Source organism: Sphingomonas sp. 3P27F8 (assembly GCF_005502745.1).
In the GTDB taxonomy this organism is placed as follows: domain Bacteria; phylum Pseudomonadota; class Alphaproteobacteria; order Sphingomonadales; family Sphingomonadaceae; genus Sphingomonas.
Genome location: NZ_SCNL01000005.1, coordinates 1 through 57671, shown reverse-complemented (window position 1 = coordinate 57671; position 57671 = coordinate 1). Strand labels below are relative to the sequence as shown.

Below are 57671 nucleotides of genomic sequence, written 5' to 3'. Positions count from 1 at the left end.
GTGCTGAACCGCACCGAGCTGGTCAACTCGACGATCAAGACGGTGGCGAAGAACCTCAGTGAGGGCGCGCTGCTCGTCATCGTCGTGCTGTTCCTGCTGCTCGGCAACTTTCGCGCAGCACTGATCGCCGCGCTGGTCATCCCCATTACCATGATGCTGACCGGGTTCGGGATGCTGCGGGCCGGGGTGTCGGCGAACCTGATGAGCCTCGGCGCGCTCGACTTCGGCCTGATCGTGGACGGTGCAGTCATCATCGTCGAAAATGCGCTCCGGCGCATTGCCGAGTTCCAGCATAAAGAAGGTCGGCTGCTGACGGTAAAGGAACGGCTGCAAACGGTTGCATCGGCCGCACGCGAGATGATTCGTCCTTCGGTCTATGGGCAGGCGATCATCATCCTCGTCTATGTGCCGCTGCTCACGCTAACGGGCGTGGAAGGCAAGACGTTCGTGCCGATGGCGCTCACCGTCATCATCGCGCTCGCCTTTGCGTTCGTGCTGTCGCTCACCTTCGTGCCGGCGATGATCGCCATCTGGCTCTCGAAGAAGGTTGAGGAGAAGGACGGCCGCATCATCACCTGGCTGAAGAACCGCTACGAACCCAGCCTCGACAAGGCGATGGCACGCCCGACGATCACGATCGGTGCGGGTGTTGCGAGCCTCGGAGTGGCGGCGCTTGCCTTCACGACGCTCGGTTCGGTGTTCCTGCCGCAGCTCGATGAGGGCGACTTGCTCATCCAGGCGCTGCGCATCCCCGCCACCTCGGTCCAGCAGAGCCAAGCGATGCAGGTGCCGATCGAGCGGATGATGTCGAAACAGCCGGAGGTGCAGTTCGTTTTCTCCAAGACCGGCACGGCCGAGCTGGCCTCGGACCCGATGCCGCCGAATGCCACCGACATGTTCGTCATTCTGAAGCCGCGCCACGCATGGCCAGACCCGAAACTGGCAAAGGAGGAGCTGGTAAGCCGGATCGAAACGGACCTCGCGAAGATCCCGGGCAACGCCTACGAAATCACGCAGCCGATACAGATGCGCTTCAACGAGCTGATCGCCGGCGTGCGCGGCGACATCGCGGTCAAGGTATTCGGCGACGACTTCACGGCGATGAACCGGACGGCGGAGCAAATCGTCGCGATCCTCCGCAAGACCGAGGGCGCAGCGGACGTGAAGGTCGAACAGACGACGGGCCTTCCGATGCTCGACATCCGGGTCAATCGCGACGCGATGGCGCGATTGGGCGTCACCGCGCAGGACGTGCAGGATACCATTACCGCCACGCTCGGCGGCAGAACGTCGGGCATGATCTTCGAGGGCGATCGGCGGTTCCCCGTCGTAATCCGCCTGTCGGAAGCGGAGCGCGCCGATCTGGGCCAGCTGCAACAGGTCCAGGTGCCGGTGGCGGGAGGTGGCTATGTGCCGCTCGCCAGCGTCGCCGACGTCGGCGTGACGGACGGTCCGAACCAGATCAGCCGCGAGAACGGCAAGCGGCGCGTCGTCGTTCAGGCCAATGTTCGCGGTCGGGACGTCGGGTCGGTGGTGGCCGCTGCGCAAGGCGCGATCAGCAGCCAGGTGCGCTTGCCTGCCGGCACCTACCTCGAATGGGGCGGCCAGTTCGAGAACCTGCGATCGGCAAGCGAGCGGCTGCGGCTGGTCATCCCGGCCTGCTTCATCCTGATCCTGTTGCTGCTCTACGGCGCGCTCGGATCGGTGCGCGATGCTGCGATTGTGTTCACCGGCGTGCCGTTCGCGCTGGTCGGCGGCGTGCTGCTGCTGTTCGTGCGAGGCATGGACTTCTCGATCTCGGCGGCGGTGGGCTTCATAGCGCTGTCGGGGATCGCGGTCCTCAACGGCCTCGTCATGGTCAGCTCGATCCAGGACCTGATCCGATCGGGCATGTCGCGCGAGGAAGCCGCGCATGTCGGCGCGATGCAGCGACTGCGCCCCGTCGTGATGACGGCGCTGGTCGCGAGCCTGGGCTTCGTGCCGATGGCGTTCGCCAGCGGCGCGGGTGCGGAAGTCCAGAAGCCGTTGGCAACCGTCGTCATCGGCGGCCTCATCTCGGCGACGCTGTTGACCTTGTTCGTATTGCCGACGCTCTATGCCCGGTTCGGGGAGAGGCGGATCGAGGTGGCCGATCATCAAGACGAAGAACTGGAGGTGCAGCATGGCGCATGACCGCGGGGCGGCGGGGGATAGTCACGATCATACGGCAGGCGCCAATGCGAAGATGCTCGGGTGGGCGCTCGCCCTGACGTCGATCTATCTGGTCGCGGAAGTCGTGGGCGGGATCGTCTTCAACAGTCTGGCGCTGCTCTCGGACGCGGCACATATGCTGACCGACGTCGCGGCGCTGGTGATCGGGCTTCTCGCGATAAAGCTCGGTCAGAAGGCCGCTGACGACAAGCGGACCTTCGGCTACCGCCGCTATGAGATACTGGCGGCTGCCCTCAATGCCGTGCTGCTGTTCTTCATCGCCATCTACGTGTTCGTGGAAGCGGTCAAGCGGTTCAGCGAGCCGCAGGAGGTCCAGTCGTGGGGGATGCTGATCGTCGCCGCGATCGGCCTCGTCGTGAACCTCATCTCGATGCGGCTGCTGACGGCGGCGAAGGAGGGCAGCCTTAATGTCAAGGGCGCCTATCTGGAGGTATGGGCCGACATGATCGGCTCGGTGGGCGTGATCATCGGCGCGCTGACGATCAGGTTCACGGGCTGGACCTATCTCGATCCGATTGTGGCGGTCGCGATCGGACTATGGGTGCTCCCGCGCACGTGGATCTTGCTGCGCGACACGACTAACATCCTGCTCGAGGGCGTGCCGGGCGGACTGAAGCTCGGCGAGGTGCGCGCGGCGGTCGCCGGCCTGCCAGGCGTCGCCGGGCTCCACGACCTGCACGTTTGGTCGATGAGCAACGACGACGTGAACGCCACGCTCCACGTTACTCTTGCGGCAGGGGCGGACTCCGACGCCGTTCGGCGGTCGGTCGGCGATCTCCTCGCGACGCGATTCGATATTGAGCATAGCACGGTGCAGGTCGAAGCTGCGGGAGGCGCGTGCCAAGATCGATCGCCGGAGGCCGGGCCGTTTCGATGAGACGGCAGGCCTATTTCGCCTGCGGGCGCGGTGATGACGCAAGCCGGCGAGACTGCATCCACGAGATGAGCTGGTCGAACCAGTGGTCGCTTGTGATGCCCTGGCGGCGCAGGTCGAACCCATGCCCGCCGCGCTCATACAGGTGCAGCTCCGCCGCTGCCCCCGCCTTCCGCCATGCCTGGTAGAGCAGCACCGGATCGTTAGGCTGATACTCGTCGTCGGCCGCTCCGGCGATGAATGCAGGGGGCGCTTCAGCAGGCACCGGCGTGCGCAGGCCACCATAGATCAGGCCGACGAAGTCCGGGCGCGAGGCTGCATCGCCGATCGCCAGATCAGCCGCGAGATAGGCCCCGGCCGAGAAGCCGATGATGCCGATGCGATGGGGGTCGATGCCCCATTCGGAAGCCCGTTGCCGGACGATCGTCATCGCCCGCACGCCGTCCTCGACCGCGTGCGGCTCACCGGCAAAGCGCGGCATTTCGACCGGCTCGCCGGTCCTCGCCCGCGACATGACGACGCCCATCTCCTTCATGTGGACGTCGGGCATCCGCATCGGCCCGTCGCCGCTGCGGATCGTGCGGTATTTCAGCACGAATGCGGTGATGCCGCGTGCCGCCAGCGCCCGCGCGACCTCAGTCCCGCCGAACGTGTAGCCCAGCGCCACGAAGCCGCCTCCCGGCGCGACGATCACGGCGGTGCCGTTCGCGCGACCGGGTGCGGGTTGATACAGCTCCAGCGTCGGCTCGCTTACGTCGTAGATCATCGTCTCGCCGTTCGGCAGCCGATCCCGCTTCTCGGGTACGCCGAGCGAGGACACGTTGCCTTTCGGGTACAGCGGGATGACCGCCCCGCGGGCCACCAGCGACTGTGCGCTGGCGGTCGTCGCCGAAGATACGGCCGTCATGGTCAGGCTTGCGAGGGCGATCGAGCACCATACGAGGCGCGCCACGCTCATATCCGCACCTTGAGCGTCACATAGGCCGAACGGGGCTGGTTGGGCGCGACGACCGGATAGCCGAGGTAGGAATAGGGATCGAAAGCTCGCCGGTTGCCGAGGTTGACCACGGACGCGCCCAGCGTGAACCGGCCGATGTCGTAGGACGCCTGAGCGTCGATCGCGGCATAGCCGGGCACTGCGATCGTATTGGGCAGCGTCAGCTCGCGCGAGGTGAAGGCGCTGATGCCTGCGCCGACCGCGAAGCCCTTGGCCGGGCCGCGCAGTACTCGGTAGCGCGCCGCGATACGCCCGCTGCTCTTGGGCACACGGTAGAGCCTATCGCCTGGAGCAACACCATCGTCGCGGGTTTCGGTGTAGGCGTAGTTGGCAAGGAGCGAGAAGGCGGGCGTCGGCTCCCACACCATGTCCACCTCGACGCCGCGCGCGCGTTGCCGCCCGCTCTGAACGTAGAAGCCGACATTGGCCGGATCGCCGGTGACGACGTTGTCGTGGGTCTGCCGGAACACGGCGACCGTGCCGGACAGGCCGGTGCCGGCCAGTGCCAGTTTCACGCCGCCCTCGATGTTGCTCGACGTCTCCGGCACGGGCGCCTTCGTACCGATGAAGCCGAACGGCGCGCGGAACGCCGTCGCATAACCCGCGAACAGCGCGACACCCTTCACCACGTCTAGCGTGGCGCCGATCCGGGGCGAGAGGTGTGTGTAGGTCTTGTCGTTGGCGACGCCAATGTTGCTGTTCTCGACAAATTTGAGCGACGTCAGGCGCAAGCCCCCGGTCAGGTGGAGCGGGCCGTAGGTGGCCTGGTCCTGGATGTAACCGGCGAAAGTCGTGAAGCGATCGTCCGTGTAGGAGTTGACCGGAAGCTGCGGGGTGTAGCTCAGATCATAGCTGGGATTCGACAGGTCGATCGTGCCCGACGGGCTGTCGCTGACGAACAGACCCATCGCGCTGTAGAAGCTGGTCCAGTCATAATTGGCCCCGAGGAGCAGCTTGTGCGTGCCGCCAAGTAGATCAGCGTCGTAAGTCAGGTTGGCATCGACGGTCGCCTCTTTCGTGCGGTTTCGCATCGTGATCGGGAAAACGTCGTAGAGCGGCGCGACCGTTCCGGTCGGTAACAGGCCCGGATAGACGAAGCTCCCCTGTTCATTGATCTTGCTCGAATAGTAGCGGCCGCTCACCGTCAGCTTCAGGCGATCCGAGAAGGCGTGGCGCAGCGTCGCCTGCCCCATGCGGATGTCGTTCGTCGTCAGCGGCTGATCGATCGGCGAGCCGGGGAAGGCGTCGCGCCGGATCGTGCCGGCCAGCGCCGCATCGGCGGGCAGACCGGAATATTCGAGATTGCTGCGCCGGCTGAACTGCCCCTGGAGCAGCAGATCGGTCGCCGGGTCGATCTGAAACGACAGGCTGGGCTGCACCGACCAGCGGTTGCCATGCACCTTGTCGATCCAGCTATCATTGCGCTGATATTCGCCCGTGACCCGTGCCGCGATCCCCTCGGCCAGCGGCACATTGATGTCGCCATAGGGGTTCCAGGTCGAGAAGCTGCCGGCGCGCAGCGCCAGATAGCCACCCGGCCTGTCGTTCGGCCGGACGCTTTCGAGGTTGATGACCCCGCCCAGCGGTGTGCCGATGCCGCCTCCATAGAGCGTCGCGGTCGGACCTTTCAGAACGTCGACCCGCTCGATGCCGACGAGGCTGTTGGGATCATAGGCCTGCTGGTTGCCGCCAAAGACCGACAGCCCGTCGAGGTACACCTCGGCCGGGAAGCCGCGGACGATCGGCGGGATGAACAGCACCTCGTCGGATCGCGTCGGCGTGACGCCCGAGACGTTGACCAAGGCGTCGCCCAGCGTGCGGCGATCCTGTTCCTGGATCAACGTGCGGGTCAGCACCTGTACCGACTGCGGCACCTGGATCAGCGGCGTGTCGGTGCGCGTCGCGGCGCTCGTCTCCGGAGCGGAATAGCCGTCACGTGCGCCCGTGACGATGACGTCGCCGGTCCAGCTCTGCGCCGTCGCGACATCTGAAGTTGTGGAAGAAGAGTTCTGCATCTGTGCGGCAGCCGGCATCGCCAGCAACAGGCAGGGCGCAGCGGCACCCGCCAGAAGGTGTATTCGGATCATCGGTATTACCCCTGACCGGCCCGACGCCGAAGGCATGGGCCGCAAATGATGGTCACGCTGAATGAAGCAGCGCTGGATGACGGATTAGAGGTAGGCCGGTGGTCCTCGTAACGGGGGGCGCAGATAGGGCGATTGCGACGGCGCGGGCAGGATGCGCGAGACCAGGCCCAGCGCCAGGATGAAGACGATCAGGGCGGCAAGCTGGATCGGATCGATCGCGTCCGTCATGGCGGCAGACAGGCCCGCGAAGGCGCAGGGGAGCTCGGCTTTGCCGTGATCGTTCGACTTGCCGTGATCGGGCATGTCGCCGTGCATTCCCGGCATGTCCATCATCATCGTCGTCGCGGGACCGAAGCCCGAACAGATGGTGATGGCGACATGCCCGGACGCATTGTCGATCATGTAGCCGGTGGGCACCAGCAGCTTCAGCAACAGCGCCGCCGCGCAGATCAGGACAGCGAGATGGCGTTGCGCGAGGAGATGCCGAACGGCGTGCACGAGGAGCGCTTATCCGCATCGGCCCGTTATGTCACCGGGGCATTCTGTCCCGCAACGCCGTCTTTCCGTCCTTCCTCCGCCCGGAGGCGAGGAGGCGCTCGTAGCAGAGCTTCGGCTCGGCGTTCACAGGCGTCATGCGCCCGTGGAACTCGGCGTCAGGTGAGCCGCTGCCGTACCTCGTCAACCTTGAGCATAGCCGCACGGGCGGCGTCACTGCGCCCAACGATCGCGGGGAGAGCCGCCGGCGCGCGATCCATTCCTGTCGCGGTCGATTGGAAGACCCGGACGCCGGCGCCTGCCGGTATCTCCCGTATCAGGATTGCAGCGCGCCACGCGCAGACGGCGCGACATCGAAGACGAGCAGCGTCGACGTCGCGGTCGCACACAGCCGGCCCTCGCCGTCGTGCAGTTCGGCCTCGGCGAAGGCGACGCGGCGGCCGACCGAGATGGTGCGCCCCGTCGCGCGGACCGTGCCGCTGTCCTCGCTGAGCGCGCGCAGATACGACACTTTCAGTTCCAGCGTCGTATGTCCGCGGTTCGCGCCGAGCGCGCTGTGTGTCGCGATCCCGCAGGCGCTGTCGAGCAGGGTCGCGGCATAGCCGCCGTGGACCGATCCCAGCGGGTTGTAGACGCTGCGATCGGGCTTGCCCTCGAACACCACGCGCCCGCGCTCGACCTCGGCAAGCTCGAAGCCGAGCGTATCGCCGATCGGCGCCTTGAGTCCGCCGGCCAGCATCGCCTGCAATTGCGCGAGCCCGTCCGGCCCTTCGTCATGATCAGTCATCGCACTCACCATGGCTCGTGGAAGGGGCGCACCTCGGCGAGGAACGACCAGGCGTCGCGCGGCTGGTGCGCCAGATGGTGGACCTCGTCCGCGATCGATGCGGGCGAGATAAAGAAGTCGTCAGGCCGGTCTGGCTGCATCTCGCGCTGCCACGGCACGTCGATCGCGGCGTCGATGATGAGGTAGGCGACGTGAACGCCCTTCGGCCCCAGGTCGCGCGCCAGCGATTCGGCCAGGATGCGCTGCGCCGCCTTGGTCGGCGCGAAGCCCGCGAACGCCGCCTTGCCACGCTGCGCCGAGGTGTTGCCGGTGACGATGATCGCGCCTTCGCCCGCCGCGACCATGGCCGGGGCGGTCAGCCGGGCGAGGTGGAACAGCGCCATCGTGTTGATCTCGAAATTGCGCTGAAGCGTCTCGGCCGCCACCTTCTCGAACGTGCCGAAGGCGCCGCCGACCGCGTTGTGGACCACGATCTTCGGATTGCCGACCTGATCGATGACACGTGCCAGCGCGGCGGGATCGCCGACGTCGCAGGCGATGCCGATCGAATCCGCGATCTCCGCCTCCAGCGCGGCGAGCCGGTCGGTGTCGCGGGCGAGCATCGCGACCCGATAGCCGCCCGCGCTGAAGCGACGCGCGATCGAGGCGCCGGTGCCGGGGCCGACCCCGGTGACGAGCGCGAGCGGCTTTGCGGTGTCGGTCATGCTGCTTCCTTTTGCCGAGCGAGCGCCTCGCGCACGAAATCGAGCCGATCGTTGCCGAAGAACATCGTGTCGCCGACGAAGATGCTGGGCGATCCGAACACCCCGCGCGCCACCGCCTCGTCGGTATTCGCGTCGAGCCGCGCCACCACGTCCGGCGCGTCGATGCTTGCCGCGATCGTGGCGGTGTCGATCCCGGCGGCGGCAATCGCGGCGACGACGTCGTCGGAACTGGCCAGCGTTTTGCCTTCGCTCCAGATTGCGCGATACAGCGCCAGCGTCACCGCGGCGCGATCCTGCGGCGCAGCGGCGAGGACGGCGCGCGAACAGGCATCGCCATCGTTCGCGCGCATGTCCGACGGGTCGAACGTCAGGCCGTAGCGCTGCGCCCAGCGCGCCAGATCCATTCTCGCGTAGCGGCCCTTGGCGGCGCAGGTGATCGTGGTCGGCACGTTGCCGACCCGCTCCATGACCGCCAGGATCTTCATCGGGTAGAAGTCGATCCCCACGCCCATTGCCGACAATTGGGTGAAGGCGAGGTAGCTGTAAGGGCTGCGAAAATCGTAGAAGAAGTCGACGTGCTTCGTCATGACGTGGCTCCATTCGCGGGGTCTAGAAGGCGACGGACGGTGTCGTCGGCACCAGGGCCAGGACGAAGCCGGGCGCGTCCCGGGGGCACCGCGACGCCGGTATCGGCATCGACCAGCGCCAGCCTGAGCGGTCGCCCGGTGTCGCGATCGACGGTTTCGACAGTCGGCTGGCCGTACCCGGTGGCATCCCAGCGATCGCCCCATTCACGCAAGGCGACGCTGACCTTCCACAGGTCGCGGCCCTTGGGTGTCAGGTGATAGTCGTCGCGCGGTGGCCGATCTTGATAGCGGGCGCGTTCGACGATCCCTCCGGCTTCGAGATGCCTAAGCCGCGCCGCCAGCGTCGCGGCGGGAATGCCTGTGCTGGCCCGAAGATCTTCGTAGCGGCTCAGGCCAAGCGACAGGTCGCGGATCACCAGCAGCCCCCAGCGATCCCCGATCAGTTCGAGCGCGCCCGCGATCGAGCAGCGCATCCCGGCAAAGGATTTGGACCTCATCAGCGTGCTCATTTGTTACTTCAATGATTGAAGTATAGTCGGTGAAGAGCGGACGCAAGTTCATTTTATTGTCGCCCGCGTGATTACAAGGCGCTGCACGACCGGTCGACGCATTGAGGTGTCGCTCGGCGTCCAATAAGGGCGGCTCTGCCGGCGTGCAAAAGGAACCCTCCTGGCCCACCGCCGACACCCGGCCTGGAGCTGGCCGTTCAGTTCCCCGAGGCCGGCAAAGCGCAGACGTGACTGGACGAAGCCGTCCGCGCGCAGCCTGTCCTGATCCAGGCGCCGTCGGTCAGCCGCTCGCAACCAGCGCTTCAGCAAGCAGGGAGCGTCGAACGTCCTGCTCTTCCTGATCGCGCAGTTCCTGGGCGGTCGGCAGCTCTACTTGGACGGCCACGTTCTTGTGATACGGCGTTCGGGCAATCGGATCACAATCGTCGGTGGTGGTCAGCATGTTGAGCCGCGGTCCGATCGTCACCGCGCCGCGGACGGTATCGTAGATCTGGCCGTAGCCGTGCGGTAGCGCGACCTGGCCGATCCGCAGGCGCTCGTCGGTTTCCACGCGCACGACTACCCGTCCCGTAATCGTCGATACCGCCATCCAGTCGCCGGGATTTCCACCGACACGTGCAAGGTCGTGGGGATGCATCTGAAGCGCGCCGTTCGGATCGTTCTTCCGCCAGCGCGGATCGCGGATCACCTGATTGGCGTTGTAGTGGCGACGCTGGCCGCCGATCAGCATGAATGGAAAGGCGGGATCGGGCGCCACCTGGGCGGGATCCAGCCGGTCCACCCATTCCAGCATTTCGGGGATGGCGAGGTGGATCTTGCCATCGGCATGGCGGATCAAGCCAAGCACTTCATCATATTCGTGCTCGGAAAAGACGAAGCCCGAAGGGCTTTCCATGATCTTGGTGAAAATTGCCTCGCCCAGCGCCGCACCTTCGCCGTCGATTCCGGCCCGCTTCACGGCGACCGCGTGCTCCGCAGCGCACTGGTGCGCCGCTGACCAGAACACAGCGCCAGCCTCAAGACCGGCCGGAAGCGTCTGGCCCAGCGTTTCATACAAGATTGCCGCGCCGATCTTTCGATAGGCGGGGTTCTCCCGCATCAGCCCGGCAAGCGCAGCGCCGAATGCCGGACGGTCGTTCGTCGCCACCGCGCGCAGGGCGTCGATCTTGTCCTGTGGCGGCATGACCCCCATCGCGCGCAGCAGGCGGACGTAGATTTCCGGCTCCGGCAGCGTTCCCGGCAGGGGCGCGAAGAGCGGTCTCCGCAGGTGAAAGGTGTTTTCCGGGTAATCGAACGAGAAGAGCGTCGTTTCGCATTTCTCGAACTGGTTGGCGGCAGGCAGCACGTAATCCGCCAGTCGTGCCGTTTCGGTCATCGCGACTTCGATCACCACAAGCATGTCCAGGCTGGACAGGGCTTTCTCGACAAACGCGGTGTTCGACGCGGTGTTCGCGGGATTGCTCGAATCCACCACCATCGTGCGGATGCGATGATCGTGATCGGCCTCGATCAGTGTCGGCAGATCGTTCAGCGGGGATATGCCGCCGATCCGCACCTGACCGGTGGCTTCGTCGATTTCGGCGGGCGGCGAATTGCGCCACATCGGTGCCAGCCAGGAGTGCAGCCCGTTGCACCCGCGCCGCGCGAAATTCCCCGTCACGAGAAACAGCAGCTTCTCGAAATAGGAATTGAGGGTGGAATTGCGCGCCTGCTGCATGCCAACGTCGACACGAACCGACATCGATTCCGCCGCAACAATCATGTCGGCCGCCGCTTCGGCCTGGGCGCGATCGATCTGGGCCGCTTCCAGCCACGCATCGACCGGCACGTCGAGCAGCATCGCCCGGACTTCGTCCCAGCCGGTTGCATGCTCCTGCAGGAAATGCTCATCGGCGCCGCCCCGGCGCACGATCATCGCCAATAGCGCGGCGAGCAGAAATGCGTCGGTGCCGGGGCGCAGCGCGAGATGCAGATCCGCGATATCGGCCACCTCGGTCCGGCGTGGATCGATCACGATCAACTTGCGGGAATCGTCGCGCTTGATGGCGGACATGGCATCCCTCGCGCGGGGGAAGCCGTGCGCCATCCACGGATTGCAGCCCAGCACCACGGTAAGCTCGGCATGGTGGACGTCTTCGGCGGTGTGGCAGGCCTGCGAACCGAAGAGCCGGCCGTTCACCCAGAAGTCACCGGTCTTTTCCTGCGACAGCGCGTTGAAATATGGCCCTTTGCCCATGACGGCACACAGCGCCTGCCCGAACGGTCCACCCAGCACGTTGCCCTGACCGCCGCCGCCGACATAGCCGAAGCCATGCCCGGGATGCGCCGCGCGATGGGCGTTCAGGCGCGCTGCGATCTCCTCGATCGCCACGTCCCATTCTATCTCGTCGAAGCCGCCGGCCTTGTTCTTGCGCAGCGGCTTGGTAAGCCTCAGGCCTCGGGTGTTGTTGTAGAAGGGCAGGCGCGCCGCCTTCTGGCAAATATAGCCCTTGGATTTCGGATTGTCCGCATCGCCACGCACTTTGACGATCTTTCCATCGGCCACCTCGGCTTCGATGCCGCAGTTTATGTAGCACAGGATGCACGCCGATTTCTTCAGCTCAGGCATTTCCCGCTCCTAAGATCATCATGCTGCCCGATAACCCGGGATCGTCGTTTGACTTGGTCAATCATCGCCGAAGCCACGATAAACAGTGGCAATCAACTCAACTGACTTCAATATCTGAAGTATCGTTCGATTTCGACTGAGTCAATGTCGTCGACGGAGGCGGGCCTGCCCTCGATCGCCACGCTTTTGGCGAAACCCATGCGCCGGTGAGGGCAGGGGCGGCCGGCATGATCCCGCGCGCCAACCGGCTGAAGCGTTCTGTTATTTGGCCTTCTCCAGCAGCGGCGTCATGCGTTTCGCTGCAAAAGGCGGCAGCTTTACAGCCTTGGCCGCGGCAAGATTGGCCGATGGCCCGTTGCCCACCTGCACCAGCGCCACCATGCCCATGGGGAAGTGCGGCTGGCATTTGATTCCATAGATCCCCGGCGTCGTTACCTTCAGCACGAACTCCTTGTTGATCTCGCCTTTCGTGGGGGCGACCCCGGCGGGGAGCATCGTGGGAATGGTTTCCGCGTTGTGGCTCGGGTCGGAGGGCAGGAATCGTACCGTGTCGCCCGGCGCGGCAATGACGAAGGCTGGCTCGAACACCATGGCGCCGGCGGCGCCGGTATTCTTCATGTGGACGATAACGTCTTTTGCGGCTGCGGGCGTCGCGACAATCGCGGCGAGCGCCAGGCCGGTGGCGGTGAGCACGGTACGCTGCATTACAATCTCCAGGGTGACGGATATTCCGTTCACCTGCTGCGACCATCTCCCCGACGCGGCGGTTTGCAATTGGCCTTTGGTACAATGGCGCCCCTCGGCAGTCCGCCGCAGGGTGCGTCCTGTATCGACGCCGGTAGGGTGATCCCTGAACCGTGTCGCCATGAGGAGAGAGAGATGCTGCGCCGCGCACTGGAAGCGTTGAAGAGCGATGTCGTGATCAGGCCGCGATATGACAATTACATCGGCGGAGCATGGGTAGCCCCGGTTCGCGGGCAGTATTTCGATAATCCCTCGCCCGTTACTGGACAGAACATCTGCGAGGTAGCGCGCGGCACCGCCGAAGATATCGAACTGGCGCTTGATGCCGCGCACGCCGCGAAGGACGCCTGGGGCCGCACATCTGCCGCCGAGCGTGCCCTTGTCCTGAACCGGATAGCGGATCGCATGGAAGAGCGGCTGAGCCTGCTCGCGATGGTCGAGACGATCGACAACGGTAAGCCGATCCGGGAAACCACCAACGCCGATCTGCCGCTCGCGATCGATCATTTCCGCTATTTTGCCGGTTGCATCCGGGCGCAGGAAGGCAGCCTTTCCGAGCTCGACCACGATACTGTGGCTTATCATTTTCATGAGCCGCTGGGTGTCGTCGGGCAGATCATCCCCTGGAACTTTCCGATCCTGATGGCAGTGTGGAAGCTGGCGCCGGCGCTGGCGGCGGGCAATTGCGTCGTGCTGAAGCCCGCCGAGCAGACGCCAATGTCGATCATGGTGCTTGTCGACATCATCGGCGATCTGCTGCCGCCTGGCGTGCTCAACGTCGTCAACGGCTTCGGTGTGGAGGCGGGCAAGCCGCTCGCGCAGAACAAGCGCATCGCCAAGATCGCCTTCACCGGCGAAACGACCACCGGCCGCCTCATCATGCAATATGCGACCGAAAATCTCATCCCCGTGACGCTCGAACTTGGGGGCAAGTCCCCGAATATCTTCTTTGCCGATATCATGGACGCGGATGACGATTTCTTCGACAAGGCGCTCGAAGGTTTTGCGATGTTCGCGCTTAATCAGGGCGAGGTTTGCACCTGCCCCAGCCGCGCGCTGATCCAGGAATCGATCTACGACCGGTTCATGGAACGCGCGATCAAGCGGGTCGAGGCGATCAAGCTGGGATCGCCGCTCGATCCGGCCACGATGGTGGGCGCGCAGGCGTCGAACGATCAGCTCGAGAAGATCCTTTCGTACATCGATATCGGCCGCGCGGAGGGCGCAAAGGTGCTGACCGGCGGCCAGCGGAAACGGCACGAGGGCGAATTCGCCGAGGGCTATTACGTCGAGCCCACCGTTCTCGAAGGCCACAACAAGATGCGGGTGTTCCAGGAGGAGATTTTCGGACCCGTTCTCGCCGTCACGACCTTCCGTGACGAGGCGCATGCGCTGGAGATCGCGAACGACACGCTCTACGGCCTCGGCGCCGGCGTATGGACGCGCGACGGAACGCGCGCCTATCGCACCGGGCGGGGTATCCAGGCCGGCCGCGTGTGGACCAACTGCTATCATCATTATCCCGCGCATGCTGCATTCGGCGGCTACAAGCAGTCCGGCATCGGGCGCGAAAACCACCGGATGATGCTCGATCATTATCAGCAGACCAAGAATTTGCTGGTCAGCTACAGCCCGAAGGCGCTCGGCTTCTTCTGATCTTTCGAACCTGCGGGATCGGGCAGTTCCTCAATCCTCTCCGAACTGTCTGCCTGCGGCGGGCCCCTCTTTGGGCCCGCCGCCTTTTCCATCGGAGATCGAGCCATGACGCCAGCACGAATCCTTTCGACGCCAGCAGCGGATGCGCTGATCGCACGGCTGGCCGCGACGCATGGCCCGCTGATGTTTCATCAGTCTGGCGGCTGTTGCGATGGGTCCGCCCCGATGTGCTACCCGGCTGGTGAGTTCAGGGTAGGGGGGCAGGATGTGCTGCTCGGGCACATCGCCGACAGCGTACCCGTCTGGATCGGAGCGGCGCAATTCGAGTACTGGCGCCATACGCAGGTGACGATCGACGTGGTTCCGGGCCGGGGCGCAGGCTTCTCGCTGGAAGGGCCGGAGGGCGTTCGTTTCATCGTGCGGAGCCGCGTGTTCAGCGATGCCGAGGTGGACGCTTTGCTTGCGGCAGGCGAGCCGGCGCGTGGTGCGTGACCTCGCAACAGCGGCGTGACATTATGAGGTCATGACCCACGATCATGTGCGCGATGCAGCGATCCGCATCGCATCCACCCGCATCGATGATCCGCGCCGCGCCGCAGAGGATCTCTTCGCCTCGCTCGATCCGGGCACGCTGGCCGGCGCGTTGCTCTTCTGCTCCAGCCGCTACCCGCTCGATACGCTGGCTGAAGCGATCGCGACGATTGCCGGAGACGTCATCGTGATCGGCTGCACTTCCTCGGGCGAGATCACGCCGCACGGCATGGAGGAGGGGACGATCACCGCGATCGGATTTCCCGCCAGCCACTTCGCGCTGAACGCGACAAGATTTGAGCAACTCGACGATTTCGACACGGCGGAGGCCCGGCGCGCGGTCCGCGCGCTTGTCGCAAATGCGGCGGAGAGCTCGCGCGGGCTTGGCGATCACCAGCACCGCGCGGCGATCTTCCTCGTCGATGGCCTTTCCCATCGCGAGGAAATGCTGACGGTCACGGTTCAGGATGCGCTCGGCGATATTCCGCTGATCGGCGGCTCCTCAGGGGATGGTCTGGCTTTCCGGGAGACATTCGTCTTCCACGAGGGGCAGTTTCGGCGCGATGCCGCGCTTGTCGCCATTCTTTCCAGCACCCGGCCGATGCGGCTGTTCCGATCGCAGCATTATCAGCCCGGCGCGATCAAGATGGTGATCACCAGCGCGGATCCCGTGGCGCGCATCGTGCACGAGATCAATGCTGAGCCCGCCGCGAGCGAGTATGCGCGGTTGACCGGCGTCACGGTCGATCAGCTTGGCCCCGGCGTGTTCGCCGCGCGGCCGCCGATGGTACGCGCGGGCGGCGAATATTATGTCCGCTCGATCCAGTCCGCGAATAACGACGGGAGCCTCACCTTCTATTGCGCGATCGACGAGGGGGTGGTGCTGACGCTCGGCGAAGGGCGTGACATCGTCGGCGGGCTCGATCGCGTTTTCAACGAGCTCGACGAGGCGGTCGGCGGCGTGGATCGCATCGTCGCGTTCGATTGCGTGTTGAACAGGCTGGAAATGGAGCAGCATCAGCTTACGCGCACGGTTTCCGCCAGATACGTCGAGCGCCGCGTCGTCGGCTTCAATACCTATGGCGAGCAATTCCGAGCGCTTCACGTCAACCAGACGTTCAGCGGGCTGGCGATCGGCCGGTGATGGCGGCGCGCGCGATCAATGAGGGCGCGGCGGATGTCGCGCAGCTCGAGGCGGAAATCGTAAAGCTGAGGCGCATCAACGCGGTGCTGATGGATCGGGTGGAGCGCTCGACCGATCTGCAGGGCAACGCCTTCTCACTTTTCGAGACCGCAATCAGCCTCGAAACAAAGGTGCGGGAGCGGACCAGCGAGCTCGAACGGGCGCTGGATGAACTGGCGCGGACCAACGCCGCGCTGGCGACCGCGAAGGATGCGGCCGATGGCGCGCAGCTGCGGCTGCGCGATGCGATCGAAAGTGTCCGGGAAGGATTCGCGATCTTCGACGCCAGCGATCGTCTGGTGCTCTGCAATCAGGCCTATCTCGGGATCTGGCCGAAGATCGCGCCGCACATCGTGCCGGGCATCACCTTTGCGGAAATCGCCGCGCTGGTCGGCAAGGACGGCGGCACGCTGGGGGCCATCGTCGCGCCCGAACGCTGGGTTTCGGAACGCATGGCACAGCGGATGGCAACGGGAGGAGGGCATGTCCACGCCCTTGCCGACGGCCGCTGGGTCCAGATCAACGAGCGGCGGACGAGCGATGGCGGAATCGTCGGCATCTATACCGATATCACCGAGGTAAAGGCCGAGGATGCGCGGGAGCGTGCCCGCGAACTGGCGGAAAAGAGCGCGATCCTCCAGGCCACGCTGGACACGATTGTGCAGGGCGTCTGCGTATATGATGCCGCTCGCCGCCTGATCGCCTGGAACGATCCTCTGCTGGCGGTGGTCGGCCTGCCGCAGGATGGCATCCGGCTTATCATGACACACGCAGGGCTGGTCGCGGCCTGCACCGCGCTGAACGGGCCGATGGAGCGGGATGAACCGCTCGGATGGCTGGAACCTGGCGCGCCGGAAATGGTGCGGCGGCGCCACTATGCCGATGGCAAGGTGGTGGAGGTACGGCGATCGCCGATGGCCGGCGGCGGCATGGTGATGAGCTTCGACGACATCACGGCGCAGATCCGTGCCGCGCGCGTGCTGGAAGAAGCCAACGAAACGCTCGAGCGCCGTGTCCGCGAACGCACGGCTGACATTCACGAAGCGAACCGTGCGCTCAGCCAGGAAAATGCCGAGCGGCTCGCGGCCGAGGCCGCGCTGCGAGATGCGAAGACGGCCGCTGAGCAGGCCAACCTATCCAAGACGCGCTTCCTGGCCGCGGCAAGCCATGATCTGCTTCAGCCGCTGAACGCTGCGCGGTTGTTCGTGGCTGCCCTCGCCGATCGTCGCCTCGCGGCGCCAACCCGTGCGCTGGTGCGACAGGCCGGTTCCGCGCTCGATTCCGTCGAGGAACTGCTGGAGGCTCTGCTCGAGATATCCCGGCTCGATGCGGGCGCCATCAACGCGGAGCCGGTCGATTTCGCGCTGGATGGTCTGCTGCGCAGCATGAAGGCAGAGTTCGCGCCGATGGCACGGCAGCGCGGATTGACGCTGCGGATCGAACATAGTGGAATGTGGGTGCGATCCGATCCGCGCCTGTTGCGGCGTATCCTGCAAAATCTGATATCGAACGCTTTGCGCTACACCGATGACGGCTCGGTCGAGGTGTCGACGGCGGCGATGGGTGACATGCTGGAAATCGCGGTGGTCGACACCGGACGCGGGATCGCGGCGGAACATCACGCCAAGATATTTGAGGAATTTCATCGCGTCGGGGATGAAGGGGGCGCACGCGGCATGGGGCTCGGGCTCGCCATCGTGCAGCGCGCTACTCGAATGCTGGGCCATCGCATGACCCTCGAATCGGCGCGAGGGAAGGGTGCGCGCTTCGCCGTTCATGTGGCGATCGGTGCCCGGCGGACCGAGAGCGGGCCGATTGTCGACCCACGCCGGCGCGGTCAGCTCGAGGGCATGAGCGTGCTCGTCATCGACAATGACACTGCCATTCTGGAGGGGATGGGCGCGTTGCTGCGCGGCTGGGGGTGCTCGGTTGCCGGCGCCATCGGCACCGAGCCGGCGATCGCGGCGGCGGCGCTATGTCGGCCTGATGTGATCATCGCGGATTATCACCTGGACAACGGCGCTACCGGCGACGCCGCGGTGGAAGCGGTTCGGCGGCTCTATCCCGTCACGATCCCTGCTATCATCGTGACGGCGGATCGAACACCCGAACTGCATGTCCAGCTGAACGGTATCGGCTTGCACGTCCTGCGCAAACCACTGAAACTGGCCCAGTTGCGGGCGCTGCTTACCGCGCTGACCAGCTGAGCGGGATCGCTGATTTGCGGCTCATCCATGCCGTGATGCGCTAGGGTTCGCCGCCATGGTGGAATTTGCTGGCCAGCATGGCCGCCTGCGTCCGGCTTACCACATGCAGCTTGCTCAGAATCGCGGATACGTGCGCCTTCACGGTCGTGATCGACACGCCGAGGTCATAGGCTATCTGCTTGTTCAGTTTGCCTGCCACGATCAGCTGGAGCACGACATGTTGCTGCGGGGTGAGCGTCGCAATCCTGCGAGCGATCTGCCCCGTCTCTTCATCGGGATGCGACCCGTCATCGGCGCCTTCAGGTGCGTAAATGCCGCCGGCGAGCACGTCGGTTAGCGCCCTTACGATCTCCTCGCGCGGGGACGACTTCGAAACGAAGCCCGCCGCGCCTGCCGATAGCGCCTTTCGCGCCAGCCCGGTTTCCTGGGATGCGGACACGATCACCACCGGAACCCACGGAAAGCGCCGGCGAAGCTCGATCAGGCCGGACAGGCCGCGCGATCCGGGGATATCGAGATCGAGCAGAACGAGTTCGATCTCGATATCTTGCTGGATCGCATTCATCGCCTCGTTGAGCGATGACGCCTCGACCGGAACATAGCCTCTCAGGCCCGAGCTGACCATGAAGCACAGCCCGTCCCTGACCATGGGGTGATCGTCAACGATCAATATGCGTTCCACGTCATCCTGCTTGTTCCAGACGGTCTATCGGTCAGTGCGCTTCAAGCGGCCGTGCCCGCGAGCAGCCCATCATGAATATGCGGCCAACACCGAAAATAATCTCCCCTGCTGCGTTTTGCGACCCTTTCGATGCGGTCGTTCGGCGCGCAGACATGGGGCCGCGCCGACTGCCCGGTAGTGCGGCCTTCCCGTAAGACGGTGCGCCCCCTTCGATCCAGCGCGTTAACTTGACTTGAACGGAATGGTTGCGCATCGAAAGCCATCTAATACCAACCTTTCTGGGCAGCGCAGATGGAAGTTAACTATATAAAATATCTCGAGGGGGAAGTTCGTGCTGCACGTGGCAAAAAGAAGAGCGATCGTACGCGGCTGCGGCTTAAGGTGGGACTGGCGAAGAGCTTAGAGGAGTTCGGATATCATGCCCTGCGTCTTTCTGATGCAACCGAGGCAGCCGGCGTAGCTGAATCCACGATCTACTTCTATTTCAAGGATCGTACCCAAGCCATTCGGGAAATCATGCTCGAATTTCTCGAGGATTTCATGCAGACGCATATCGATCTGCGCGTCCGGCAGTTTCCCCGTGCGCGCGGCGAAACTCCGTTCGAGCGGCTGCGCCAATCAATATTGATCTGGACCGAACTTGTCCGCGCAAATCCGGGCATGATGCGCTGCGTCGTACAGATGGGCGATGATGACCTCAATTTCCGGCCCGACGTACAGCGCTTCAACATGCGGCTTGTCGTGCGGGTGAGCGAGCGCGTGCTGCGTTATCGTGCGCGCGAGGACAAGGATATCGCGGTACTTTACACCTTTTCCGTCAGTGCGATGCTGGATGACCTCATTCGGCGATATTACATACATCCTGACGCCGAGCTTCGGTCGATCGTCGATCGCGTCGGCCCGGCGGAAGAGGTAATCGCAGACGTCGTCGCGACAATCTGGATGAAGGTTCTTTATCCCGAGGCGCTGTTACCGCAAGGCACCGATGAAGTTATCGGCGCGATCCTGAACTGGACCACTCCCTCTGCCATCACCGGCTGAGGCCGTACTTTAACTGACCAGATGCGGCCGCCGACACTGGAAAACTGCGGGCGCCCAGTTTCGCGGCGCCCGCATTCCGGCCTTCAGGAGAGATCAGCTATCGGTCTTGACGCCCATCGCCGCGAGATATTCCGGATTGATATTGTTCGTTCCCTTTTCCGCGACGTGTTGCGCGATGCGCACACCGACCGACGCCTGAACCTGCTGCACAAGCTCTTCGCGTCGATCAGCAGCCCAGTTCCATGACGCAGACCGATTGGTCTGCGACTTCTTGAAATGGGGGCGGACGTGACGTGCGATCAGCTCGTAGCTGCGCTTCTTCTGCTCCCAATCCGCCCAGTTGGTATCGAAGTTCAGAAACGTGCCGAAGCCGCCCGACTGATTTTCGAGACGCTCGATCTGCGCGATGGCATCGTCCGGGGTGCCGATCACCGCGAACCCGGATTCGATCAGCGCCTCAACCGGATCAGCCCCCGGCGGAATGAGCGAGAGTGCGGCTACGTCGCTGAAATAGCGCGCCCACTCCTGGATGCCGAATTCAACGTCTTTGCGCGCCTGCTCGCGCGTTTCGGCGATATGCATCGGGCCGGCGAGCCGCCATTTGGAGCGATCCATGGTATGACCGTGCTCGGCAGCCGACTGTTCCGCGATCGCCCAGTTGGACGCAAGGGTGTTGAAGCCGCCGACCTGTGTAGCGGCGACCGACAGGATCGAGCCACCGATCTTGCCTGCCGCAACCGATCCGCCGGGGGATGCGACGCTTGACACGACCATTTCGATCGACGGGCGCGAATACGGGCGTAGCTGCAGATGGGCATTATTGAGCTCGAACCAGTCGGTCTTCTTCGTCACCCATTCTCCGCGGAGCAACGCCGCGACCACTTCGACCGCCTCATCCATCCGCTTGCGGCTTTCGGTAACCGGAATGCTGAGCATCTGCGCGTCGGTAGGCAGCGAGCCTGGGCCCATGCCCAGTACGACACGGCCCTTGGTGACGTGATCGAGGAAGTTGATCCGTTCCGCCGTCATCAGCGGATTGTGGTAAGGCAGCGAGATCACGCCGGTAGCGAGCGTGATGCTCTTGGTGCGCTCCGCCGCGATCGCGATGAACAGTTCGGGGCTGCCAACCAGCTCCATCCCGCCGGAATGATGTTCACCGATCCACGCCTCGTCAAAACCGAGCTTTTCGAGATAGACCACAAGTTCGAGGTCGCGTTCGATCGCCTGACCTGCGTCCTCGTTTAGCGAATGATACGGGGCAATGAACGAACCGAATTTGAGATTGTCAGACATAATTCTCTCCTGTGCGGTAGATATCAGCGGGTACTGCCATTCGTCGCGTGTGTGCGCTTCGCCCTGTCGCCGACGCTGTCGGTACTTCATCGCGAGGCGGTGATCGAGACAGGGCTTCGATCCCAACTGGCGGTTTCGAGTGCAGCATCAAAAAGCACTTTCGGCTAAATCGGGGCGCTGTCAAGCGACGGGACCCTCGCTGATGGTCAATCGGCGCACCATGACGGCGTGGTGTCTCATTATGGCCCCACAAGAGGGATTTTGGGCACACATCACGACCCCGCTTATGGTGCCGGATGTGTCACGAGCGGGTGATGAAGCCGATCAGCTGGTTTGCCTGCGCCGTGATCGCGGCAGCGAGTTCGCGGTCGGCGATCGAGCCGTCGCTGGCGAACGGCTTTTGCACGATCGAGTTTATCGCGATGCCCAGCGGTGTCGGCCAACCCCGCATGGCGTGGACGATGCCGCGCAGCGCCGTCAGCGTCACTCCGGTGGCCTGCCATCCCGCCGCACTCACCACCAGACCCACCGGGCGACCTTCAAAATAGGGACGGGAATCGGTCCGCAGATCTTCCAGCAGATCGATCGCGTTCTTGACCAGGCCAGACACGCCGCCGTGATAGCCCGGCGATCCGATCACGATGGCATCGGCGCTGCGTACTGCCTCGGTGAGGCGTTGCTCTGCCGCATTGCGCTCGGGCGCCTCGGGGTTGAAATGAGGCAGTTCGCGCAGTTGTGCGCCGCCGAACATCTCGGTGTCCGCCCCGGCGGCGGCGCACGCCGCCAGCACCGCCGCCACGATCCGCTCGGTTGACGATCCGTCACGCAACGTGCCGCCGACACCCACGATCTTCATGCAATTCTCCTTAAGACACTGGAAAGCGTGGGCAGATGGTCGAGGCCCGCGGCAGCCCTTGGCCAACTAATCTTTCGGGACCGTTTCCCGAGCCCGGAAGCGGATATACTGATAGATGGTTTGCAGCTTCTCGTCGCTCATGTTGTGGAATTTGGGCATACCACGGGATGCCAGGGCACCACCCTGCACGATCATCTTGAGCGTCGCCATGTCAGCGGCGGCGGCGGATTCGCGCAATTCGGGGGCGCCGCCCAGCGATTTGGCGTTGGCACCGTGGCAATAGCCGCAGTTGAGCGCGAAATTCAGTGCTCCCTGTTGCACCGTCGCGGGATCGAGCTTCAGTCCTGCGACGTCCACCGGCTTCATGCTGAAGTCAGGTGGCGCGGTCGGCGGCAACGTCGCCTTGCCATCGAGCGCGAAAACGACGAGCCTTCGCGGCTGGGCGCCGAACTTCCATCCCGCCTGGAAGAAGTCTCCGCCCTCGCCGGCAGCGCCGCCCCAGCCGACGAGCAGCGCGACGAACTGTCGCTTGCCGACCGCATAGGCGATCGGCGCCGCTACAACGCCAAGACCGACGTTATACCGCCAGAGCTGCTGGCCGGTGGAGGCATCATATGCGATCAGATATCCATCCTGCGTGCCCTGGAATACCAGATTGCCCGCGGTTGTGGCGGTGCCACCGGCCCAGGCGAACGGGTAATTGACCGTCCAGCGCGGTTTCTGCTGAACCGGATCCCACGCCACCAGCGCCCCTTTGCCGTCGCGCGGATCCTTCGGATCGATGCTGAACTCCCACAATACGCCTTGCCCGGTCGACGCGAACGAGCCCTTGGTCTCCTTGACCAGCGCGAGCGCCTCGGGCGGGCGCGAGAATTTCGCGCCGATCTGATGGGTGGGGATATAGAGAAGGCCGGTTTGCGGGTTATACGATATGGTCTGCCAGTCGTGCGCGCCCAACACCCCCGGATACATGATCCGCGGCGCCTTTTCGTAACGGATGTCTTCGCGCTCGATCGGTCGCTTTGTCCTGCGATCGAACCCGTCGGCCCAATTCTGCTTTCCGATCGCTCCGGCCGAGATCAATTGCCCGTTGGTTCGATCGATCACGTAGAGGAAGCCGTTCGAGGGCGTCTGCATCACAACCTTGCGCCGCACGCCATCGATGGTGAGATCGGTCAGGATCATCTCCGACGTCGCCTTCCAGTCCCATGCTTCCAATGGGTTATACTGGAAATGCCATTTGTATTTCCCGGTCTTGGCATCGACCGCCACGATCGAATTGACGAACAGGTTATCCTTCCGGCCATCCTGCCGGTGAGGGTAATCATACGGGCCGACATTGCCCGCGCCGATGTAGACGGTATCGAGCTCCCGATCGTAGGTCAGGCCATTCCATGGCGTACCGCCGCCGCCATATTTCCACCATTCGCCCGACCATGTCTTCGACGCGATCTGGGTCGTTTCGTCCTTGTCGACTGCCGGGTTGCCGGGAACGGTGAAAAAGCGCCAGACGATCTTGCCGGTCGTCGTATCCATCGCGGTGACATAGCCGCGCGCGCCGAATTCGGCGCCGCTGTTGCCAATGATGACGAGATTGTTGAACGCGCGCGGCGCGCCGGAGCTCGTCGCCACCGTGCCGGGTGCGCGGAAGCTGGTGGACCACAATTGCTGCCCGGTCTTGGCGTCGATGGCGATCATCCGCGCGTCCTTGGTCGCGACGAACACCTTTCCATCGAGATAGGCGACGCCGCGATTGGCGCCGTAGAAGCGCGGGCTGTCCGGGCCCATATGATCGGCAGCCTGCGCGTCGAAGGTCCACCGCATCTCGCCGGTAGCGCCGTCGACGGCATATACATTGCCTTGGCCGCCGGAAAAATACAGCGTCCCGTTCACTGCCAGCGGCGTGGCCTCCAGCAGCGATTCGTCCGGAAGATCGACCGAGAAGGCAAGCTTCAGGCCGGCGACATTCCGGTTGTCGATCTGCTGCAACGGGCTGAAGCTGGTTTCCTGATAGTCACGCCCGTGGCCCAGCCAGTCAGACGGCGTATCAAGGGAAGATCCTGCCGCGGGCGCCGGCACCTGGCCCACCGGGTCCGCGCAGGCGGCAAGCGCAACCGCGACCGGTGTCAACGTCAGCCACATTAACCTCGTCCGCATCGGCATCACCCCCTCCTGCGCGGGTACATTTCAGGCCCGCGATTGTCGCCTCGTTCGTCAGTTTTCCTGTCGGGCTTCATTCTTGAGGGTATTTTTGTCGATCTTGCCGATGGGGAGGAGCGGCATATCGGGGCGCAGGACGATGCGTTTGGGCACCTTGTAGTTGGCGAGGCGCTCGCGACAGAAGGCGATGAGTTCTTCGGGCGAAACCTCTGCCTGCGGGAGGATGTAGGCGACGCCGACTTCCTGCCACAGTGGATCGGGGATGGAGACGACGGCGGCGGCGGCGACGGCTGGGTGCGCCTCGAGCGCGACCTCGATTTCGCGCGGATAGACGTTGTACCCGCCGGATTTGTACATTTCCTTGAGGCGGCCGACGATGCGGTAGCGGCCGTCGGGGCGCTGCAGGGCCTGGTCGCCGGTGCGGAACCATCCGTCGGCGGTGAAGGCATCGGCGGTGGCATCGGGCCTGCGCCAATAGCCGAGGAAGGTGTGGGATGAGCGGGTCTGCACCTCGCCCGGCTCGCCCTGCGGCACGATCGCGCCATCGGGATCGACCAGCCGCACCTCGACGCCGGGCAGCGGCAGCCCGACCGAGTCCGACAGGATCTCCACATCGTCCGTCGGCGATACATAGGTGATGACGGTGGTCGATTCCGTGAGGCCGTAATTGGTCGACATGTTCGGCTGAATCGTTCGCAACCGTTCGATCGCCTCGCGCGGCATCGCGGCGCCGCCCCAGGCGATCATCTGTACACCAGACAGGTCGAACCGCGCGAAATCGGGCAGCGCCAGTTGCAGGTGGAACGTGCTCGGCACCGAACCCCAGACGGTGATGTTTTCCCGCTCGATCAGTTCAAGTGCGGTGGCCGGATCAAAATGCTCCAGGAACACCAGCTTGCCGCCCGAGGCAAATACGGGAATGCTGACGTCCACGACGCAGCCGACGTGATTGATCGGAAAGAAATTCAGCGAATTATGTGGCGTGACCGGCCACACTTGATTGTGCACCACTGCCGCTCGCACGAGGCCGTGGTGATGGAGCAGGGCACCCTTCGGCGCGCCGGTCGATCCGCTCGTGTAAACGATCAGGCAGGGGTCGCGATCCTTCGCAGAGTCGCGCGCTGCGATGCGCGCTTCTTGCGATACGGCAGCGCCCTTTTCGAGAAACGCGGCCATCGGCTCTATGCCATCCACCGGCGGTTCGCCGGCAAATGCCACGACATGTCGGATGGCAGGACATGATTTGCGCAGTTCGTCGATCTCCGCCGCGAACGACCGCCCTTCGATCTCCGTGCGGGTGAGCATTATGCACGGCTCCGAATCCGTCACGACATGGAGCAGTTCCTGCAACCGATATTTCGGATTGAGGCCTACCCAGATAGCACCGACCGAAACCGTTGCCAGGAAGGCGATGAAATAGTCTGGTCGTGGGGCTTGCAGGGTTGCGACACGGTCACCTGTCTGCACACCCGCCGCGATCAGGGCCTTGGCAAGGCTTTCCACCGCATCATGCAGTTCCTCGAAGCTGATCCGGCGATCGCCGGAAACCAGCGCGGTCTCTTGTGGCCGCTCCTTGGCATGGAGTGCTGCATAATCACTGATACGCGGCAGCGCAGGCGGGATCGGCATCGGAAAAGACCTTGTATTTGCTCTATCAGGGAAACCGATCGGAACGATGTTGATCCGATCGGACAAGCGCGAAGGAAGCTGTCAGGCGTGCAGTTCGATCTCAATTTCTAAGGCGATGACGCCCCGCATGCGATCTTGCCATGGACAGCCCGCCACGCGGCCTAACTGCGTACAGTCTGCGTGCTCAAGATCTCTTCATCTACCTCGAGCCGCAAACTTTGACCCTTGGCGATCTCAATATAGTCGCCGGGATTAAGTATGACCGAGGCGCCCCCGCCGATACTGGCGCGACCTTTGCCGGCGTGCACGAAGAAGATTTCCTCATAGGGCACTTCGGCCCAGAAATAATCGCCGGGCTGCTGGCGGCTGATGGCAAATGCTACCCGGCGCTCTTCATCGCGCATCAGCACGCGGAACATCGACTTGCCGTTGCCCCGTGCGTCACGAGCTGTCGGGGATTCCTGAAAATGAGCGATATCCCAAAGATCGTCAGCCATCAAACACCTCTGCTCACTGTCTGTTTTGTCGTTACCGCGCACCACCGTCTCCGGCGGATATGATCGAACCTAAAGCGTCGAGTAGGTTGACGGGGGAACGTAAACCGAGAGCCAGGTACCCGCGAGCGCAGGGCGATCCTCGCCCTCGATCTCGACGAGGCAATCGTACTTTTGCGTGAAGCGACCCTTTTCGTCCGGCTCGCGGCTGGTGAGGGTGAACTTGCCGCGGACGCGAGAATTGACGCGCACCGGGCTAACAAGGCGCATGCGATCGAAGCCGTAATTGAGGAAATATCCCTTGTCGAAATCCTCGGTGCCTTCGTTGTCCGTGGCGGTGTGCATGAAATGGGTCATCAGCGACATCGTCATGAAGCCGAAGGCCACCGTGCCCTTGTACGGACCCTTCGCGGCGAATTCAGGATCGACGTGCATCGGATCGTTGTCGAGGGTCGCGCGGCTGAAAAGATCGATCAACTCCTGATCGATCTTTACCCAATCCGAGGTAAGTTCCGATCCAACCGCAAGGCCAGGCACCGTTTCTGGTGCATTATTTACAAGATCCATCACCACTGCTCCTATTTTTTCGAATGATGCATCGAAAACGAGGGCCTTGTCAATCTGGCGACTTGGACGCGGCGTGAAATCGTGTCATTTCGGAAAACCTATATATAACAGCATTATACTGCATATCTCAAAGGGCCGCCGATCGTCTGCAGGGCGTTTTTCGCTGGAAAATCGACCGGATTTTAAGCGTTGACAGGCTCAGTCTTTGATTGGTAACTCAGAAAATAGCTGAGCGGTTGTTCGGTCGTGCGGGACGATCAAGCGCACGGGATGTCATGCAAAACGCGGCGACGATCGCGGGCGCGCCATCGATACCCGACGTTTTTCGGGGCTCAGGAGAGATTTTATGGTCCAGCCGCCCGTTCTGCACCGCATTAGCGACTACACTGCCTGGCATGCCGCGCGTTCCGCGGACGAGGTGGCGCTGGTCCTGGAAGATCAGCGGGTAACCTTCGGCGAGGTGCATGATCGGGTCGAAGCGCTGGCGCGGGCGTTGCTCGCGGCAGGCGTCGGCAAGGGTGATCGCGTGGCGACGCTGCAAACGCCGTGCCCGGATTATTTCATCGCTTTTCTGGCAACTGCGTCGATTGGTGCTATCTGGGTCGGGCTGAACCCGAAATGCCGGCTGCCGGAACTGCTGCACGTCGTTACGGACTCCGAGCCGAGCGTCATGCTGGTCCGCGCCACGGTCGGCGATCGTTATTACGGTGAAGATATCGCGGCTCTGCGCGAGGCCTGCCCAGCGGTGCGCCATGTCGTCGCATTCGAGCAAGGTCTTGGCGATGGCGCAGAGAGCCTTGGCCATGGCGTGGTGAGCATGGCATCATTCCTGGCCGCCGGCGCCGCGATATCGGGCGAGGCGTTGGCCGCCGCACGCGCTGGCTGCGGCGATCGGGATCCGTGCTTGCTGGTCTATACGTCGGGATCGACCGGCGCGCCGAAAGGCGCTCTGCTGCACCATCACGGCGTCATCCAGGCCGCGCACCGGCACAATGCCGAGCGGCCGGTCTCCCGGCGGGTGCAACTGAACTATTACCCGATCAACCACATCGGTTGCGTCGTGGACGTCAGCATTCCGGTGTTCGTATCGGGCGGCAAGCTGGTGTTCCTGGAGCATTTCGATGCGGTACGCGCGCTCGAGCTGATCGGGGAGGAGGGGGTTACTGTCTGGACCTCGGTGCCGAGCACGTTCCACCTGCAACTGGCGCTGCCCGATTTCGCGCGGTTCGATCTCTCGTCGGTCGAGCTGATCGCCTGGGGCGGCGCGGCGATGCCGCGCGAGGCGATCGAGCGGTTGCGCAGCATCCGCCCGCGCATGACGACCAATTACGGCCTCACGGAATCGACCACCGTCATCACGAATGTTTCGCCGACGGACGATGTGGAGATCCTGTCGAACTCGGTCGGGCTGCCGCTGCCCGGCGTCGAGGTGCGGCTGGTCGGCCCCGATGGCGCGATCGTGCCGCAGGGCGAGCCGGGCGAGGTGCAGACCCGCTCATCCCACACCTTCCTCGGCTATTGGCGCAGGCCCGATGCCACCGCCGATGCCTTCACCGCCGACGGATGGTTCCGCACCGGCGACCAGGCCCTGCAGCGCCCCGACGGCCGCTACCGCATCGTCGGCCGCCTCAAGGAAATGTACAAATCCGGCGGGTACAACGTCTATCCGCGCGAAATCGAGGTCGCGCTCGAGGCGCACCCAGCCGTCGCCGCCGCCGCCGTCGTCTCCATCCCCGATCCGCTGTGGCAGGAAGTCGGCGTCGCCTACATCCTCCCGCAGGCAGAGGTTTCGCCCGAAGAACTCATCGCCTTCTGTCGCGAGCGCCTCGCCAACTACAAGGTGCCCAAACGCATCGTCCTGCGCCCCGACATGCCGCTACTCCCCATCGGCAAGATCGACAAAAATGCCCTCAAGAATGAAGCCCGACAGGAAAACTGACGACCTCACCGCCTCGCTATCATTCATCGGCGGTGCCTATCTTGTCCCTGCCCATTGCCATCTAATGGAAAACGATCTGATGAAAGCTTCTCGTCATCTCGGTATCGGCGCCCTGGCCCTTTCCAGTGCGCTTGTGCTTGCCTCCTGTTCGCAGGGTGGCGCCGTCCCAGCCGATACAGCATGGTCGGACCATGGCGGTGATCCATCGGAAAAGCGGTTCAGCCCGCTGACCCAGATCAACGCGTCGACGGTCGGACGGCTGGGCCTGGCTTGGTCGCTGGATCTTCCCGACGAAAATTCGCTCGAGGCGACGCCGATCGAAGTCGCCGGGACACTGTACTTCAGTGGCGGTACGGGAAAGGTCTACGCTGTCGACGTCGTTTCGGGGAAGCAGAAATGGGAATATGACGCCGCTCCTGTAGAGCACAGTTCTGAACGAACGTTGCGCATCTATAATATCAATCGCGGCGTGGCTTATTGGGATGGCAAGATCTATTATGCCTCCCGGGACGGGCGGATGATCGCGCTCGATGCGAAGACCGGCAAGGAAGTGTGGGTCGAGCCGTTCCTGATCGCCGGTGACGGAGCCACCAGCACCGGGGCGCCGCGCGTATTCAAAGGCAAGGTCATCATCGGCAACAGCGGCGCGGACAGCGGCGCACGCGGTTATGTCACCACGATGGATGCGCGGACGGGCAAGATCCTGTGGCGCTTCTTCACCGTTCCGGGGAACCCGGCGGTGGACAAGGATGACACCACCAAAATGGCGGCCGGCACCTGGGCGGGCGAATGGTGGAAATACGGCGGGGGCGGCACGCCGTGGAACGGCATCACCTATGACGCCGAATTCAATCAGATCCTTATCGGCACCGGCAATGGCGCGCCGTATAACTGGCGTTTCCGCGCGCCACCGGGGAAGGATAACCTCTTCCTTGCTTCGGTCGTCGCTGTCGATGCGGATACCGGAAAATACAAATGGCACTATCAGTATAACCCGCGCGAAGCGTGGGATTGGAAAGCGACGACCGAAATCATCCTGGCCGACGTTAAGTTCAAGGGGCAGGATCGCAAGGTGCTGATCCAGGCGCCGACAAATGCGTTCGCCTATATGATCGATCGCAGCAACGGAAAACTGCTTACCGCGGAAAAGGTCGGCAAGGCCAACTGGGCGGATCGTATCGATCTCGCCACAGGGCGCCCGGTGGAGAAGCCTGGCATCCGGTACGAAAGCGGTAGTGCAACAATATATCCGGGGATCGCGGGCGGGCATAACTGGATTCCCGGTTCGTATAACCCGAAGACCGGACTCTATTATATTCCGTATCTTCAGGTCGGCATGAAATTCACCGAGACCGCGCAAACACGCGCGCGTCCCGATGTCGATGTGAAGAAGAATCGCTACATCTACGGTATCGATATCGACTCGGTATTTGATCCGAAGGACCCGCTGGACGGCAAGGGCGCGCTGATCGCCTACGATCCGGTGGCGGGCAAGGTGCGCTGGACGAACCCGCTCCAAGGCGCCGGCGGCACGGCGACCACAGCGGGCGGCCTTGTATTTCAGGGCGATATGGATGGTATCTTCCACGCCTGGGATGCGACGAGCGGCAAGGAACTGTGGCGGTTCGATGCCAAGCTCGGCATCACCGCGCCGCCGATCACCTATGCGTTCAAGGGCAAGCAATATGTGTCATTGCTTATCAGCCCGGCCGGGATGTACGGCGAGAACGGCCGGCCGAACGGCTGGGTCTACGGGCTGCAACCGCGCCGTTTGCTGACATTCGCGCTCGACGCGAAAGCGCAGCTTCCCGCGACGCCGCCGCGTATGATGAAGGCCGAGGCGCTGGATGATCCGTCGATCAAGCTGGATCCGGCCCGGGTCGAGAAGGGTGGCATCCTTTATCATCTCCAGTGCACCTTCTGTCATGGCGCCACGGCCGTCGCCGGCGGCACCGCGCCCGATCTCCGCGGTTCCAGCGCCGCGCTACAGCGCGAGAGCTTCCGGGCCATCGTGAAAGGTGGGGCGCTGACGTCGCGCGCCATGCCGCGTTTCGACAAGATCGACGATGATGAGCTGGAAAACCTTTGGCAGTATATCCGCTTCGAAGCGCGAAACGCGAAAAAGAATGATAAGTAATTATTTCTAAACAAGACCATCTTCCCGGCAAAACTCATAGAGAAGTTAGATCCGGGAAGTGTCGTAAGATTACCGACAAGATTAAAGCAAATACAAAGGGAGGTTTATGATGGAAAAGGGAAGCATTTTGGGAGCCTTTAAGAAAGGTGGCATGCTCCTTCGCGGCGGGGCAAGTGTTCTGGCGTTGGTATCCGCAGGGCAGGCTTTTGCCGATCCTCAGACCTCGCCCGCGGCCCCGGCACCTGCGGCCGCAAGCCCGCAGGAAGGTGCGGCGTCAGGCGACATCGTCGTCACGGCAAGCCGTCGCGAGGAGACGGTGAGCAAGCTTCCCTTCAACATCTCCGCCTATGGCGCGCAGCAGTTGGAAAAGGCGAATATCAACAGCGTCGCCGCGCTGACTCAGCAGGTGCCGAATTTCGTGATTGAGGATCGCGGCAGCCGCTCGATCGCCTCGGCGATCCCGGTTATCCGAGGCCTCAATGCCTCGCAGCCGGCAGTGAACAGCGCGCGGTATTTCCAGAGCCCGGTCGGCTTCTATTACGGCAACGCTCCCGTCACCGGCTCGCTGCCGCTGTTCGATCTTGAGCGGGTTGAAGTGCTGCGCGGCCCGCAGGGCACGCTATACGGTGCCGGCTCGCTCAGCGGCGCGGTGCGCTTCGTGCCGGCAGCGCCGCGGCTCGACAGCGTCAGCGGTTTCGTCACCGCATCGGGCACGGCGGTCAACCATTCGAAGGACGTGGGCTATTCGATCGGCGGCGCGCTCAACCTGCCGCTCGGATCGACGCTGGCGCTGCGCGTGAGCGGCAAATATGATTACACGCCCGGATTCATCGACCAGTTCGATATCCTGAAGCGCACAAACAACGATTATGCGGCCGGCATCCCCGTGCTCGCCGATCCTACCGACGTTGCAGGCAGCAAAGCCGTCTACTTCAACAAGCGCGATGTGAACTATTCGCGGACCACCTCGGCACGTGCGGCGTTGCTGTGGAAGCCGACGCCGGAATTCAGCGCGACCGCATCCTATACCTATTCGCGGATCAAGGGCGTGGGTGGCCCGCTCGACAATGCGGGCTACGCCGGCGGCCCGTCACCCATGGACCCGCGGGTGCAATTGACCCCGACCGGGCCGTACCAGCGATCTAGCCCGATGCTGGAGCCTTTCGAGCGGACCAGCCAACTCGCCGCGCTTGACCTGTCTTACGATGTCGGGTTCGCGACACTCTCGTCCACGCTGGCTTATGGCAAGACAGAGGGCACCGGCATCAACGATTCGACGAACACGCTGCTCGGATCGCCATATGCCTTCTACTACACGGGCGTACCGGCAAATCCGCGCACCGTCCTGCCGACTGCAAACATCGATCGCGAGCGCTCGTATACCGAGGAGGTACGGCTGGTATCCAACCCCGGCGGTCGCTTCGACTATATCATCGGTGCGTTCTTCCAGCAGCAGACCCGGCGCATCATATTGCAGGTCTACGATCCGGGCGCCGATGTGCAGAGCGCCGCGGCCAATGGCGGCTCGACCGTGCCGATCGGTCAGGGTGGGACGTATGTCCCGCTGTTGCCGGGCACGCAGCTGGCGTACAATCAGGATACCACGCAGAAATTCCGCGATTATTCCGTTTACGGCGAGTTGACCTTCCACGCGACCGACGCCTGGCAGATCACCGGCGGCGCGCGCGTGTTCCATCAGACGTTCGACAGCAGGCTCCTTGCACAAAGCTCGTTCTACAGCTTCTATCCCATCAGCCAGACCAACGATTTCAAGAAGACAAGTCAGATCTTCAAGGTCAACACGTCCTACAAGGTGGCGCCGAACGCGCAGATCTACGGCACATGGTCGCAAGGGTTCCGCCGTGGCGGTGCCAATGCGTTCCCGACGGCGGGGCCCGTGCAGGAGCCGGCGCAACTGCTGACCTATGCACCCGACAAAACGAACAACTTCGAGGTCGGTATCAAGGGTAGCGTGGCTGGCATCCGTTATTCGTTCGATGCCTTCTACATCAAATGGGACAAGCCGCAGATCGACCTGTTGACGCCCTATGTGCTGACTGCCGTGGTCATCAACGGAAGCAAGGCAACGTCGAAGGGGCTGGAATTCGAAGCGAGCGGGCAACTGCCGCTGGATGGCCTTTCCTTCAGTCTCGGCGCCGCCTGGGCGAAGGCCAGGCTGTCGCAGGATTTCGTCCTGCCCTCGGGTGATGGTGCTGGCGGGATTGTTCCGAATGCACTCAATGGCCGAAAGGGCGACCGTCTGCCCGGCGCGCCTGATTATAGCGGATCGGCGACGCTGAATTACGAGGCCCGGTACGGCACGGATCTGCGTGTGACCTATTCGGGCGGCGTCGATTATCGCAGTTCGACGGTGAACCAGCTGGCAAACCTCAGCCCGGTCTCGCCGACGCGGAGTGCGCCGGGCTATGCGCTGCTGCGCGCGAGCATCGGGTTCGACTGGCAACAGTGGCAGGTGCAGCTCGTCGGCACCAATCTGGCGGACAAGCGGGCGGTCATTTCGCCAAACGTACGCACGCTTTCGTCCTATCAGATCCTCGGCGATTGGGCGAACACCTATGCGATTGTAAGGCCGCGTGAATTCAGTTTGCAGGTCACGCGCAAATTCTGATGTCGGGCAACGCTCCCTGGTGCCGGTCGGGCATCGGGGAGCGTTTCTCTTTGCATTTCCGGCCAGCCCGCGCACCAATGGGGCTTTGGCCGATTTGGTAATTGCGACGGGTGAGTGATCTGACGACGACACAGCGATTGGCCGATCTTCTCGCGCCCGCTCGCGCCGCCGCAGCGCCGCTGCGCGCCGCGTCCCACCTGCATGCACGCTTGGCAACGATCCTGGGCGCGCTGGGGCACCGTGCGGAGGCAGTGAGCATATTGGATCGGGCCGCGCAGCTCGCGCCCGGCCGGGCTGAGGATTTCGAGGCGCTGGGCTTCGCGGCGTTCGGGCTGGGCGAACATGAGCGGTCGAACGCCTTTTACGCCGCCTTCACGCTGCTTGCGCCCGGCGATTCCATGGGCTGGTACAATCTGGCGACGAGCCAGCGCAATCTTGGCCAGTTCGATCAGGCGGCGCATTCGTGCGAACGTGCACTTGCGCAGGATCCCGCGAATGCCCAGGCCGCGCTGCTGCGCGCGCATGTCCGCACGCAGTCCGCCGCCCGCAACAATGTCGACGATCTCCGCCGCCGCCTTTCGTCGCAGGCCGCGCCTGCGGCCCGGATTTTCCTGCACTATGCGCTCGGCAAGGAGCTGGACGATCTGGCCGATCACGACGCTGCCTGGGAAGAGTTCCGGCTCGGCGCGGCGGCGCGCCGGGCGAGCCTGCGCTATGACATCGCCGAGGATGTTGGTAAACTCGCCCGGATCGCGCAGGCGTTCGATCGTGGGCGTCTGGGTGATGCGCCGCCGCTCGAGCCAGGGGTGCGACATGCATTCGTGATCGGCCTGCCGCGATCGGGGACGACGCTGGTGGAGCGGATCCTGACCGGGGCGAAAGGCGTCCGCTCCAACGGTGAAACGGATATGCTGCTTGCCAGCCTGATGGCGGGAACCCCGCAGCAGGGTGGCGACATCTTCGATCGCGTCGCCCGGGCCGACGGTCCTGTCGTGCGCGCCGATTACGCGCGGCGGGCCGGCGCGGAAGCGGCGCTCGTCATCGAAAAGCTGCCGCTGAACTATCTTTATGCTGGCGCGATCCGGCTGACCATGCCCGATGCGCGGCTGATTCTGCTCAAGCGTTGCGCGGGCGACAATCTCTTCGCGATGTTCTCCACGTTGTTCGGCGGCGGCTATCCGTTCAGTTACGCGCTTCCCGATCTGGCGACCTATTATGTGGCCTATTCGGAGCTGATGTCGCATTGGCGCACGGTCTTGGGCGATCAATTGCTGGAGGTCGGATACGAGGATCTGGTGGAGCGCCCGGCCGAAGTCGGGGAGGGCATCGCGCGCCATGCCGGGATCGGCTGGCAGGAAAGGATGGTCCGCGTTGAGGAAAACGCCAGCGCCACCGCGACGGCCAGCGCCGCCCAGGTGCGCCGCCCGATCTATCGTTCGGCGGTTAAGCGCTGGCACGCATATCGCCGCCAGCTCGCGCCGTTGGCGGCCGCGCTTGAAAAGGCCGGGATCGATATCGATGCGAACGGTTGAGGGCTCTGAACGGGCCTGCGTTTCACGCAAATGTGGCGCGGCATTGCACTAGCCGTCGGTAGCCCCGGCCCATGGTGCAGGTCTCAGAAAATGCGCGCCGGCATATATCACCCCGCTCACGATAAACGCGATCATCGACCACCAGAAAGCTGGCGTCACATCATGCGACGTGACGAGGTAGGAGGCGACATATGGTCCCGCCCCGAGCGCGGCGAGCATCACCGGCTGGGCATAGAGCGCCACGTTGCGGGCGGGATCGAGCGCCACGAACATCTTCAGGTTGAATGGCTGGCCGCCGATCCATGCGAGCCCGTACAGCGAGCAGGCCAGCACGAAGAACACCGGCGTACGATTCAGCGCGAACAGCACCGAAAGCGCCGCCATCGCGGCACAGGTGACGATCAGCGCCGGCGTGTAGTGAACGCGCCAGCCGATTGCCCCCACGATCAATCCGGCGGCGACGCAGAATATCTGGTTGCTCGCAAGCGCGGTGCCGATTGTCGTGCTCGACATGCCATATTGCTCGGCGACCTGCGCCGCATAGCTCCACGCGGCGCCGACCGCGGAAAATTGCAGAAAGGTGCAGGAAATCGCGATGATAATGGCAGGTGTCCATTTCGTGCGCAAAGTTTTCGGAACGAAATCGGGTAACGGTCCGAAAGAGGCCGGCAAATATAATGTCAGGAGCCCGGATATGACCGCCAGGGCCGCCATCGCGCCGAATCCGAAGTTGGCGCCGTATCTGTCAATCGCAATGGGGACGATATACGCCAGTATCGCCTGCGGCACGGCGCTTATTCCCAGAAAATATGCGTTCATGCGCTCCGGATTGGGAACGTAGGTAAGCACCAGCATCGAGGCGCTCAACAGCCCGCCCTCGGCCAGGCCGCACAGCGATCGCAGGAGATAGATGGGGGGAGGCGAGTTGGCCCGATAGCATAGCATGTTCGCCGCGATCAGCAGCACGGCGCTGCCCAGCGCCTTCGCACGCAAATGGCTGTGGCGCAAAAAACGCGGTCCGATGGCGGCGCCCAGCGCCAGCGCCGCGAGTTCGCAGGTCGCCGCGCGACCGATCGCCTCGTTGGTAAGGCGCCCCGCCGAAACCATTGCGCTGAATACGACCGGACCGAGCGACAATACGACGAATGCCGAAGCGCCGAACACCATCGCAGCCGCGAGCAGCGCGATGGAATGGCTTGGGGCATCGTACTTGCCGTCAGCGATCGCGCCGTGATCGGAAACTTGGATGATGCATCCCCTCGAAATTATGACGATTATCCGGCGCACGAAACATCGTCACGTCACCGCTGGTAAGAAATTCGACCATATCGACGTGGGTGACGCAAGACATTTTTGATGCGTGCCTCAAATCCGCGCCGTTGCGCGCGGAGCGTCCGCACCAGGTGCGCGGTGGTTCAGCCGGGTGCCTGCGCCATCGGTCTGGAGATCGCTCCGATCGGAGCAGCCGGGCTTGGGGCGATGGCACCATCCGCAGCGAGGCCCGTCCAGCGATCCGTTATTCTCAGCGATCGAAGCGCCGGGAGGAATTCTACAGTCGTGGCGGAAATCGCCGCGTGGACGTGCGATAGGCCCGTCGATTGGCGTGGTGGCCGCTCCTAGCGGCGATCACAAATCCGGCAGGATCTGGTCCGCGCGGCCCCAATGAACGAGGTTCTTCGAGTTCGCCCGCTTTATCATCTCGGCACCGTCACCGATGTGCCAGTGCGAAGCGCCATCGATATCGCGCAGTTCCTCCCATGTCAGCGGCACTGCGATCGGTGCGAACTCGCGCGCGCGCGCGCTATAGGGCAGGACTGCGGTGGCACCGCGCTGGTTGCGGAGATAATCGACGAAGATGCGGCCTGACCGCTTGGCTTTCACCAGCGCTGCGGTGAAACGCGTGGGCTCAGCCTGAGCGAGCGCCACGGCGAAGCGGTGCGCGAAATCCTTGACCTGTGGCCATTCGGCTGCGGGAGTGAGCGGCGCGATGACGTGGATGCCCTTGCCGCCGGTCAGCATCGGGAAAGTAATCAGCCCCATCTGGGCCAGCGCATCGCGAACGTGGAATGCGGCCGAGACGACCTCGCTGAAGTCGAGTGCCTCGTCGGGATCGAGATCGAACACCAGCCGGTCAGCCTTCTCGACGTCCTCGATCCGCGCGCCCCAGCCATGAAACTCGATAGTACCCATTTGTACGCAGGCCAGCAGCCCCGCCGCGTTATCGACAAACAAATAGGGCTCTTCGCTGCCGTCCTTCCCGCGAATACCGACTTTCTTCACCTCATCGCCGAAGCTGCCGGCATCATGTTTCTGAAAGAAGCACTTCTTCGATCGTCCCTGCGGGCAGCGCACGAGGCTGATCGGGCGGCTGCCGGCCCACGGCAGCATGATCGGCGCGACGATCTCGTAATAATCGGCGAGCTGGCCTTTGGTGAGTTTTCCCTCGGCAAAGATCACGCGTTCACGATGGCTGATCGTGATCCCGCTGCGCTCGGTCGGGGCGGCGATCGCGACAGGGGTTTCCGTTTCGATCACGACCGCTTCGGGCTTTTTGTCCTCACGGAGCCCGAGATAGCTTGAATGGCGCAGCACGCCCTCGTCGGTAAATTCGATGAAGGCAACTTCGGCGACCAGCGTCGGCTTGATCCAGTGCGCGCCGCGAACCGCTGCGGCCGGTGCATTGACGGTCGGTGTCTTCCGCGCGAGCGGCGCCATTATCCCCATCAGGCGCTCGATCTCGTCGCCGGTGAAGCCGGTCCCTACCTTGCCGGCATAGCGAAGCTCGCCATTGTCGTTGACGCCAAGCAGCAAGGAGCGAAACCTGCGCTGCTTGTCCGATGGCGTCCAGCCGACGATGACGAACTCCTGCCGCCGGGTGCATTTGGTTTTCACCCAGGTGCCGCTCCGGGAACCGCTATATGCCGCGTCAATGCGCTTCGATATGACACCTTCGAGGCCGGCACCGCAAAATCGTTCAAGCAGCTTCTCGCCCTTGCCAACGATATGGTCCGAATAGCGGATGCGGCCCGGCTCATCGCCGATCAGCGCGGCCAGCCGTCGCTTGCGCTCCAGCAAGGGCAGGAGGGTGAGATCCTTGCCGTCGAGTTCGAGCAAATCGAAGGCAAAATAGTCGATGCGAGCAGGATCGCTCTTGAGCGCGGCCTGCAGCGCCTGAAAACTGGTGCGGCCGTCAGGCAGCGTCACCACGGCCTCGCCATCGATCAGCGCGCTGTCGGCGTTCAGCTTCACCGCGCTGTCGATCAGCCCTGCGAAGCGATCTGACCAGTCGAGCCCGGATCGCGTGTAAGCGCGACCCTCGCCGCCGCCGATCGCGAGAAGGGTCCGGTAGCCGTCGTATTTCAACTCGTGCAGCCAGCGATCGCCGGAAGGCACGTGATCGACAAGGGTGGCGAGCTGCACGGGCTGGAAAGCTGGCGGTGTGCCCGCGATCCTCCTGCGACCGGCCGGCGCCGCCTTGCGGCTTGTGGTAACCGTAGCTGGCCCGGGCTCGTCTTTCCTGCGTTTTGGCGTGGCCTTGCCGGCTGCGATCTCGTCCATGGTCCGCCCGCTGTCGACGCTGGTAACATGCGTTCCAACCAGATCGTCGGAGCCGCCGGCAAATTCATCCTGCACCTTGCGCAGGATCCAGTTTTCGCGCTTCTCCCTTCCCCGCGGTTTCAGGCGAAAGAGAATCCATTCGCCACGCATGCGGCGGCCGTGAAGGATGAAATGCAGGTGGCCGTCGGACAGGGTCTTGCGCGGGTCCTTGCCGGCGATCGGTTCCCAGGTGCCGTTGTCCCAAAGCATCACGGTGCCGCCGCCATATTCTCCCTTGGGGATCGTCCCTTCAAACCGGGCATAATCGAGCGGATGATCCTCGGTTCGCACCGCCAGGCGCTTGTCGTCGGGATTGCTGCTAGGGCCGCGCGTTACGGCCCAGCTGACCAGCGCACCATCGAGTTCGAGGCGAAAGTCGTAGTGGAGGCGGGATGCGGCATGCTTTTGTACGACGAAACCGTTGCCGCTCGTCGGCGCGGTAGCGCCCGAAGGCTCGGACGTGCGCGTGAAGTCGCGCTTCTCGCGATAGCGGGCGAGCGGATCTTTCGCCGGGCTGACCGTGGCTTTTGCGGTTCCTCGCCTCATGCCCGCTTGCGCGCCGGCGCAGTCGTTGACGGCTTGGCCTTGGCCTTGGTCTTGGTCGAAACCGGCTTCGTGGCGGGCTTTCTCGAGGATTTGCTCGTCACCGCCTTTTCCGTTCCGCCAAGCGATTTCTTCAGCGCCGCCATCAGGTCGACCACATTGGAGCCGCGTGGGTCCGTGCCCTTGTCATCGCTCTCGATATTGAGCGTCTTGCCTTTTTTCTTGCGCTCTATGAGCTCCTTGAGCGCGTCCGCATAGCGATCGTGGAAATCCGCGGCGTCGAATTTGCCCGTCTTCTTTTCTATCAGCGAGGTGGCGAGATCGAGCAGTTCCTCGTCGGGCTCGATATCATCGATCTCGCGGAAATAGCTCGACGCCTTGTTCACCTCGTCCGCGTAGCGCAGCGTTTCCATTACCATGCCGCGTCCGCAGGCCTTGATGCTGACGACATATTCGCGACCGCGCATCGCAAGCTGCCCGAGCCCGATCTTGCGCGTGCGGCGCAGCGCTTCACGCAGCACGACGAATGCCTCTTCGGCGAGATCGTCGGCCGGCACGACATAATAGGGCTTCTCGAAATAGATCATGTCGACATCGTGCGCGTCCACAAACTGGGTCAGTTCGAGCGTCTTCTTGCTCTCCAGTTTGACGCCCTCGATCTCATTTTCGTCGAGCAGGACATATTCGCCCTTGGCATATTCGAAGCCCTTGACGATCTCGTCCACATCGACCGGGCCGATGCCCGGGACGACCTTCTCATATTTGATTCGCTGGCCAGATGGCTCGTGTATCTGGTTGAAGGCGATCGTCGCGCCGCTCCTGGTCGCCGAGTAGATTTCAACCGGGATGGACACGAGCGCCAGGCGGATCTGGCCCTTCCAGTATGGACGTGCAGCCAATTGGCGTCTCCTTGCGCAGACTCATCAAATCCGCGACGCCTGTGCTCGTTCCGTGCAATCGATTCCTTATGCGATAGATCAGCAGTCTTGCTGAGCGTTGACGCGCATCCTTCGCACCACGAACCGGCCTGTCATTGATGATCGGAGAGGGCTGCTGTCACCTGCGCCATCGGCGCGGCGAGCGCGGAATGAACGGTCACGGCGGTCAGGTAGATGCCGACAAGAACGATGGCGGACGTGCCGGCTGCGATATACCTCAAAGCCGGACCGGGATTATTCGCCGCCGCCTCGCATCATTATGCCGCGTACCTCGCTTGCCTGCCACGCGATCAGCGTCGGCAATCCGATCGCGATATCGCGCGCGCGTTTCGCGAGTGACAGCGCGAGCGCGCTTTCCGGCGGTAATCCGAACAACGGCCCGGCAACCGCATATGCTGCCTCCTGCACCCCCAGCGCGCCCGGTATGAAAAAGGCGATGCTGCGCAGCGTAAAGATCAGGCTTTCCAGCGCCAGCGCATCCCAGATCGAGATACGCGCGCCCATCAGCTTCAACGCGAGCCACGCCCCTGCGCCACTTGCCAGCCAGGCGCCGAGATTGAACACGAAGGATAGCGCAAGTCGACAACGCTGCGCATAGATGCGCGCCAGCTCGCGGCGGATATCAACAAGCGCCGTTTGCGACTGCGGGATCATCCGGCCGGCGATGCGCGCAGTAAGGTCAAGCGCGGAATGCTGCGCAACAAAGAAGAGCAGGATCACTGCAGCCATGACCCCGGTGCCGCCAAGGATCATCGGTCGAAGCGCAGCCGCGGAGCCCCCGTCGATCAGCAGCGATGCGATCATCGCCAGGCCGAACAGCGTGTATACAAGCTGGGCGGCCATCTCCGTCGTCATATCGACCACCATTGATCCATAGACCCGCGGGCCAGCCATGCCGGATGCGCCGAGCGTGCGCGCGCCGATCACGATCCCCCCGAGTTGCGACAAGGGCAGCAGATCCGACACCGCCTCCCGCACCATCCGCGCCCACGTGAACTGCAGGAGGCGCCGCGTCGCTTCCCCAGGCGCGGCCGCCAGCCACGCCGCTCCAAGCAGCACGAAAGTGAATAGCGACCATCCGCAGAACAGCAGGCCTCCACCCCAGCCGATCCGGCTGGCGATCCGGAAAATATCGGTCAACCCCGTCGCGCCGAACGTCCAGATCGCAATGCCTAGCCCCGCAATCGTCGCCAGCAGCAGGGCGACGCGGGCCGAAACCCTCACGCCGGCTGCGGCTTGCGCATGAGCTTGAGCACGAGGCGGATCGCGCCTGGCACGAAGCGCGGACGGATCAACCGCTGGTCATAAGGCGCCAGGCGGCGATCGTTTTCCGACAGGCAGATCGCGGCGAGCTCGGGGAAGGTTACCTCGACGCCGAGTTCCTTCGATCCGTTGAGTGTGAAATTGCTCTCCTGCGCCTTGGTGTTGTCGCCCATGCCCTTGGCCATATCGATCCGCTCCCAGATCAGAAACAGCCACACCACGATCACCTTGGCCTCGAAATAGGGGCGTCGCCACCACGGCATGTTGCGACGCCACCATGCGACCCAGTTGACGAAGAACAGGATGTGCCGCCCCTCCTCGCGCATCACCGGCTCGAACGTGTCGATCAGTTCGGGCGGGAAGAATCCGGTATCCTTTGCCAGCTTGAACAGGCCGAAGCCGAAGAAGCTGTCGATACACTCAGAATATCCTGAACGCATGAACGCCCATTCGGCATCCTTCGGCTTCGCATATTCCGGCTCGGGCTGAAGCTCGATGCCGTAGGATTGCACCATATCGGCGAGGACCACCTTGTGGCGACGTTCCTCGAACGCGTCCATCTGGACAGCGGAGCGGAGCAGCGGGTGTTGCACCGTCTCGCCAAACGTCTTCACGAACAGGCCGGTGCGTCCTTCGGTCTGCACGGCCATGTCCCAGATCGGCAGCGAGACGATCTTGTTGCGCGTTTCCGGCTCAAGCTCCGGCCAGTCGATCAATGCGGGGCGATAGGGATCGTGCGTATCGAGCAGCATTCGGCTGAACAAGGTAAGATGCTCGGCGCTCCCCAGACGCACATTTCCGGCAGGGAGGGGGGCGGAGGCGTCGAACTGATCCCAATCGGGCACGAGATTCATGCGTGCGTCCTCAAACAAAATCGGCGAACCGACCCAGCCGGATGCTGTTGCGCTCAATCGCGCTTTTCGCAAGGTCGTCCGTCAGGGCGGCGAGCTCGCCAGCGTAATCATAGTCGGGTGCCGAACCGGGATAGGGCGCCGTCGCTGGATGGGTGTAGATTTCCGTCAGGCCATGAGGGAGCTGATCCAGCAGGCCGCGCATACGACAGGCATTCATCGCGCCGGACCATGCCAGGCCGAAAACGTGATCGGGCACGGCCAGCCCGGCCCGCCGCATCCGGCGACGGAGGAGCTTCGCCCAGACGGTTTCGACGCGGGGGCCGCCCCGCGTCCCGTCGATCGCCCGCAACGGGGCGGCGGGCTCGATTGGCGCACGGATCGAGTTCATCCCGTAGCGCTGACCCACGTCGAGGATCGTGGCAGCGATCGTTGGGTGAAGGTGGAAATGCTTGTGCGCGTTCACATGATCGAGCGGCAGGCCGGTTGCTGCGAAGGCGGCGAATTGCGCTTCGACTTCGGCGCGAAGCTGCCGACGCGCGGCCGGCGACGCAAAGATCGAAATAGCGGTTCGCGCCATGTCGATGCGGAACATGCCCGAGCCATCCGTCAACGCAGGCACGGCTTCCGGCGCCAGTATCGGTCGCCCTTCGACCAGCACGATGTGGAGGCCGACACCGAGGCCGGGCAGGCGGCGCGCACGGGCTACGGCATCGCTGGCCGCATCACCACCGACCATCAGGCTCGCCGCCGTCAACACGCCATAACGATGCGCCTGTTCGACAGCTTCGTTTACAGCAGCGGAGGCGCCGAAATCGTCGGCAGTGACGATCAGCCGCTTCACCGCGCCTAAAAGCCGTAAGCGGCCGGATCGGCGAGGACGACGGCAGCGACGCGGGGCGCATCCGGCACGGCGGCACGACGGAGCAGCAGGGTCATGGCGTCAGCGTCGCGCGCCCTGACGGCTTCCTCCCATGCGGCGAGCAGACCGCGCGCAACCAGCCGCTCGTTAACGGACATTCCGGCAAGGCCACGTCCGCCCTCCGACATGATCAGGCAGCCTCCTTCCGGCGACGCAGGAAATCGAAGAACTCCACACCCTCGCGCAGCCGGCGCTTCATCATATCCCAATCGCGCACCATCTCGCCCACGATCGAGCCGATCTTGCGGGGTCGGAAATAAAAGCGTTTGTAGAATTCCTCGACCTTGTCGAAGATCACCGATGAATTGAGATGCGGGTAACTGAGCTGCGCGATCTGGTTGCCGCCATCGGTGAGCAGATGGTCGCCGCCGTCGAACCATCCGTTCTCCACCGCCTGATTGTAAAGGAAGGTGCCGGGATAGGGGGCTGCGAGCGAAACCTGGATCGTGTGCGGATTGATCTCGATAGAATAGCGGATCGTCTCCTCTATCGTCTCCAGCGTCTCGCCGGGCAGACCAAGGATGAAGGTGCCGTGAATGACGATGCCGAGTTCGTGGCAATCCTTGGTAAACTGCCGTGCGACATCGACGCGCAGACCCTTCTTGATATTGTGCAGAATCTGCTGATTGCCGCTCTCGTAGCCGACAAGCAGCAGGCGCAGACCGTTGGCCTTCAGCACCTCAAGAGTCTTGCGCGGAACGTTGGCCTTGGCATTGCAACTCCAGGAGACGGGGAAGCCCGGCTTGCCGAAGCCAAGCCCGCCCAGCGCCCTCGCCAGTTCCTCGACGCGGTCGTGATTGTCGGTGAGCGTGTCGTCGTCGAAGAAGATCTCCTTGGTCTCGGGAATCTCCTTCAGGATATATTCGACCTCCTCGATCACTTTGGGGATCGAGCGGAAGCGATAGCGATGCCCGGAAATGGTCTGCGGCCAAAGGCAGAATGTGCAGCGGCTCTTGCATCCGCGCCCGGTGTAGAAGCTGACATACGGATGGCGCAGATAGCCGCCGAAATACTTTTCTATCGTGAGATCGCGCTTGTACACGGGAGAAACCATCGGGAGGACGTCCATATCCTCGATCATCGCGCGATCCGTGTTGCGGATGAATGCGCCATCCGGCCCGCGCCACGTGATGCCGTCCACCTCCGCCAGCGGCTTGCCCTGCGCGATCTCCAGCAGCGTGAATTCATATTCTTCCCGCGCGACGAAATCGATCGCTGCGGAAGCGGCGAGGCTCTTGTCTGGCTCCACCGCAACCTTCGCGCCGACCAGCCCGATCAGGGCGTGTGAATTGCGCGCGCGGATCAACTCGGCGGTGCGCACATCCTGATTGAAGCTGGGGGTCGAGGTGTGGAGAACGATCAATTCCTTCCCGTCGACCTCATGCGCGATATCCTCCCAGCCCTGATCGTGCGCCGGCGCGTCGATCAGGCGCGAGCCCTCGATCATCGCGGCGGGTTGTGCCAGCCATGTCGGATACCAGAAGCTGCGCACCTCGCGCTTCATCTGGTAGCGCGCACCCGCGCCGCCGTCATAACCGTCGAACGAGGGGCCTTGTAGCAACAGCGAACGCTTCATCAGCGGAGAGTCTCCGGTTCGGCCGAAATCTGGCCGTGCTCCTCCATTCTAAGCCTTGAGCCGCGCCAATCAACCGACCGTACCCACATGCCGGCGATAAATACCGCCAGTGTCAGGCAATCGCGCAATGGCAACAGCCACAGCGGTGCCGGGCGATCGCCCGACAGACGATCAGCAACCGCGACTACCCAGAGACGGGCGATCAGCGCGCAGATCGCCACCATCGTGCCCAGTCCGGGGTGGAGCGGAACGGCAAGCAGGGCCAGTGGCAGTGGCATGGAGACCACGCTCGCCGCATGCGCAAGCGGAACGAGATCGCGCACGGTGGCCGACCAGCGGACCTCATGCCGCCACCATTCTCGAAAATTTCGTTCGGCCGAAGCGTGCGTCACCAATATTCGCGACATCGCGACGGTCATCCCACGTGCCGCGATCGCATTGCCGATCGCGTAATCGTCGGCAAGGATATCCGCGAACGCGCCGAAACCCCCGATCGCCGTTAGCGTCTCGCGCCGCAAAGCGATGGTCGAACCCATGCATGGACGGGCCAAACCAAAGGCGAACCCCACGATCGTGCCGGGCAGAAATTGCCAGCTAAGACCGGCAGCGGTGAGGCGGGACCAGCAGCCGGCGTCACCGCGCCCGGCGTAAGCGAGGGTGACGGCGCCCACGTTTGGCTGGTCGAGTGTGGTGAGGATAGTGCTCAGATAATCCTGCGGTACGGCGATGTCGCTGTCGCTCAGCACGATCGCGTCATGCGCGATATGCCGCTCCAGGTTGATGAGATTGGAAACCTTGCGATTGGCGCCATGCGGGGTCGGATCGATCACCAAATCTATCCGCGCCTGCGGAAAACGCGCCCTGAGTTCTTCGATCGCGGCTATCGAAGGGTCGTCTCGTCGCTGAACGCCGCACAGCAATTGCACCGGCCCGCCGTGATCCAGAACCAGGAAAGTTGCGAGGTTATCGATCAGGCGCGGCTCGACGCCGTGGAGTGGCTTGAGCAGGGTCACGCCGTCTCTGCGCGGCCGGTGGGCGATGGGGCGGCTGAAGAAACGCCGCAAAGTGAGCGCAGCGACCACCATATAAAGTGCGCCCGCTGCGCTCAACCCGAGCAAAGTGAAGGCCGCATAGTTGACGAACGCGATCAGTGCGGCTTCCATCGCTGCGTCCTATCCGACGCGCCCGCGCATGTGTAGAGCCGCCAGCATGAACGCGCCTGAACCCCCGCAGACGTTGGTGACCGGCGTATCCGGGTTCGTCGGGTCTGCGGTGGCACGCGCGCTCGCGGCGCGGGGAAGCCGCGTGCGCGGGATGGTCCGCACGTCTAGTGCACGGGCGAATCTGGCCGATTTTCCCGGCGAGCTGGTCGAGGGCGACTTGCGCGATCCCGCTGCGGTAGCTCGGGCGATGCACGGCGTTCAGCATCTGTTCCACGTCGCGGCCGACTATAGATTATGGGCGCCATCCCCGGACGAGATCATCCGCAACAATGAAGCCATGACCCGTATCGTCATGGAGGCAGCGCTCGCCGCCGGGGTCGAGCGCCTGGTCTATACCTCCAGCGTCGCCACCCTGGTGCCACGGGAGGGCGCGGCTGCGGACGAAACCGATGCCGCGACCGTGGATCAGGCGGTCGGCGCCTATAAACGCAGCAAGGTCATCGCCGAGCGCCTGGTCGAGGCGATGGTCTCCGAGCGCGGTTTGCCTGCGGTGATCGTCCAACCATCAACCCCGATCGGCCCGCGTGACGTGCGCCCGACTCCTACCGGGCGGATATTGGTGGAGGCAGCGAACGGGCGCATGCCAGCCTATGTCAATTCCGGGTTGAACCTTGTTCACGTCGACGATGTCGCAGCGGGGCATCTGCTTGCGATGGACAAGGGACGAATTGGCGCGCGCTATATTCTGGGCGGTCAGGATGTGATGCTCGGCGAAATGCTGCGGCAAATCGCTGCTATCGCCGGCCGCGGCGGTGCGGCGGTGCGCATTCCACGTACACCGCTCTTGCCCTTCGCCTGGATGAACGAGCAAATTGCACGGATCACCGGCGGTGATCCGTTCCTGACGATCGATTCCTTGCGAATGGCGAAGCATCGGATGTTCTTCTCGTCGGCCAGGGCGCAGGCGGAGCTCGGCTATCATGCGAGGCCCTATGCGCAGGCACTGACCGATGCGATCAGTTGGTTTCGGCGCGCGGGGATGATCCGTTGACCGGGATGGTGATCGGCTTGCTGTCGCTGACGATCTGGCTGGTGCTGGTGTTTGCGCGTCACTGGTTCTGGCTAGCGCGTGAGCGCGACACCCGCGATCTGCCACCGGTGCCGGAGCAATGGCCCAAGGTGGTCGCCGTGGTGCCGGCGCGCGACGAAGCAGAGGTGATCGCCGAATCGATCGGCAGCCTGATCGCGCAGGATTATCCGGGCGACTTTCGCATCGTTCTGGTGGACGATTCCTCGAGTGACGGCACGGGCCGGATCGCCCGCAGGCTCGATGCCGAGCGGCTCGACGTGGTCGCTGGCTTGCCACTGCCCGCCGGCTGGACAGGCAAGTTATGGGCGGTCCGCCAGGGTGTGGAATACGCGAACGCGACGACGGCCTATCTGTGGCTGACCGACGCCGATATCGCGCATGCACCCGATACGTTGCGCACGCTGGTCGCCCGCGCGGAATCCGCCGAGCTCGCGCTGGTCAGCCTGATGGCGAAGCTTCGCTGCGAGACGATTGCAGAGCGGATGCTGATCCCCGCGTTCGTCTTCTTCTTTCAGATGCTCTATCCGTTCGGGCTTGTGAACCGGAGCGGAGGGCCAGGCGCCGCGGCCGGCGGCTGCATGCTGGTACGCCGCGTATCACTGGAGGCAGCGGGTGGGATAGCAGCGATCCGCGGCGCGCTGATCGACGATTGCGCATTGGGCGCGTTGCTCAAGCGACAAGGACGCATTTGGATCGGCCTCACGGATCGCTCGCGGAGTATCCGAAGGTACGACACGTTCGGATCGGTCGCAGCTATGATTGCACGATCGGCTTACGCGCAGCTTCGTTACTCGCCGGCAGTGCTGACAGGAACGATCTTGGGACTGGCGCTGGTCTATTTCACGCCGCCGCTGCTGGGAACGCTTGCTGACGGGCCGGCGAGGGCCGCTGGGCTGGCGGCCTGGCTAATGATGGCGATCGCGCTACAGCCAATGCTCGCTTTCTATCGCCGTTCGCCACTCTGGGGCCTGTTACTGCCGCTGATCGCCGCTTTCTACGCGGGCTGCACCTTGCTATCCGCGTGGCAACATATTCGGGGGCGTGGAGGCATGTGGAAGGGCAGGGCGCAGGCGGCCGCGGACGGATGACCAAGGTGGCCGATCTCGCCTCTGGCAAGGGGCATGACGACGAGAACTTTCCGGTAGCGAGTTTTCTGCTCCGGCCCGAGGCTCGCGTTCCGGTAATGGCCTTTTACCGGTTCGCGCGCGCCGCCGACGATATCGCCGATAATCCGGCGCTCGGCCCGCAGGCAAAGCTGGCGCTGCTCGCAGCCCTGCGCGATGGGCTCTCCGGTGAGGGCGCGGTCGAGGCGATGGCGCTGCGCGAGGTGATGGCTGCGCGCCGGATCGATCCCATACACGCGCATGAACTGCTCGATGCTTTCTTCAGCGACGTCACCAAGACGCGCTGCCGCGACTGGGATGATCTCATCGGCTATTGCCGGCTTTCGGCGATGCCGGTTGGGAGATACGTGCTCGACGTGCATGGCGAAAGTCGCGATCTGTGGCCCGCGAGTGATGCGCTGTGCGCGGCGTTGCAGATAATCAACCACCTGCAGGATTGTGCCAAGGACTATCGCGGTTTGGGCCGGGTCTACATCCCGCTTGATACGGGGGTGGAGCCGGACGATCTTTTGTGTGACAGGGCGACCACGGCGTTGCGCGCGATCATCACCGCGCTCGTTGCGCGAACCCGGGAATTGCTGGCGCGCTCGAAGGGCTTTTCGGCCGCGATCCGGGACAGGCGGCTGGCGGCAGAGGTATCCGTGATCCACCGGCTGGCGGAGAGCCTTTGCGATCGGCTCGAAAGCCGCGATCCGTTGAGCGAGCGCGTCCACCACGGCAAGTTCGAGGCGGCGTGGCTGGCGCTGGGTGCCGCAATCCCGAGTCTGTTGAGGCGCGCTTCGTGAACGAGGTGCAACTCACCAGCGCATCGCGCAGCTCTTTTTACGCGGGAATGCGTGTGCTGCCGAAGGCAGAGCGTGAGGCGATGTATGCCATTTACGCATTCTGCCGCGCGGTTGACGATATCGCTGACGACCAGCACGGCGAGCGAGCAGAGCGTGCGGCTGCGCTGGATGCCTGGCGCCTCGATCTCGACGCGCTTTATGCGGATGGCGACCCCGGGCGGGCTGCGATCGTGGCGGAAGCAGTGCAACGTTTCGGCCTGGATCGCGCCGATTTCGAAGCAGTGATCGACGGTATGGCAATGGATGTCGCCCGCGATATCCGATGGCCTGGCATGGCCGAGCTGGAGCTTTATTGCGATCGAGTGGCCTCTGCGGTTGGACGGCTATCCGTCCGCGTGTTCGGCATGCCGGAAAACGAGGGGCTTGAGCTGGCACATCATCTCGGGCGCGCGCTTCAGTTCACCAATATTCTGCGCGACGTGGATGAGGATGCGGCGATCGGGCGTGTGTATCTCCCGGCCGAAGCGCTGACCGGCGCGGGCATTCCCCTTACCACGCCCGCCGAGGTGACGAGCGATCCGCGGTTGGACGAAGCGGCGCGGCCGCTCGCGGCGCGCGCTCACGATCATTATCGCGCCGCCGATGCGATCTTGGCTGCCCGTCCCGCTGGTCTGCTGATTGCGCCAAGGTTGATGGAAGCCGCCTATTCCAAACTGCTTGCACAGATGGAGGCGCGGGGCTGGGCGCCGCCGCGCGTGCCGGTGCGGGTGAGCAAGCCCGCGTTGCTGTGGTCGCTGGCCCGACTTCTGGTGATGCGTTGAAGTTCGCGCGAGCGACGGTTGTCGGTGCCGGGCTGGCCGGGCTGTCGGCGGCGGTCCGGCTCGTCGAGGCAGGGTTTGCCGTGCGGGTCCACGACGCGGCGCCCCACGCTGGCGGCCGCTGTCGATCTTATCACGATCCGCAGCTGGGGACGGTGATCGACAACGGCAATCATCTCGTCCTCGCCGGCAACGATGCGGTTGCGCGCTTTCGCGAGACGGTGGGCGCGACTACCCCCTTTGCCGGGCCGGATCGTGCCGATTTTGCCTTCGTCAATCTGAGCGATGGCCAGCGCTGGACCATTAGAATGAACGACGGGCGGATCCCGTGGTGGGTGTTCGCGAAGAACCGGCGCGTGCCGGGATCGCGGGTGAGTGAGTATTTTCGGCTCGCTCGCCTCCTGACCGGTGGGGCTTCGGATACCGTAGACGAGCGGATCGAGGCCGCCGGCCCTGTCTGGGCCAAGCTGATTGCGCCCGTGCTACTTGCCGTGCTCAACACCCCGCCAGCAGAAGGCTCCGCGCGGCTCACCGCCCGGGTTCTGCGCGAATCGATGCTTCGGGGGGGCAGGGCTACGCTGCCGCGTATCGCCAAGCCGACATTGGGGGCCGCCTTTATCGATCCCGCCCTGGAATGGCTGGCTGCGCGCGATACGCCGGTAACCCTGAGCAGACGCTTGCGCGGGGCGGTGACGGACGGCAACCGCGTGATCGCGCTGGACTGGGGAGCGGGGCCGGAGGCGGTGGCTGAAGATGAAGTGGTGATCCTCGCAGTGCCGCCATGGGTAGCGGCCGCGCTACTCCCGGAGATCGAGGTGCCCGATGTCTTTCACGCCATCGTCAACGGGCATTTCGCGATTCGGCCTCCGTCGGGCGCGCCAGCGATGCTTGGAATGCTGGGTGGAACAGCAGAATGGCTGTTCGCCTTTCCCGACCGCATTTCCGTGACGGTCAGTCACGCCGACACGATTGTTGAACGCGATCGCGAGGAGCTGGCGTGGCTGTTCTGGAACGATATTCAACAGGGCTATGGGTTCAGGGCGCCGTTGCCCGCGTGGCAGATCGTGAAGGAGAAGCGCGCTACCTTCTCCGCCACGCCCGCGCAGGACGCGAAGCGCCCGCCCGCGACAACGCGCTGGCGCAATCTTTTCCTGGCGGGGGACTGGACGCAGACCGGGCTGCCCGCAACGATCGAGGGCGCGCTGCGATCGGGTGAAACGGTCGCGTCGTTGGTGAGTGGTGGGGAGAGGTAATAGCGATGCCGGATGTGACCGAAGATCCGCTTGCCGCCATCGATGCATCGGTCGACCGCGCCAGCGCCGCGCTGCAGGCTGCGCAACGGCCTGACGGGCATTGGGTTTTCGAACTTGAGGCCGATGCAACGATCCCGGCCGAATATGTGCTGCTGCGTCACTATCTTGGCGAGCCGGTCGATGCCGGGCTGGAGGCGAAGATCGGCCGCTACCTCCGGCGCATCCAGTCGGCCGAGCATCACGGCTGGGGGCTGTTCCATGCCGGATCGTTCGACATCAGCGCGAGCGTAAAGGCTTATTACGCGCTCAGGATGATCGGCGACGCTGTGGACGAACCGCACATGGCGCGCGCGCGTGAAGCGATACTGGCGGCAGGCGGCGCGGCGGCGAGCAATGTTTTCACGCGCATCCAGCTCGCGCTTTACGACGCCGGGCCGTGGTCTGTCGTGCCGACCATGCCGCCGGAGCTGATCCTGTTGCCGCGCTGGTTTCCGATACATCTGTCGAAGATGAGCTATTGGGCGCGCACCGTGGTGGTGCCGCTGCTCGTGCTCTGCGCGCTCAAACCCGTGGCACGCAATGTGACCGGGGTGAAAGTGGATGAGCTTTACACCGGCAAGCCTGTCCGCGCGGGCACAAAGGCGGCCGATCCCAAATGGTTGTGGACCATCGGGTTCAATATGCTCGATCGCGTGCTGAAGGCGGGAGACGGGCTGTGGCCCAGGAAGCTCCGCCAGCGCGCGCTGGACGCCTGCGTGGGCTGGGTGACCGAGCGGCTGAACGGCGAAGACGGGCTGGGCGCGATCTATCCGGCGATGGCGAACAGCGTGATGATGTTCGATCTGATGGGCTATGCGCCGGATCATCCGGCCCGCGCGATCGCCCGGGAATCTGTCGAGCGGCTGCTGGTGGTCAGCGATGACGAGGCCTATTGCCAGCCCTGCGTCTCGCCGGTGTGGGATACGGCGCTTGCCGCGCATGCGATGCTGGAAGCGGGCGGGGAGGCCAATGTGGCGCGTGCGGAAGCCGCGCTGGACTGGCTGAAACCACGCCAGGTTCTCGATGTGAAGGGAGACTGGGCGGAGGAGCGACCCGGGGTCCGCCCGGGCGGCTGGGCGTTTCAGTATAACAACGATCATTACCCCGATCTGGACGACACGGCCGTCGTGGTGATGGCAATGGACCGGGCGGCGATTGCGGACCGCACCCCGGTCGATCGCGGGGTCGAATGGACAGTCGGGCTGCAATCACGAAACGGTGGCTGGGGGGCGTTCGACGCCGATAACAGCCATGAATATCTCAACAATCTGCCCTTCGCCGATCATGGCGCGCTTCTCGATCCACCCACTGCAGACGTATCTGCGCGGTGCGTATCGATGCTGGCACAACTGGGCGAGGGCCCTGAGAACAGCCCGCGTCTGGCGGCGGCTATCGATTATCTGCGCCGCGAACAGGAGCCGGATGGCAGCTGGTTCGGCCGGTGGGGCGTGAACTATATCTACGGCACCTGGTCTGTGCTGTGTGCGCTGAACGCCGCCGGGCTGGGGCCGGAAGAGCCGATGGTCGCGCGCGCGATCACCTGGCTGGAGGCAATCCAGAACCCGGACGGTGGCTGGGGCGAGGATTGCGACAGCTACGCGCTCGACCGAACCGGCCACACCCCGGCGCCATCGACCGCGTCGCAGACGGCCTGGGCACTGCTGGGGCTGATGGCGGCGGGCAAGGTGGATAGCGACGCGGTGAAGCGCGGCGTGGGCTGGCTGGCAGCGCATCAGGAAGCGGACGGCTTGTGGGGGCAGGAACACTATACCGGCGGCGGCTTCCCGCGGGTCTTTTACCTGCGCTATCACGGTTATCCGAAATATTTCCCGCTGTGGGCGTTGGCGCGCTATCGCAACCTCAAGCGCTCGAACACGAAACGCGTTTCGGTCGGGATGTGACGCTGATCGTCGCCTGCGGGCTGAAGCGCGAGGCGCGGATCTTCGAGCGTGCGGGCGTCGTCGCAGTAATCGGCGGCGGCGATGCCACGCGATTGGAGGCGGAGCTGGAGGCGGCCACGGAGAGGTTTCCGGGCATCGTCCTGTCATGTGGCATCGCGGGCGCGCTGTCGCCCGTGCTGATGCCGGGCGATGTGGTGGTCGATGGCGATCCGGCGATCGTCGGGCGTTTACGTCGTGTCCTGCCATCCGCTCACCATGGTGCGGTGGTGGGGCAGGAGGCGGTTGCCGCAACGGCGATACACAAGGCTGACCTGTATCGACGCAGCCAGGCGATCGCGGTGGATATGGAGAGTCACATTGCCGGGCGGGTTGCGCGACGGCGCGGCCAACCCTTCGCCGTGCTTCGCGTGATCTCGGACCGTGCGATGGACGATCTTCCGCCAGCGGCGCTGGTGGGGATGCGGCCAGATGGCGGCATGGCGCTCGGCGCGGTGCTCTCGTCTCTGGCGCGCGATCCGCGACAGTTGCCAGCGCTGGTCCGCACGGGAAGGCAGGCGGCCGAAGCGTTCGCCAGCCTCAGGCGGGCGTTTTCGGAAGCGGCGCGGGCGCTGATATGAAGCCGCTCCCTCGCATGAACCGGCGTGGGAGCGTCAGGCGACCTTTTGAACCCGCCTGAAGCCCTCCGGGTCCATCTCCTTGATCCGCGCGAGTTCGCGTTCGACGTGCGAGGAGTGAACATCAACGGAAGGACGGGCGTGTGACAGGTCCACGTCGGGCGCCATCGGCCCTTCCGTCCGCACCCCCTTTCGCCCGATGCCGAACATCTTGAGCGGATGGCGGATCGCATCGGTCGCGGCGGTGCCCTCGAACCCGCAATGCGTCATGCAGTTGGAGCATTTCTCGTACTTGCCGACGCCATATTGCTCCCAGTCGGTGCCCTCCATCAATTCCCTGAAGGTGGCGACATAACCTTCGCCAAGCAGGTAGCATGGCTTCTGCCAGCCGAAGATCGTGCGCAGCGGCATCGACCACGGCGTGCACTCGTAGGTCTGGTTGCCGGCCAGGAAATCGAGAAACAGCGGCGAATTGGTGAAGGTCCAGTCCTTGCCGCCATTGCCGCGCGTGAACACATCGCGGAAGAATTGCTTCGTCCGCTCGCGATTGAGGAAATGCTCCTGATCGGCGGCGCGCTCATAGGCATAGCCCGGCGAGATGGTGATCTCGACGCCCAACGCCTCCATCTCGTCGAAATAGGCGGCCAGCCGCGCGGGATCGGCCCCGTCGAATACGGTGCAATTGACCTGGACCCGGAAGCCCTTCGCCTTGGCGAGCTTGATCGCGTCGATCGCGATGTCGTAGGTTCCGGTCTGGTCGACGGCGTGGTCGTGCATCTGCCGGTCGCCATCGAGATGGATCGACCAGGTGAAGAAGGGCGACGGTTCGTATTCGTCGATCCTCTTTTTCAGCAGCAGCGCGTTCGTGCAGAGGATCACGAACTTCTTCCGGGCGATATAGCCCTTCACGATCCGCGCCATATCCTTGTGCAGCAGCGGCTCGCCGCCGGCGATCGAGACGGCGGGCGCCCCGCATTCATCGATCGCGTCCATGCACTGCTCATAGCTCATGCGCTGATTGAGGATCGGATCGGGATAATCGATCTTGCCGCATCCCGGACAGGCCAGGTTGCAACGCAGCAACGGCTCCAGCATCAGCACGAGCGGATATTTGCCGCCCCTGATATGCTGCTTTAGCGTGTAGGCGCCGATGCGGGCGATCTGGGAAAGCGGCAGGCTCATGGGGTAATCCTATTCAGCGGCCACGCGGGCACGGCGGCGCAATTGGGGCGGGAGCGCGAATGAGACGTTCTCGGCCGCGCCGTCCAATTGCCGCACCGATACCGGGCGGATCGCAGCAATGGCGGCAATAACGCTTTCGATCAACTCGTCAGGCGCCGACGCTCCGGCTGTGACGCCGATCGTCTCCACGCCATCCAGCCACGCCGGATCGACGGCGCTACCGTCATCGATGAGATAGCTGGGCACGCCCATCTCGTCACCGATCTCCCGCAGGCGGCTGGAATTCGAGCTGTTCCGCGCGCCGACCACGATGACCAGATCGCTGTTGAGCGCGAGATCGCGAACCGCGGTCTGGCGGTTTTGCGTGGCATAGCAGATGTCGGCGATGTCCGGGCCCTGCACATTGGTGAAGCGCGCGTTCAGCGCGACAATAACCCCGCGCGTATCGTCGACGCTGAGCGTGGTCTGGGTGATATAGGCGATCGGCGCGTCCGGTGCGATCGGCAGCGATTCCACGTCCGCCACGGTCGAGACGAGGTGAACCGGCGCATCGATCTGCCCCATCGTGCCGATCACCTCCGCATGGCCGGCATGACCGATCAGCACCAGCGTGCGCCCCGCCTTCGCATACCGCCGGCCCTGCACATGCACCTTGGCGACGAGCGGGCACGTGGCATCAAGCACCGGCAGTCCCTGCTCAACCGCCGCCTCCTGTACCGAGCGCGGAACACCGTGTGCGCTGAAGATGGTCGGCGCGCCAGCCGGAATCTCATCGAGTTCCTCGACGAAGATGGCACCCATGCCGCGCAGCCGATCCACCACGTGCCGGTTGTGGACGATCTCGTGCCGAACATAGACCGGCGCCCCATAAAGCTGCAGCGCCCGCTCAACGATCTCGATCGCGCGGACGACACCGGCGCAAAACCCACGCGGATTCGCGAGCAGAATGTTCAGCGGTTGACGGGCTGTCGGGGTCATCTCGATGTGCATGCCATTCCCTCCCGCCGGGCAGGTGTCTTGAGATAGACATGGGATCACAAATACAAAAGGCGCAATTGTGGCAGGCGGAAACGCGGGGTGGACGGGTCGCTGCCGATCGGGGTAATCGCGTCTTACCGATCGGGAGTGTTTACATGCGTATGTCCCTTTCGCCGGCGCTGCTGCTCGCGCTGGCTATCCCGGCACCGGCGATGGCGCAGGCCGATCCGGCGCGTACAACCGTACAGTCGCTCGATGACGGGCTCATCGCGATCATGAAAGCGAAGGGCAATGCGAAGAGTCGCGCGGCGACGATCGCGCCGGTGATCGATCGCGCCTTTGACCTGCCGTTGATGACCCGGCTCGCCGTCGGCCCGAGCTGGACGACGATTGCGCCAGCGGATCAACAGGCGCTCGTCGCCGCGTTCCGACGCCTGACGATCGCGCAATATGCCGCCAATTTCGACGACTGGTCCGGCGAGGCCTTCACCATCGCCCCGCAGATCGAGGCTCGGGGGGGCGACAAGCTGGTGCGCACGACACTTACGTCACCGGGCAAGGCCGGGATTGCGATCAGCTATCGCCTTCGTGCGAGCGGAGGTGACTGGAAGATCATCGACGTGTTTTACCGTAACGCGATCAGCCAGATCGCAACGCGCCGCGCGGATTTCGCGAGCGTTCTCGCCAAGGGCGGCGCCAGGGCATTGGTCACGCATCTGGACGCACTCGCGGCAAAGGGCAGTTTTTGATCCTTCCGGCGCTTTTCCCGGCGATGGCGCTTCTCGCCGTTCCGGGGCCTGACCCGCAGATCGAGACGATTGCGCCCGTCGAAGCGCAGGTATCCGCCGTACCAGCGTCTCCCGAACTGGCGGATCCGCTGTCCGACCCAGCGACCCCGGGCGGGAGGCCGACGGCGCCGCCCGGCCGCATCAAGGGCGATCCGCTCGAAGGCTTCAATCGCAAAATGTTCCGGTCGAACCAGTCGTTCGACAAGGCGGTCTACCGGCCGCTTGCGATGGGGTACAAGCATGCCGTGCCAAAGCCGGCGCGTGCGGGATTACGCAATTTTTTCAGCAATCTGACCGAGCCTGTCGTTTTCCTCAATTACCTGTTGCAGCTCAAATTCGGCAAGGCCGGGCGCACGCTCGTGCGGTTCACCGTCAATTCCACCCTTGGCGTAGGCGGTATCCTGGATCTCGCCAGAACGGAGGGCATCAACATTCCGCATCGCGACAACAGCTTCGGTAACACGCTGGCGCGATACGGCGTCGGGCCCGGCCCGTATCTGTTCCTCCCATTCGTCGGGCCGACCACCTTGCGCGATGTGCTGGGAGGGCCGGTCGATGGCGCGGTGTTGCCGGTCGCGATCGGCAAACCGTTCACCGACTGGCGCTATCAGGTGGCCAGCGGCGCGATCACCGGGCTTGACCTGCGCGCCGAATCCGATGCCGATCTGCGCGCGCTGTTCAGCGGCGCGGTGGATCCGTATGCGACGCTACGATCCGTCTGGCTCCAGAATCGTGCCGCAGAAATTGCCGAGATACGGCACCGGAAAAGCGCCCCGACCGAACTGGACGATCCGATGGAGGATCCCGGCGGCGCGGGTTTGCATGATCCGTCGGGCGAACCGGCGGCCCACATTCCTGCCACATCGCCGAAATAACATCGATGCCGCCCGCCGTTGTCCAGATCGAATTTGGACCCTAGCTTTGATCGGAGGGGACAGGAGCCGGATGACTGGAATATTTGAGACGCCGTTGCTGGACAGGATAGGTGAGCCGTCGGATTTGCGTTTGCTTTCGGCGTCTGATCTTCGTCAGGTGGCGGATGAGCTGCGGCTGGAGGTGATTTCGGCGGTGGGCCAGACGGGTGGTCATCTGGGGTCTGGCCTTGGG

The 57671-nt window shown here is 63.8% G+C and carries 49 protein-coding genes (1 of these 49 running past the window's edge); 21 read left to right on the top strand and 28 right to left on the bottom strand.

The genetic code is table 11. The features are described 5' to 3' along the window. Both FFS35_RS07595 and FFS35_RS07590 read left to right on the top strand, forming a co-directional pair. Window positions 1–2172, top strand: partial view of a CusA/CzcA family heavy metal efflux RND transporter gene (locus tag FFS35_RS07595; protein WP_137786542.1) — the 3' portion only. It extends 1050 nt beyond the left edge of the window; 2172 of the gene's 3222 nt are visible here — the last part of the coding sequence; the start codon falls outside the window, past its left edge; the stop codon is at window positions 2170–2172. Then, the gene (locus tag FFS35_RS07590; protein WP_137786541.1) at window positions 2162–3088 is read left to right on the top strand and encodes a cation diffusion facilitator family transporter; all 927 of its coding nucleotides are present in this window, start codon (window positions 2162–2164) and stop codon (window positions 3086–3088) included. Before FFS35_RS07595 ends, FFS35_RS07590 begins: the two co-directional genes overlap by 11 nt. A 10-nt stretch (window positions 3089–3098) precedes the next feature. On the opposite strand, the gene FFS35_RS07585 is transcribed toward FFS35_RS07590, so the two are convergent. The 9 genes from FFS35_RS07585 to FFS35_RS07545 form a co-directional block, all read right to left on the bottom strand. Next, window positions 3099–4043 carry an alpha/beta hydrolase gene (locus FFS35_RS07585; protein WP_212742182.1) on the bottom strand — a complete coding sequence of 315 codons (945 nt, stop codon included), beginning with the start codon at window positions 4041–4043 and terminating at the stop codon, window positions 3099–3101. Next, complete coding sequence (locus FFS35_RS07580; RefSeq protein WP_137786540.1) at window positions 4040–6169, bottom strand: TonB-dependent siderophore receptor; 2130 nt, start codon at window positions 6167–6169, stop codon at window positions 4040–4042. Before FFS35_RS07580 ends, FFS35_RS07585 begins: the two co-directional genes overlap by 4 nt. Window positions 6170–6253: 84 nt before the next feature. Then, on the bottom strand, window positions 6254–6667 hold the full coding sequence (locus tag FFS35_RS07575) for a DUF2946 family protein (protein ID WP_137786539.1): 414 nt from the start codon (window positions 6665–6667) through the stop codon (window positions 6254–6256). 313 nt (window positions 6668–6980) lie between these two features. Next, window positions 6981–7451 carry a PaaI family thioesterase gene (locus FFS35_RS07570; protein WP_137786538.1) on the bottom strand — a complete coding sequence of 157 codons (471 nt, stop codon included), beginning with the start codon at window positions 7449–7451 and terminating at the stop codon, window positions 6981–6983. A gap of 5 nt (window positions 7452–7456) precedes the next feature. Then, window positions 7457–8155: an SDR family NAD(P)-dependent oxidoreductase gene (locus FFS35_RS07565; RefSeq protein WP_137786537.1), complete on the bottom strand. Its 699-nt coding sequence runs from the start codon at window positions 8153–8155 to the stop codon at window positions 7457–7459. Then, window positions 8152–8742: a 2-hydroxychromene-2-carboxylate isomerase gene (locus FFS35_RS07560; protein ID WP_137786536.1), complete on the bottom strand. Its 591-nt coding sequence runs from the start codon at window positions 8740–8742 to the stop codon at window positions 8152–8154. Before FFS35_RS07560 ends, FFS35_RS07565 begins: the two co-directional genes overlap by 4 nt. Beyond that, complete coding sequence (locus FFS35_RS07555) at window positions 8739–9239, bottom strand: helix-turn-helix domain-containing protein (RefSeq protein WP_137786535.1); 501 nt, start codon at window positions 9237–9239, stop codon at window positions 8739–8741. The genes FFS35_RS07560 and FFS35_RS07555 overlap by 4 nt, the downstream gene beginning before the upstream one ends. A 292-nt stretch (window positions 9240–9531) precedes the next feature. Next, window positions 9532–11859: a molybdopterin-dependent oxidoreductase gene (locus tag FFS35_RS07550; RefSeq protein WP_137786534.1), complete on the bottom strand. Its 2328-nt coding sequence runs from the start codon at window positions 11857–11859 to the stop codon at window positions 9532–9534. Window positions 11860–12120: 261 nt separating this feature from the next. Next, window positions 12121–12564: a pseudoazurin gene (locus tag FFS35_RS07545; RefSeq protein WP_137786648.1), complete on the bottom strand. Its 444-nt coding sequence runs from the start codon at window positions 12562–12564 to the stop codon at window positions 12121–12123. A gap of 174 nt (window positions 12565–12738) precedes the next feature. Here FFS35_RS07545 and adh point away from each other — a divergent pair, with 174 nt between their 5' ends. The 4 genes from adh (at window position 12739) to FFS35_RS07525 (ending at window position 18180) form a co-directional block, all read left to right on the top strand. Further along, entirely contained in the window at window positions 12739–14259 is a 1521-nt protein-coding gene (gene adh, locus FFS35_RS07540) for an aldehyde dehydrogenase (RefSeq protein ID WP_137786533.1), read from the top strand. Window positions 14260–14364: 105 nt separating this feature from the next. Continuing rightward, complete coding sequence (locus tag FFS35_RS07535; protein ID WP_137786532.1) at window positions 14365–14751, top strand: DUF779 domain-containing protein; 387 nt, start codon at window positions 14365–14367, stop codon at window positions 14749–14751. 31 nt (window positions 14752–14782) lie between these two features. Continuing rightward, window positions 14783–15934 (top strand): FIST N-terminal domain-containing protein, encoded by a 1152-nt coding sequence (locus FFS35_RS07530; RefSeq protein ID WP_137786531.1) that lies wholly within the window; start codon window positions 14783–14785, stop codon window positions 15932–15934. Further along, window positions 15934–18180, top strand: a complete 2247-nt coding sequence (locus FFS35_RS07525; protein WP_137786647.1) for a NahK/ErcS family hybrid sensor histidine kinase/response regulator — start codon at window positions 15934–15936, stop codon at window positions 18178–18180. The genes FFS35_RS07530 and FFS35_RS07525 overlap by 1 nt, the downstream gene beginning before the upstream one ends. Window positions 18181–18220: 40 nt before the next feature. Here the strand turns inward: FFS35_RS07525 and FFS35_RS07520 are convergent, their stop codons facing one another. Beyond that, complete coding sequence (locus FFS35_RS07520) at window positions 18221–18862, bottom strand: response regulator transcription factor (protein ID WP_137786530.1); 642 nt, start codon at window positions 18860–18862, stop codon at window positions 18221–18223. A 516-nt stretch (window positions 18863–19378) separates the two neighbouring features. On the opposite strand from FFS35_RS07520, the gene FFS35_RS07515 reads away from it, so the two are divergent. Next, entirely contained in the window at window positions 19379–19903 is a 525-nt protein-coding gene (locus FFS35_RS07515) for a hypothetical protein (RefSeq protein ID WP_249341518.1), read from the top strand. A gap of 93 nt (window positions 19904–19996) precedes the next feature. Here the strand turns inward: FFS35_RS07515 and FFS35_RS07510 are convergent, their stop codons facing one another. The 6 genes from FFS35_RS07510 to FFS35_RS07485 all read right to left on the bottom strand — a co-directional run bounded on the left by FFS35_RS07510 (window position 19997) and on the right by FFS35_RS07485 (window position 26902). Further along, complete coding sequence (locus FFS35_RS07510; protein ID WP_137786528.1) at window positions 19997–21196, bottom strand: LLM class flavin-dependent oxidoreductase; 1200 nt, start codon at window positions 21194–21196, stop codon at window positions 19997–19999. A 301-nt stretch (window positions 21197–21497) separates the two neighbouring features. Further along, on the bottom strand, window positions 21498–22052 hold the full coding sequence (locus FFS35_RS07505) for an NADPH-dependent FMN reductase (RefSeq protein WP_137786527.1): 555 nt from the start codon (window positions 22050–22052) through the stop codon (window positions 21498–21500). A 66-nt stretch (window positions 22053–22118) separates the two neighbouring features. After that, a complete protein-coding gene (locus FFS35_RS07500) occupies window positions 22119–24215 on the bottom strand; it encodes a PQQ-dependent dehydrogenase, methanol/ethanol family (protein ID WP_137786526.1) in 2097 nt (698 codons plus the stop codon). Window positions 24216–24266: 51 nt separating this feature from the next. Further along, window positions 24267–25841 (bottom strand): class I adenylate-forming enzyme family protein, encoded by a 1575-nt coding sequence (locus tag FFS35_RS07495; protein ID WP_137786525.1) that lies wholly within the window; start codon window positions 25839–25841, stop codon window positions 24267–24269. A 161-nt stretch (window positions 25842–26002) separates the two neighbouring features. Beyond that, a complete protein-coding gene (locus FFS35_RS07490; RefSeq protein ID WP_137786524.1) occupies window positions 26003–26338 on the bottom strand; it encodes a cupin domain-containing protein in 336 nt (111 codons plus the stop codon). Window positions 26339–26407: 69 nt separating this feature from the next. Beyond that, window positions 26408–26902, bottom strand: coding sequence for a MaoC family dehydratase (locus FFS35_RS07485; RefSeq protein ID WP_137786523.1), 495 nt, complete (start codon window positions 26900–26902; stop codon window positions 26408–26410). A gap of 346 nt (window positions 26903–27248) precedes the next feature. Between FFS35_RS07485 and FFS35_RS07480 the strand changes: the two genes are divergently transcribed. The 4 genes from FFS35_RS07480 (at window position 27249) to FFS35_RS07465 (ending at window position 35139) form a co-directional block, all read left to right on the top strand. Further along, window positions 27249–28841 carry a class I adenylate-forming enzyme family protein gene (locus FFS35_RS07480; RefSeq protein WP_137786522.1) on the top strand — a complete coding sequence of 531 codons (1593 nt, stop codon included), beginning with the start codon at window positions 27249–27251 and terminating at the stop codon, window positions 28839–28841. Window positions 28842–28920: 79 nt separating this feature from the next. Continuing rightward, window positions 28921–30978, top strand: coding sequence for a PQQ-dependent dehydrogenase, methanol/ethanol family (locus tag FFS35_RS07475; protein ID WP_137786521.1), 2058 nt, complete (start codon window positions 28921–28923; stop codon window positions 30976–30978). 316 nt (window positions 30979–31294) lie between these two features. Further along, on the top strand, window positions 31295–33607 hold the full coding sequence (locus FFS35_RS07470) for a TonB-dependent receptor (protein ID WP_171007552.1): 2313 nt from the start codon (window positions 31295–31297) through the stop codon (window positions 33605–33607). 110 nt (window positions 33608–33717) lie between these two features. After that, window positions 33718–35139: a sulfotransferase gene (locus tag FFS35_RS07465; RefSeq protein ID WP_137786519.1), complete on the top strand. Its 1422-nt coding sequence runs from the start codon at window positions 33718–33720 to the stop codon at window positions 35137–35139. A 48-nt stretch (window positions 35140–35187) separates the two neighbouring features. On the opposite strand, the gene FFS35_RS07460 is transcribed toward FFS35_RS07465, so the two are convergent. The 10 genes from FFS35_RS07460 to hpnI form a co-directional block, all read right to left on the bottom strand. Next, window positions 35188–36426, bottom strand: a complete 1239-nt coding sequence (locus FFS35_RS07460; protein ID WP_137786518.1) for an MFS transporter — start codon at window positions 36424–36426, stop codon at window positions 35188–35190. Between the two features lie 339 nt (window positions 36427–36765). Further along, window positions 36766–39282 carry a DNA ligase D gene (gene ligD / locus FFS35_RS07455; RefSeq protein ID WP_137786517.1) on the bottom strand — a complete coding sequence of 839 codons (2517 nt, stop codon included), beginning with the start codon at window positions 39280–39282 and terminating at the stop codon, window positions 36766–36768. Next, window positions 39279–40178, bottom strand: coding sequence for a Ku protein (locus FFS35_RS07450; RefSeq protein WP_137786516.1), 900 nt, complete (start codon window positions 40176–40178; stop codon window positions 39279–39281). Before FFS35_RS07450 ends, ligD begins: the two co-directional genes overlap by 4 nt. 131 nt (window positions 40179–40309) lie before the next feature. Further along, window positions 40310–40438 (bottom strand): hypothetical protein, encoded by a 129-nt coding sequence (locus FFS35_RS20475; RefSeq protein ID WP_283214544.1) that lies wholly within the window; start codon window positions 40436–40438, stop codon window positions 40310–40312. Window positions 40439–40451: 13 nt separating this feature from the next. Beyond that, window positions 40452–41441 (bottom strand): lysylphosphatidylglycerol synthase domain-containing protein, encoded by a 990-nt coding sequence (locus FFS35_RS07445; protein ID WP_171007551.1) that lies wholly within the window; start codon window positions 41439–41441, stop codon window positions 40452–40454. After that, entirely contained in the window at window positions 41438–42334 is an 897-nt protein-coding gene (locus FFS35_RS07440) for a ferritin-like domain-containing protein (RefSeq protein ID WP_137786515.1), read from the bottom strand. Before FFS35_RS07440 ends, FFS35_RS07445 begins: the two co-directional genes overlap by 4 nt. A gap of 10 nt (window positions 42335–42344) precedes the next feature. Further along, the gene (gene hpnK / locus FFS35_RS07435; protein WP_137786514.1) at window positions 42345–43175 is read right to left on the bottom strand and encodes a hopanoid biosynthesis-associated protein HpnK; all 831 of its coding nucleotides are present in this window, start codon (window positions 43173–43175) and stop codon (window positions 42345–42347) included. Between the two features lie 5 nt (window positions 43176–43180). Then, on the bottom strand, window positions 43181–43381 hold the full coding sequence (locus tag FFS35_RS07430) for a hypothetical protein (RefSeq protein ID WP_137786513.1): 201 nt from the start codon (window positions 43379–43381) through the stop codon (window positions 43181–43183). 2 nt (window positions 43382–43383) lie between these two features. Continuing rightward, on the bottom strand, window positions 43384–44829 hold the full coding sequence (gene hpnJ, locus FFS35_RS07425) for a hopanoid biosynthesis associated radical SAM protein HpnJ (protein WP_137786512.1): 1446 nt from the start codon (window positions 44827–44829) through the stop codon (window positions 43384–43386). Beyond that, window positions 44829–45992: a bacteriohopanetetrol glucosamine biosynthesis glycosyltransferase HpnI gene (gene hpnI / locus FFS35_RS07420; protein ID WP_137786511.1), complete on the bottom strand. Its 1164-nt coding sequence runs from the start codon at window positions 45990–45992 to the stop codon at window positions 44829–44831. Before hpnI ends, hpnJ begins: the two co-directional genes overlap by 1 nt. A gap of 46 nt (window positions 45993–46038) precedes the next feature. Here hpnI and hpnA point away from each other — a divergent pair, with 46 nt between their 5' ends. Genes hpnA through FFS35_RS07385 form a run of 7 tightly spaced genes read left to right on the top strand, consistent with a single transcriptional unit; the run spans window position 46039 to window position 53619 of the window. Further along, a complete protein-coding gene (hpnA, locus tag FFS35_RS07415) occupies window positions 46039–47043 on the top strand; it encodes a hopanoid-associated sugar epimerase (protein WP_137786510.1) in 1005 nt (334 codons plus the stop codon). Window positions 47044–47048: 5 nt separating this feature from the next. Beyond that, window positions 47049–48170, top strand: a complete 1122-nt coding sequence (locus FFS35_RS07410; protein WP_137786645.1) for a glycosyltransferase — start codon at window positions 47049–47051, stop codon at window positions 48168–48170. Next, entirely contained in the window at window positions 48167–48991 is an 825-nt protein-coding gene (hpnC, locus tag FFS35_RS07405) for a squalene synthase HpnC (RefSeq protein WP_137786509.1), read from the top strand. The genes FFS35_RS07410 and hpnC overlap by 4 nt, the downstream gene beginning before the upstream one ends. After that, on the top strand, window positions 48988–49812 hold the full coding sequence (hpnD, locus tag FFS35_RS07400) for a presqualene diphosphate synthase HpnD (protein ID WP_283214543.1): 825 nt from the start codon (window positions 48988–48990) through the stop codon (window positions 49810–49812). The genes hpnC and hpnD overlap by 4 nt, the downstream gene beginning before the upstream one ends. Further along, window positions 49809–51062 carry a hydroxysqualene dehydroxylase HpnE gene (gene hpnE / locus FFS35_RS07395; protein WP_137786508.1) on the top strand — a complete coding sequence of 418 codons (1254 nt, stop codon included), beginning with the start codon at window positions 49809–49811 and terminating at the stop codon, window positions 51060–51062. Before hpnD ends, hpnE begins: the two co-directional genes overlap by 4 nt. A gap of 5 nt (window positions 51063–51067) precedes the next feature. Further along, window positions 51068–53002, top strand: coding sequence for a squalene--hopene cyclase (shc, locus tag FFS35_RS07390; protein ID WP_137786507.1), 1935 nt, complete (start codon window positions 51068–51070; stop codon window positions 53000–53002). Continuing rightward, complete coding sequence (locus tag FFS35_RS07385; protein ID WP_137786506.1) at window positions 52999–53619, top strand: phosphorylase; 621 nt, start codon at window positions 52999–53001, stop codon at window positions 53617–53619. Before shc ends, FFS35_RS07385 begins: the two co-directional genes overlap by 4 nt. A gap of 33 nt (window positions 53620–53652) precedes the next feature. Here FFS35_RS07385 and hpnH read toward each other — a convergent pair whose 3' ends face one another. Next, window positions 53653–54798: an adenosyl-hopene transferase HpnH gene (gene hpnH / locus FFS35_RS07380; protein WP_137786505.1), complete on the bottom strand. Its 1146-nt coding sequence runs from the start codon at window positions 54796–54798 to the stop codon at window positions 53653–53655. A 9-nt stretch (window positions 54799–54807) separates the two neighbouring features. Continuing rightward, window positions 54808–55788, bottom strand: coding sequence for a 4-hydroxy-3-methylbut-2-enyl diphosphate reductase (gene ispH / locus FFS35_RS07375; protein WP_249341517.1), 981 nt, complete (start codon window positions 55786–55788; stop codon window positions 54808–54810). A 143-nt stretch (window positions 55789–55931) separates the two neighbouring features. On the opposite strand from ispH, the gene FFS35_RS07370 reads away from it, so the two are divergent. The 3 genes from FFS35_RS07370 to FFS35_RS07360 form a co-directional block, all read left to right on the top strand. Beyond that, window positions 55932–56525, top strand: coding sequence for an ABC transporter substrate-binding protein (locus FFS35_RS07370; RefSeq protein ID WP_137786504.1), 594 nt, complete (start codon window positions 55932–55934; stop codon window positions 56523–56525). After that, entirely contained in the window at window positions 56522–57439 is a 918-nt protein-coding gene (locus FFS35_RS07365; protein WP_249341516.1) for a VacJ family lipoprotein, read from the top strand. The genes FFS35_RS07370 and FFS35_RS07365 overlap by 4 nt, the downstream gene beginning before the upstream one ends. 70 nt (window positions 57440–57509) lie before the next feature. Next, window positions 57510–57671 (top strand): 1-deoxy-D-xylulose-5-phosphate synthase N-terminal domain-containing protein (locus FFS35_RS07360; protein WP_137786503.1); only part of this gene is annotated, 162 nt, incomplete at its 3' end.

Excerpts from the sequence above, each read along its gene's own strand:
- FFS35_RS07550 (WP_137786534.1), bottom strand. The coding sequence starts at position 11,859 with ATGCCTGAGCTGAAGAAATCGGCGTGCATCCTGTGCTACATAAACTGC.
- FFS35_RS07500 (WP_137786526.1), bottom strand. The coding sequence starts at position 24,215 with ATGCCGATGCGGACGAGGTTAATGTGGCTGACGTTGACACCGGTCGCG.
- FFS35_RS07440 (WP_137786515.1), bottom strand. The coding sequence starts at position 42,334 with ATGAATCTCGTGCCCGATTGGGATCAGTTCGACGCCTCCGCCCCCCTC.
- FFS35_RS07585 (WP_212742182.1), bottom strand. The coding sequence starts at position 4,043 with ATGAGCGTGGCGCGCCTCGTATGGTGCTCGATCGCCCTCGCAAGCCTG.
- hpnI (WP_137786511.1), bottom strand. The coding sequence starts at position 45,992 with ATGGAAGCCGCACTGATCGCGTTCGTCAACTATGCGGCCTTCACTTTG.
- FFS35_RS07495 (WP_137786525.1), bottom strand. The coding sequence starts at position 25,841 with ATGCCGATCCCGCCTGCGCTGCCGCGTATCAGTGATTATGCAGCACTC.
- FFS35_RS07565 (WP_137786537.1), bottom strand. The coding sequence starts at position 8,155 with ATGACCGACACCGCAAAGCCGCTCGCGCTCGTCACCGGGGTCGGCCCC.
- FFS35_RS07590 (WP_137786541.1), top strand. The coding sequence starts at position 2,162 with ATGGCGCATGACCGCGGGGCGGCGGGGGATAGTCACGATCATACGGCA.
- FFS35_RS07485 (WP_137786523.1), bottom strand. The coding sequence starts at position 26,902 with ATGGATCTTGTAAATAATGCACCAGAAACGGTGCCTGGCCTTGCGGTT.
- FFS35_RS07580 (WP_137786540.1), bottom strand. The coding sequence starts at position 6,169 with ATGATCCGAATACACCTTCTGGCGGGTGCCGCTGCGCCCTGCCTGTTG.
- hpnH (WP_137786505.1), bottom strand. The coding sequence starts at position 54,798 with ATGAGCCTGCCGCTTTCCCAGATCGCCCGCATCGGCGCCTACACGCTA.
- shc (WP_137786507.1), top strand. The coding sequence starts at position 51,068 with ATGCCGGATGTGACCGAAGATCCGCTTGCCGCCATCGATGCATCGGTC.
- FFS35_RS07370 (WP_137786504.1), top strand. The coding sequence starts at position 55,932 with ATGCGTATGTCCCTTTCGCCGGCGCTGCTGCTCGCGCTGGCTATCCCG.
- FFS35_RS07560 (WP_137786536.1), bottom strand. The coding sequence starts at position 8,742 with ATGACGAAGCACGTCGACTTCTTCTACGATTTTCGCAGCCCTTACAGC.
- FFS35_RS07510 (WP_137786528.1), bottom strand. The coding sequence starts at position 21,196 with ATGTCTGACAATCTCAAATTCGGTTCGTTCATTGCCCCGTATCATTCG.
- hpnA (WP_137786510.1), top strand. The coding sequence starts at position 46,039 with ATGAACGCGCCTGAACCCCCGCAGACGTTGGTGACCGGCGTATCCGGG.
- FFS35_RS07515 (WP_249341518.1), top strand. The coding sequence starts at position 19,379 with ATGCTCGAATTTCTCGAGGATTTCATGCAGACGCATATCGATCTGCGC.
- hpnC (WP_137786509.1), top strand. The coding sequence starts at position 48,167 with ATGACCAAGGTGGCCGATCTCGCCTCTGGCAAGGGGCATGACGACGAG.
- ispH (WP_249341517.1), bottom strand. The coding sequence starts at position 55,788 with ATGCACATCGAGATGACCCCGACAGCCCGTCAACCGCTGAACATTCTG.
- FFS35_RS07555 (WP_137786535.1), bottom strand. The coding sequence starts at position 9,239 with ATGAGGTCCAAATCCTTTGCCGGGATGCGCTGCTCGATCGCGGGCGCG.
- ligD (WP_137786517.1), bottom strand. The coding sequence starts at position 39,282 with ATGAGGCGAGGAACCGCAAAAGCCACGGTCAGCCCGGCGAAAGATCCG.
- hpnJ (WP_137786512.1), bottom strand. The coding sequence starts at position 44,829 with ATGAAGCGTTCGCTGTTGCTACAAGGCCCCTCGTTCGACGGTTATGAC.
- adh (WP_137786533.1), top strand. The coding sequence starts at position 12,739 with ATGCTGCGCCGCGCACTGGAAGCGTTGAAGAGCGATGTCGTGATCAGG.
- FFS35_RS07480 (WP_137786522.1), top strand. The coding sequence starts at position 27,249 with ATGGTCCAGCCGCCCGTTCTGCACCGCATTAGCGACTACACTGCCTGG.
- FFS35_RS07505 (WP_137786527.1), bottom strand. The coding sequence starts at position 22,052 with ATGAAGATCGTGGGTGTCGGCGGCACGTTGCGTGACGGATCGTCAACC.
- FFS35_RS07545 (WP_137786648.1), bottom strand. The coding sequence starts at position 12,564 with ATGCAGCGTACCGTGCTCACCGCCACCGGCCTGGCGCTCGCCGCGATT.
- FFS35_RS07475 (WP_137786521.1), top strand. The coding sequence starts at position 28,921 with ATGAAAGCTTCTCGTCATCTCGGTATCGGCGCCCTGGCCCTTTCCAGT.
- FFS35_RS07490 (WP_137786524.1), bottom strand. The coding sequence starts at position 26,338 with ATGGCTGACGATCTTTGGGATATCGCTCATTTTCAGGAATCCCCGACA.
- FFS35_RS07570 (WP_137786538.1), bottom strand. The coding sequence starts at position 7,451 with ATGACTGATCATGACGAAGGGCCGGACGGGCTCGCGCAATTGCAGGCG.
- FFS35_RS07535 (WP_137786532.1), top strand. The coding sequence starts at position 14,365 with ATGACGCCAGCACGAATCCTTTCGACGCCAGCAGCGGATGCGCTGATC.
- FFS35_RS07530 (WP_137786531.1), top strand. The coding sequence starts at position 14,783 with ATGACCCACGATCATGTGCGCGATGCAGCGATCCGCATCGCATCCACC.
- FFS35_RS07525 (WP_137786647.1), top strand. The coding sequence starts at position 15,934 with ATGGCGGCGCGCGCGATCAATGAGGGCGCGGCGGATGTCGCGCAGCTC.
- FFS35_RS07430 (WP_137786513.1), bottom strand. The coding sequence starts at position 43,381 with ATGTCGGAGGGCGGACGTGGCCTTGCCGGAATGTCCGTTAACGAGCGG.
- FFS35_RS07410 (WP_137786645.1), top strand. The coding sequence starts at position 47,049 with ATGGTGATCGGCTTGCTGTCGCTGACGATCTGGCTGGTGCTGGTGTTT.